At 52.3% G+C, this 57671-nt stretch carries 46 protein-coding genes and 1 other RNA gene (2 of these 47 cut by a window edge); 20 read left to right on the top strand and 27 right to left on the bottom strand.

Annotated elements, in window-relative coordinates; translation table 11 throughout:
* The 6 genes from thrH to MIH19_RS11700 all read right to left on the bottom strand — a co-directional run.
* A protein-coding gene (gene thrH, locus MIH19_RS11675) for a bifunctional phosphoserine phosphatase/homoserine phosphotransferase ThrH (protein ID WP_249005051.1) crosses the window boundary here: on the bottom strand, positions 1–170 show its start. It extends 445 nt beyond the left edge of the window; only the first 170 of its 615 coding nucleotides appear in the window; the start codon lies at positions 168–170; its stop codon lies off the left edge, out of view.
* A 120-nt stretch (positions 171–290) separates the two neighbouring features.
* Positions 291–1268, bottom strand: a complete 978-nt coding sequence (gene cysB, locus MIH19_RS11680; protein WP_249005052.1) for an HTH-type transcriptional regulator CysB — start codon at positions 1266–1268, stop codon at positions 291–293.
* 143 nt (positions 1269–1411) lie between these two features.
* The gene (gene dinG, locus MIH19_RS11685) at positions 1412–3541 is read right to left on the bottom strand and encodes an ATP-dependent DNA helicase DinG (RefSeq protein WP_249005053.1); all 2130 of its coding nucleotides are present in this window, start codon (positions 3539–3541) and stop codon (positions 1412–1414) included.
* Complete coding sequence (locus MIH19_RS11690; RefSeq protein ID WP_249005054.1) at positions 3541–4278, bottom strand: general secretion pathway protein GspB; 738 nt, start codon at positions 4276–4278, stop codon at positions 3541–3543. The genes dinG and MIH19_RS11690 overlap by 1 nt, the downstream gene beginning before the upstream one ends.
* Positions 4279–4281: 3 nt before the next feature.
* On the bottom strand, positions 4282–6051 hold the full coding sequence (locus tag MIH19_RS11695; RefSeq protein ID WP_249005055.1) for an AAA family ATPase: 1770 nt from the start codon (positions 6049–6051) through the stop codon (positions 4282–4284).
* 99 nt (positions 6052–6150) lie between these two features.
* Positions 6151–6999: a VacJ family lipoprotein gene (locus MIH19_RS11700; RefSeq protein ID WP_249005056.1), complete on the bottom strand. Its 849-nt coding sequence runs from the start codon at positions 6997–6999 to the stop codon at positions 6151–6153.
* A gap of 41 nt (positions 7000–7040) precedes the next feature.
* Here MIH19_RS11700 and MIH19_RS11705 point away from each other — a divergent pair, with 41 nt between their 5' ends.
* A complete protein-coding gene (locus MIH19_RS11705) occupies positions 7041–7448 on the top strand; it encodes a thioesterase family protein (protein ID WP_249005057.1) in 408 nt (135 codons plus the stop codon).
* A gap of 58 nt (positions 7449–7506) precedes the next feature.
* Here MIH19_RS11705 and MIH19_RS11710 read toward each other — a convergent pair whose 3' ends face one another.
* From MIH19_RS11710 to ffs, 14 genes are all read right to left on the bottom strand, one after another.
* Positions 7507–8628, bottom strand: coding sequence for a beta-ketoacyl-ACP synthase III (locus MIH19_RS11710; protein ID WP_249005058.1), 1122 nt, complete (start codon positions 8626–8628; stop codon positions 7507–7509).
* Positions 8629–8710: 82 nt separating this feature from the next.
* Positions 8711–12577 (bottom strand): ATP-dependent RNA helicase HrpA, encoded by a 3867-nt coding sequence (hrpA, locus tag MIH19_RS11715; RefSeq protein WP_249008993.1) that lies wholly within the window; start codon positions 12575–12577, stop codon positions 8711–8713.
* Positions 12578–12632: 55 nt separating this feature from the next.
* Positions 12633–14309, bottom strand: a complete 1677-nt coding sequence (locus tag MIH19_RS11720; RefSeq protein WP_249008994.1) for an AMP-binding protein — start codon at positions 14307–14309, stop codon at positions 12633–12635.
* A 191-nt stretch (positions 14310–14500) separates the two neighbouring features.
* Positions 14501–15679: a VWA domain-containing protein gene (locus tag MIH19_RS11725; RefSeq protein ID WP_249005059.1), complete on the bottom strand. Its 1179-nt coding sequence runs from the start codon at positions 15677–15679 to the stop codon at positions 14501–14503.
* 18 nt (positions 15680–15697) lie between these two features.
* Positions 15698–16540 (bottom strand): MoxR family ATPase, encoded by an 843-nt coding sequence (locus tag MIH19_RS11730; protein WP_249005060.1) that lies wholly within the window; start codon positions 16538–16540, stop codon positions 15698–15700.
* A 17-nt stretch (positions 16541–16557) separates the two neighbouring features.
* Positions 16558–18633, bottom strand: coding sequence for a vWA domain-containing protein (locus MIH19_RS11735; protein ID WP_249005061.1), 2076 nt, complete (start codon positions 18631–18633; stop codon positions 16558–16560).
* Between the two features lie 72 nt (positions 18634–18705).
* Positions 18706–19044 (bottom strand): hypothetical protein, encoded by a 339-nt coding sequence (locus MIH19_RS11740; RefSeq protein ID WP_249005062.1) that lies wholly within the window; start codon positions 19042–19044, stop codon positions 18706–18708.
* Positions 19044–19493, bottom strand: a complete 450-nt coding sequence (locus tag MIH19_RS11745; protein WP_249005063.1) for a YcgN family cysteine cluster protein — start codon at positions 19491–19493, stop codon at positions 19044–19046. The genes MIH19_RS11740 and MIH19_RS11745 overlap by 1 nt, the downstream gene beginning before the upstream one ends.
* Entirely contained in the window at positions 19490–19786 is a 297-nt protein-coding gene (locus MIH19_RS11750; RefSeq protein WP_007351096.1) for a YcgL domain-containing protein, read from the bottom strand. Before MIH19_RS11750 ends, MIH19_RS11745 begins: the two co-directional genes overlap by 4 nt.
* A complete protein-coding gene (locus MIH19_RS11755) occupies positions 19783–20931 on the bottom strand; it encodes an HRDC domain-containing protein (RefSeq protein ID WP_249005064.1) in 1149 nt (382 codons plus the stop codon). Before MIH19_RS11755 ends, MIH19_RS11750 begins: the two co-directional genes overlap by 4 nt.
* Before the next feature lie 24 nt (positions 20932–20955).
* Positions 20956–21558 (bottom strand): recombination mediator RecR, encoded by a 603-nt coding sequence (gene recR, locus MIH19_RS11760; protein WP_018404220.1) that lies wholly within the window; start codon positions 21556–21558, stop codon positions 20956–20958.
* Between the two features lie 23 nt (positions 21559–21581).
* On the bottom strand, positions 21582–21905 hold the full coding sequence (locus MIH19_RS11765; RefSeq protein WP_249005065.1) for a YbaB/EbfC family nucleoid-associated protein: 324 nt from the start codon (positions 21903–21905) through the stop codon (positions 21582–21584).
* Between the two features lie 4 nt (positions 21906–21909).
* Entirely contained in the window at positions 21910–23811 is a 1902-nt protein-coding gene (gene dnaX / locus MIH19_RS11770; protein ID WP_249005066.1) for a DNA polymerase III subunit gamma/tau, read from the bottom strand.
* A gap of 185 nt (positions 23812–23996) precedes the next feature.
* An RNA gene (ffs, locus tag MIH19_RS11775) (signal recognition particle sRNA small type) lies at positions 23997–24093 on the bottom strand.
* Positions 24094–24269: 176 nt separating this feature from the next.
* On the opposite strand from ffs, the gene prsK reads away from it, so the two are divergent.
* From prsK to MIH19_RS11865, 19 genes are all read left to right on the top strand, one after another.
* Positions 24270–26384, top strand: a complete 2115-nt coding sequence (gene prsK / locus MIH19_RS11780; protein ID WP_249005067.1) for an XrtA/PEP-CTERM system histidine kinase PrsK — start codon at positions 24270–24272, stop codon at positions 26382–26384.
* Between the two features lie 180 nt (positions 26385–26564).
* Complete coding sequence (gene prsR / locus MIH19_RS11785; protein WP_249008995.1) at positions 26565–27893, top strand: PEP-CTERM-box response regulator transcription factor; 1329 nt, start codon at positions 26565–26567, stop codon at positions 27891–27893.
* A 112-nt stretch (positions 27894–28005) separates the two neighbouring features.
* On the top strand, positions 28006–30435 hold the full coding sequence (locus tag MIH19_RS11790) for a tetratricopeptide repeat protein (RefSeq protein WP_249005068.1): 2430 nt from the start codon (positions 28006–28008) through the stop codon (positions 30433–30435).
* Between the two features lie 354 nt (positions 30436–30789).
* Positions 30790–31428 (top strand): PEP-CTERM sorting domain-containing protein, encoded by a 639-nt coding sequence (locus MIH19_RS11795; RefSeq protein ID WP_249005069.1) that lies wholly within the window; start codon positions 30790–30792, stop codon positions 31426–31428.
* 287 nt (positions 31429–31715) lie between these two features.
* Positions 31716–32258: a PEP-CTERM sorting domain-containing protein gene (locus MIH19_RS11800; RefSeq protein ID WP_249005070.1), complete on the top strand. Its 543-nt coding sequence runs from the start codon at positions 31716–31718 to the stop codon at positions 32256–32258.
* A 118-nt stretch (positions 32259–32376) separates the two neighbouring features.
* On the top strand, positions 32377–33822 hold the full coding sequence (locus MIH19_RS11805) for an exosortase/archaeosortase family protein (RefSeq protein ID WP_249005071.1): 1446 nt from the start codon (positions 32377–32379) through the stop codon (positions 33820–33822).
* Complete coding sequence (locus MIH19_RS11810) at positions 33819–34442, top strand: hypothetical protein (RefSeq protein ID WP_249005072.1); 624 nt, start codon at positions 33819–33821, stop codon at positions 34440–34442. The genes MIH19_RS11805 and MIH19_RS11810 overlap by 4 nt, the downstream gene beginning before the upstream one ends.
* Positions 34443–34499: 57 nt before the next feature.
* A protein-coding gene (locus MIH19_RS11815) for an IS3 family transposase (protein ID WP_249008996.1) occupies positions 34500–36067 on the top strand; the annotation gives its coding sequence in 2 pieces (ribosomal slippage) (positions 34500–34988 and positions 34991–36067; 1566 coding nt in all).
* A gap of 10 nt (positions 36068–36077) precedes the next feature.
* Positions 36078–36440, top strand: coding sequence for a hypothetical protein (locus tag MIH19_RS11820; RefSeq protein ID WP_249005073.1), 363 nt, complete (start codon positions 36078–36080; stop codon positions 36438–36440).
* An 85-nt stretch (positions 36441–36525) separates the two neighbouring features.
* Complete coding sequence (locus MIH19_RS11825) at positions 36526–37608, top strand: glycosyltransferase (protein ID WP_249005074.1); 1083 nt, start codon at positions 36526–36528, stop codon at positions 37606–37608.
* Positions 37609–37715: 107 nt separating this feature from the next.
* On the top strand, positions 37716–39164 hold the full coding sequence (locus tag MIH19_RS11830; protein ID WP_249005075.1) for an oligosaccharide flippase family protein: 1449 nt from the start codon (positions 37716–37718) through the stop codon (positions 39162–39164).
* A gap of 114 nt (positions 39165–39278) precedes the next feature.
* On the top strand, positions 39279–40703 hold the full coding sequence (locus tag MIH19_RS11835) for a Mur ligase family protein (RefSeq protein WP_283164051.1): 1425 nt from the start codon (positions 39279–39281) through the stop codon (positions 40701–40703).
* A gap of 46 nt (positions 40704–40749) precedes the next feature.
* Positions 40750–41130: an aminoacyl-tRNA hydrolase gene (pth, locus tag MIH19_RS22455; RefSeq protein ID WP_283164052.1), complete on the top strand. Its 381-nt coding sequence runs from the start codon at positions 40750–40752 to the stop codon at positions 41128–41130.
* Between the two features lie 199 nt (positions 41131–41329).
* Positions 41330–42082: a 7-cyano-7-deazaguanine synthase gene (locus MIH19_RS11840; RefSeq protein WP_249005076.1), complete on the top strand. Its 753-nt coding sequence runs from the start codon at positions 41330–41332 to the stop codon at positions 42080–42082.
* A gap of 564 nt (positions 42083–42646) precedes the next feature.
* The gene (locus MIH19_RS11845; RefSeq protein WP_249005077.1) at positions 42647–45232 is read left to right on the top strand and encodes a glycoside hydrolase family 127 protein; all 2586 of its coding nucleotides are present in this window, start codon (positions 42647–42649) and stop codon (positions 45230–45232) included.
* 2 nt (positions 45233–45234) lie between these two features.
* A complete protein-coding gene (locus MIH19_RS11850) occupies positions 45235–45837 on the top strand; it encodes an acyltransferase (RefSeq protein WP_249008997.1) in 603 nt (200 codons plus the stop codon).
* Entirely contained in the window at positions 45831–47564 is a 1734-nt protein-coding gene (locus MIH19_RS11855; RefSeq protein WP_249005078.1) for a hypothetical protein, read from the top strand. The genes MIH19_RS11850 and MIH19_RS11855 overlap by 7 nt, the downstream gene beginning before the upstream one ends.
* Positions 47548–48909 carry a hypothetical protein gene (locus MIH19_RS11860; RefSeq protein WP_249005079.1) on the top strand — a complete coding sequence of 454 codons (1362 nt, stop codon included), beginning with the start codon at positions 47548–47550 and terminating at the stop codon, positions 48907–48909. The genes MIH19_RS11855 and MIH19_RS11860 overlap by 17 nt, the downstream gene beginning before the upstream one ends.
* Positions 48906–49889, top strand: a complete 984-nt coding sequence (locus tag MIH19_RS11865; RefSeq protein ID WP_249005080.1) for a glycosyltransferase — start codon at positions 48906–48908, stop codon at positions 49887–49889. The genes MIH19_RS11860 and MIH19_RS11865 overlap by 4 nt, the downstream gene beginning before the upstream one ends.
* A gap of 96 nt (positions 49890–49985) precedes the next feature.
* On the opposite strand, the gene MIH19_RS11870 is transcribed toward MIH19_RS11865, so the two are convergent.
* From MIH19_RS11870 to MIH19_RS11900, 7 genes are all read right to left on the bottom strand, one after another.
* Positions 49986–51125, bottom strand: coding sequence for a hypothetical protein (locus MIH19_RS11870; RefSeq protein WP_249005081.1), 1140 nt, complete (start codon positions 51123–51125; stop codon positions 49986–49988).
* 90 nt (positions 51126–51215) lie between these two features.
* Positions 51216–52757, bottom strand: coding sequence for a hypothetical protein (locus MIH19_RS11875; protein WP_249005082.1), 1542 nt, complete (start codon positions 52755–52757; stop codon positions 51216–51218).
* Between the two features lie 433 nt (positions 52758–53190).
* Positions 53191–54135 carry a glycosyltransferase gene (locus tag MIH19_RS11880; protein WP_249005083.1) on the bottom strand — a complete coding sequence of 315 codons (945 nt, stop codon included), beginning with the start codon at positions 54133–54135 and terminating at the stop codon, positions 53191–53193.
* Positions 54113–54994, bottom strand: coding sequence for a polysaccharide pyruvyl transferase family protein (locus MIH19_RS11885; protein ID WP_249005084.1), 882 nt, complete (start codon positions 54992–54994; stop codon positions 54113–54115). The genes MIH19_RS11880 and MIH19_RS11885 overlap by 23 nt, the downstream gene beginning before the upstream one ends.
* A 33-nt stretch (positions 54995–55027) precedes the next feature.
* Positions 55028–55969, bottom strand: a complete 942-nt coding sequence (locus MIH19_RS11890) for a glycosyltransferase family 2 protein (protein ID WP_249005085.1) — start codon at positions 55967–55969, stop codon at positions 55028–55030.
* 44 nt (positions 55970–56013) lie between these two features.
* Positions 56014–57153 carry a glycosyltransferase family 4 protein gene (locus MIH19_RS11895; protein ID WP_249005086.1) on the bottom strand — a complete coding sequence of 380 codons (1140 nt, stop codon included), beginning with the start codon at positions 57151–57153 and terminating at the stop codon, positions 56014–56016.
* Positions 57154–57212: 59 nt separating this feature from the next.
* On the bottom strand, positions 57213–57671 hold the end of the coding sequence (locus tag MIH19_RS11900) for an oligosaccharide flippase family protein (RefSeq protein ID WP_249005087.1). Its footprint extends 975 nt past the window's final position; only the last 459 of its 1434 coding nucleotides appear in the window; its start codon lies off the right edge, out of view; it ends in the stop codon at positions 57213–57215.

Here is a 57671-nt window from a genome sequence, read left to right on the forward strand (position 1 = left end):
AGACCGTAACCGTGTTGGTCTAACAGCTTCAGGCGCTGCTTCATCAGTACGTTGTAATCAGGAATGTCGCGAGTGGTTGCCTTGAGTTCTTCAATGCCGGTTTTCTCCGCAAACGCAATCCAGATTTCTGGAATCAATACTCCTTCAAGATCAAGGCATGCCAGTTCCACAGTGCTCTCCTGTTTCATCAATAAGGGAAGATTCGGTTGCCATCACAGTGCTGCGCACCCACATCGGTTCGCTATGATAGAAAAAACCGCACGGAATTGCATCGCTCTGCACGCAGCCCGTCAGAGCACGGGTAGCTCCACATTCTCGAACAGCGCTTCAATCTCAGCGCGGTTGCTTTGTTTAGCCACAACCTGATCCACTACGTCGCGGGTCAGGTGGGGAGCAAAGCGCTGAATGAAATCGTACATGTAACCCCGTAAAAAGGTGCCCTTGCGGAAGCCGATGTGAGTAATGCTGCTGTCGAAGAGCTTGCTGGCATCTAGCGCCACCAGGTCAGTGTCTACTTTCGGGTCGTACGCCATGCTGGCAATAATGCCCACGCCAAGCCCCAGGCGCACGTAAGTTTTGATCACGTCGGCGTCGGCGGCGGTAAAGACCACCTTGGGAATCAGGCTTGCGCTTTTGAAGGCTTCATCAAGCCGCGAGCGACCGGTAAAGCCGAACACATAGGTTACCAGGGAATATTCCGCCAGCTTGGCAAGAGTTAGCTCCGGTTCCGCTGCCAACGGGTGGTCTTTCGGCACCACGATGCTGCGATTCCAGCGGTAACAGGGCATCATGATTAGGTCGTTGAACACTTCCATGCCTTCGGTGGCAATGGCGAAATCGGCCGTGCCGGTGGCGGCCATTTCTGAAATCTGGGTGGGCGTACCCTGGTTCATGTGCAAAGACACGTCTGGATAGGCGTCCAGAAACCCACGAATCACCGGCGGCAAGGCGTAACGTGCCTGGGTGTGGGTGGTGGCTATGCTCAAGTCACCGGCACGCTGGTTACTGAATTCCTGGGCAATCTTTTTGATGCCCTCGGCCCGGCGCAAAATTTCGCCGGCTTCGCGCACAATAATTTCGCCGCCCGGGGTAATACGGGTCAGATGTTTGCCGCTGCGGGCAAAAATCTCCAACCCCAGCTCGTCTTCCAGCAGGCGAATCTGCTTGGAAATACCCGGCTGCGACGTAAACAGACTCTGCGCTGTAGCCGACACGTTCAGGTCGTGATGCGCAACCTCCCAGATGTAACGTAGCTGTTGTAATTTCATTAGCTGGGTTGCTCCTTGGACGACCGGCGCACTGGGCCGACTCGCACTCACTGGTTTAAAGGCTGAAGACCAGCATTTTACGCATAAGAAATTTATTTTTCATTCTTTTTTCGAATAATTGAAGCGTTTAATGCAAAGCCCTATCAGCGCTCAATCACCCGCCTGAACGGCGGCAGCGAATCCAGTAGCAGCTGGCCATAGCGCCGCGCCACAATGCGCCGGTCCAAAATCGTCACCCGCCCGGTGTCTTCTTCGGTGCGCAGCAAGCGCCCTACGGCCTGAACCAACTTAATAGACGCTTCCGGCACGGTAATCTCCATAAACGGATTACCACCGCGCTGGGTCACCCACTCCGCCAGGCTGGCATCAATCGGATCATCGGGTACTGAAAACGGCAAACGGGTAATCACCACGTGGTGCAGGTACTTACCCGGCAGGTCTATGCCCTCGGCAAAACTGGCAACCCCAAACAACACGCTGGGCCGGCCTTCATCCACCCGCGCGCAGTGTTGGCGCAGCACTTCGCCTTTGGCCATGTCGTCCTGGGTAATAATCAGCCCGGGGTAGTCACTGGCTAGCGCATCCCTTACCTGGTGCATCTGGCGCCGCGACGTAAACAACACCAGGGTCGCGGTTTCCCCTTGCCACAGCGTAGGCAGGCGTTCAATCAGCTCTTCCAGAAAACCGTCGTCGGTGGGCATGGCCTTCATGGCCGGCACTTCCACCGTAGCCATTTGCTGGTAACGAAACGAGCTGGGCACGACCAGGTAGCGGGCGTCTTCGGGCAACCCCGCACGGGAGCGAAGGCGGTCAAATTTACCCAAAGCCGTTAGCGTAGCGCTGGTTAATACAGAACCGTAGGCCCGCGACCACAGGCGCGTATACAGCAGGTTGTCGGCTAAAACCGGCGAACTGTAAAGGGTGATGTCCTCGGCGTGGTCCCAGCGCTGGCGCACTGTCCAGCGAGCCGGCGGCGGGCTTTTTGTTTCCTCACACCAGGCCGCCCAAAGGCGCAGCTGCTCTTCAGAGCGGCTGTGGAACGAGCCAATCACCGGATACCAGGATTCTGCCGTTTCACGGTCAATATCATGGGTTTTGCGCTCATCAAAGGCACCCTGAAGCTCTTCAGCCAGAGCACCCAGATGGCGCGAAAAATTAGCGCTGGCAATGCGCGCTTCCGCCGCCAGTGCCACCATGGCATCAGGCAGCTGGCCTTCGGGATAGCGCCACTGGGCCGAGCGGCGCTCTTCGTTGAATTCCCAGGTAATATTGTGTTCGCAATATTCGTATACCCGGGTGACCACCAGATCGACCTCCCGCGCGGCTTCGCTGATGCGCTCCAGGGTTTTTGCCCCCTGGGTGCCAGGACTCAGGTACGGCTGCATTTTTACCAGCATCTGCGACAACTGTTTTAGCCAGCTGCGAGTAGAGTTCAGCGAAATAGACGCGGCGAAGTGATTCAGCGCTTTGTCTGGCAGATGGTGGGCTTCGTCAAATATAAACAGGGCGTTTTCCGGCTCTGGCAGTATCGCGCCGCCGCCCAGGGCCAGATCTGCCAGCACCAGGTCATGGTTGGCTACGACTATATCGGCGGCGTCCAGATCTTTGCGGGCTTCAAAAAACGCGCAGCTGTCAAAATAACTGCAGTGGCGGTTGGTGCACTGCCGGTGGTCGGTGGTTACCTGGCGCCAGATATCGTCCGGAATCTGCTCCGGCCAGTGGTCGCGGTCGCCGTCCCACTTGCGCGCGCCGTAACTGGCCAACATTTCCTCGAAAAACGCGCGGGTGCCGGGTTCTTCTTTACCCGGCGCATCCAGCAAAAACAGCGGCATGGTGTCACTGTCGCCGTTGCCTTCGTCGTGCAGACGGCCTTCCAACCGCGACATGCACAAATAGCGGCCGCGGCCTTTGGCCAGGGTCCAGTTGATATCCATCTTGCTGTGCTTTTTCAGGTCTGGCAGGTCTTTCAGAACAATCTGGTCTTGCAGCGCCACCGTGGCGGTAGAAATCACCAGGGTTTTGTTCAGGGCTTTGGCCACCGGAATAGCAGCAATCAGATAGGCCAGGGTTTTACCGGTACCGGTACCGGCCTCCACCACACAGGCCGACGGCGGTGACGTACGCTGGCCATCGTTGTCGGTGATGTCGCCCATATAACGGGCGATTTCGGCAATCATCAGGCGCTGGCCATAACGTGCGCGCACCTGCTTACCCGCCAACATGTCGCGGTAACCCTGCTGAATTTGCTGCTTGGTCTGTTCGCTCAGGGCCATCAGCGCGGGCTCATCCAGTCGCGTACAATACCCAGTCGAAATTGTTGCCCTTGCCTGCTTAACACCACGCCATCCTCAGTAATTTCTTCCACCCGCAAGCCTTGAAAGCTATCGCCCGGCCGCAGATTCTGGTTATTGATCATCACCCTGCGGGCCTGTGGCACCGAGGCAAATATGTGACTGTTTACCATTAAATCCGGCACGCTGCGCTGGAACGACAGCGGTAGCTCAACCAAGTGCGGAACACGCACGCCATCTGCGCTGCTTGCAGACACCTCGGCGCCCGAGGGCACCGGCGGGCCAATCTGGTCCCAACCCTGGTTGTTGCGGTTGCCATCAACCGCACCGCTGTTGCCGTAGCCCGACGGTACAATCACCGTAGGCGATTGAAACTCTGAAGGGAACGCTGATTGAACGTCTAACGGCGGCGGCGCTGGATTCACGTCCACTGCTGCTGAATTCTGCGCGGCCGTTGCCGCCACAGGATTTACAGAAGCTGCAGTCGGCGCCTGTTCAGGCGCACTCATCAGGTTCGCCACTGGGTCGTCTTGATCTGGCCAAAACACATACGCCAATACCCCGGCATTCAGTAACAAACCCGCTGCCAACAGTACCTGAATTGGCCAGTGCCGTTTTGGCGGCCGATGAATAAGCTGCAGCTGGCGCCCCAAATCCGGCACCTTGCCTTGATGGCGCTCGCTCTCCGATTTACGCAGCGCATCTAATATGTAAGACATACTCTAACCCTCCGGCGGCGCGGGCGCCGCCGCATTGGTGGTCAGAACGTCGCCTTTGTCTTGCAGTCGCGGCACCGCGGCGTTTAGGTCATTGTGCATCTGAATCACCGTCATAGCGCCGGCGATACCGTCTTCAGCCAAACCCTTCCGGCCCTGATACCAGCGCACTTGGTCTTTGCTGGAGCGGCGCTTTAGTTCAGCGTTGAGTGTTTGGTCGTCAGCGGTTAAACGGTCCACCAGTTCCATCATGCGCGCGCTTAACCACAGGTTTTCACCGTTGGCGGCGCTAAACGGGCTGTTTAGGCGCAGGTATTCCGGATACTGCCACAATACCCGATAATCCCCGAACCATAGCGGTTCCAGATCGCCAAAGGCAACGCTCACCGGCCCTTGCTGCGTCAGCAAGTCAGCCTGCTGCTGGTGCAAACGCCGCAACACCACGTAGCGATCGCGGGTATTGCCGACATCGCTCTGCAATCTGCCCTCTAATCCGCCCCTTAATTTTAAAATGGCCGGCCGGTCAAGCAATTCCAGGCTTAGCCGGGTTCCGGTGCGCTCCAGGCAGCCAAGCCCCTCAGCCCGGGCAAAGTCACAGGCTATCGGAACTTTTTGCGGCTGGTAGTCAATCTGCCAAGCACCAAACAACGCCACAAACGCCGCCGGCAATTCCAAACTGTGCGCCTGCAGTTCAAATGTTGTAAGCCCGCCAGCACGGACGGCTGTTTCGGCGACGGTTGCCGGCGAGACGCTAGCGCGCGTTATGCGCCCACTGCGTTGAGTCGATTCATTATCCGTGGGTGCGACCTCTGCTACAGGAATTTCAGCAGCCGGGGCGGACATAAGCCCGTCAAAATCGCCATTATTCCAACGCTGCACGGCCCACACGGTTATTACGATGGCCATCAACAGGGACGCCAGAAGTGGCCCGAGGCGGCGAAGCCTGAATATTCCCTGCCCGCTGGAAGGATGGCTACCACGAACTTCCCGCGCCGCAGTGCGGATATGAACCGCCGTAATTTCGTGTTCGCCGTCGGCGTAAGCGCCCAAAAGTGCGCGATCGCTGATCAGGTTGATCAGTCGCGGTATGCCCTGGCTTTCACGAAACAAACGCCGAGTGGCCGCACGGCTGAACAGCTCGCTGCGCACACCGGCCACGCTGAGCCGGTAGTGCAAATAAGCAGCCAACTCTTGGCGATTGATCGCCTTAAGGTGATAACGCGCCGTAATACGCTGGTTCAGCTGCCGCAGCTGCGGCAACGCAAGAATGTTTTGCAGCTCGGGCTGGCCCAGCAGCACAATCTGCAACAGTTTTTTCTCGGCGGTTTCCAGATTGGTCAACAGACGCAGCTGTTCCAGCACATCCGCCGATAAATTCTGCGCCTCGTCAATAATCAGGACTTTGTGCCGCCCGGCAGCGTGAGCTTGCAACAGGTGGTGATTAATCAGGTCCACCAGCTGTTTGATGCTGGCGTCGTCGCGGTGGAGTATTTCTAACTCGTCGCAGATCACCATCAGCATTTCAGCAACAGACAGACGCGGGTTGATAATCAACGCAATGTCGGCATTTTGCGGCGCGCTTTCAATAAAACAGCGGCAAATGGTGGTTTTTCCGGTGCCCACTTCCCCGGTAATCACAATAAAACCGCCCTGCCCGGGAATGCCATACATCAAGTGTGCCAGGGCCTCTTTATGGCGCTCACTGAGGTACAAATAGCGCGGGTCAGGCGCTATGGAAAAGGGGGGCTCGCGAAAACCGAAGAAATCGTAATACATGGTTACGCTAATATCCCGTCTGGCTAATTCGTGAACCTGCTGAGCGAGAGGCTCCCCAACGAATTAGGAGTCATCAACCAATTAAAAGTCATCAACCAATTAAAAGTCATTAAGCATCAGCTCGTCATTGTCGTCGGCGGCAAACGGATCCCGCTGTACCTTGCCGTCATTAATCAGGAAGTCGCGGCGCTGCATGTACGCATTGCGAAAAAACACATAACGGTCACCGGAAATCAGCTTTTCAGCCGGAATCAGGTCAGCCCGCACGTCCACCAGCTGCACGCCACGGGCGTACTCATTGTATGGGCTTTCAATTTCGTCCCAGGTGGATGGCAATACAAAGCGATCGACACCAAAGCCTGCAAAATCCCGCGGGTTGGATGGCCCCAGCACGGGCAGCATTAAGTAAGAGCCGGCGCCCGAACCCCAATAGCCCAAGGTTTGACCAAAATCTTCCGGGCGCTCGGGCAAATCCCAGGCGGTGGCCACATCAAACATGCCCGCTAACCCGAACACCGTATTAAAGGTAAAACGGCCTGCGGCCACGACGGCCGACTCCAGCTTTAGCTGCAACACGCTGTTGGTGAAATTTCTAAGTTCCCCCAAGTTGCTGAACACATTGGTAACGCCACGGTCGGCAAAGTCCGGCATAATCGCGCGGTAACTCTGGGCAATCGGCTTCAGAACCCAACGGTCCAAGCTTTCGTTAAACGCAAACACCTTGCGGTTCCAATTTTCATAAGGGTCGCGTTTGTGCTTGCTGGAATTCGTGGGCAAGACCGCAGATTCAGTAAACCCTGCGTTTGCCCGTTGCTCTGCTGTCTGTGCCAATGCTTGGGTTTGGGCCTGTGTTTGGCCGAATGCGAATAACAGCATCAACGCCAACGCCACCGAGGCACCACGGGGAAGCACAAACAGTGAGCAGGGCCGAAGATTAGTTTGGGTCATGTTAAGCTCTTTACATTCTATATTTACAAACGGAGAGATCGATGTCGGTACCGGGAAATCTTGTCAGCACAATCACGACCCCCCTGCGCTGGGGTGATATGGATGCCTACGGGCACGCCAACAACACAGTGTACTTCCGCTTCTTTGAGGAAGCTCGAATTGTCTGGCTGGCCGACATCAAAATCGGCATGAGCGGTCCCACAGGACCCATTATTATAAAGACTAGCGCGACCTTTCTAAAGGAATTGAAGCACCCTGCCAACTTGGTGATTACTACCTACGCCGACAAAGCCGGCAACACCAGCCTCGACACCTACCACGAGATAAAAGACGCAGACAACGGACAACTCTACGCAGAAGGATACGCAAAGCTGGTGTGGTTTGATCACAACACCCGCAGTTCCTGCCCTTTGCCAGACGTTCTGCGCGCCCTTGCCACGAACGCCTGAACCGCCTGAAGGGTTTGAAAGAACACGGCGGCAGACAAATCACCCGTCGCCTTTTTAGTCAGCGGCGGCGCAAAACCACGCTACCAATAGAATAACCGGCGCCAAACGAGCATATTACGCCAACATCCCCGGATACCAGGTCGTCTTTATTCAAATGAAAGGCAATGATGGAACCGGCGGAGCTGGTGTTGGCGTATTCATCCAGAATCACCGGTGCCTCGTCTTCGGTGGCATCGCGGCCCAGAACCCGGTGCGCAATCAGGTGGTTCATGTTCAGGTTGGCCTGGTGCAACCACATGCGCCGCAGTTGATCGGGCGTCAGCCCAAGGCTCTGCAGATGGCTCTGAATGGTGTCGGCCACCAGCGGCGACACTTCCTTGAACACCTTACGACCCTGCTGCACAAACAATTTGTCAGGCTGGCCAACACCGCTGTCGTCGGCGCGGTTCAAAAAACCGAAATTGTTGCGGATGGCGTTGGAATACAGGGTTTTCAAACGGGTACCCAGAATTTCAAACCCCGCGCCCGGCGCTACCGCGTCTTCCCGCTCAACCAGAATGGCCGTGCAGGCATCACCAAATATAAAGTGGCTGTCGCGCTCGCCAAAATTCAGGTGGCCGGAACAGATTTCCGGGCTAACCACCAGCACCGCGCGGGCCGTGCCGTTTTCCACCGAATTTATTGCGGCCTGCAAACCAAACGTGGCAGAGCTACACGCCACGTTCATATCGTAAGCAAAACCCTGAATGCCCAACACGCTCTGAACTTCAATCGACACCGCCGGGTAGGCCCGCTGCAAGTTGGAGCAAGCCACAATCACCGCATCTACGTCATCCGCGGTTTTACCCGCCTGCTGCAGGGCTTCGCGACAGGCCGCTACCGCCATATCGCACTGCACCGAAGGCTGATCGTTGGCGCGGTCCGGAATATTCGGCTTCATCCGCGTGGGGTCCAGAATACCCACTTTATCAATCACGTGGCGGCGCTTTATACCAGACGCTTTTTCAATAAAGGCCGAAGACGAATGCACCAGGGCCAGCTGCTCACCGCGGGCAATCGCATCGGCATGCTCGGCGTTGTGCAGGTCTACGTACTGGTTGAACGTTGCAACCAGTTCGTCATTGCTGATGGTTGCCGGTGGTGTGTACAAACCGGTTCCACTGATGATGGCTTTCATCACGTTAACCCCATGTCATGGTTGAAGTCTGAAAGGTTAAAGAGAAAAAGGTTACCACAGTCACCGGCGTTTGCCCGCGTTCCCATTACACCCGGGTAGCCTGCCATTGCTTATCAAGGCGCTTGATAGACACTGTCATCTGCGTGCCCAACTGCTGGGCGAAAAACGACACCCGGTATTCTTCCAGCATCCAGCGGTAAAGCTCAAGCTCCGGGTCTTTAACACCCTGGCGTTGCTGATCTACAAGCTTGCTGGCGTAACGCGCCCACAGCGGTTCAATGGTATGCAGGAACTCCCGCTCGCGGCCCATCTCCCGCGGCATCTTCTCAAACCGTACCAGAGCCGCTTCAAAATAACGCCCGAACTGGGCCAGCGACTGCGCCGGCGTGTTCACCAAAAACCCCGGGTAAACAAGGTTCCGCATCTGGAACTTAATGTCGGCCATGGAATTGGCCAGAGCCAAATTAATCTTGCCCTTCAGCCGCTTTGCCACCTGTTGGTAACCGTGCATGGCCTGATGAAGGTGGTCTACCGCGGTTTCGAGCGCGGGAATAAAGTCGCCCCGATGCTGGTTAAAACAAACGTCGAACGCCTCCGGGCTGCGCGGTAACGAACCACCCAGAAAGTGCTGCATGGCGGTCGACAGCAGCAGGTCGTCCAGCAGAATGCGCGCCTGCCCTACCGGTGCGAACATCAGCGCCGCTTGTTTGAATTTCGGCAGCTTGCGTTCCAAATCGTCCAGGGTGTTGCCGAAACGATTCAGAATTAGCCGGGCGATGGCCTTGCGAGTAATGGTTTCCGCCGTTAACGAGTCCAGGCAGCGGGTTTGCCGCACGTCTTTGCCCAGGTCCTCCAGAGCCGGATACACGGTCACCTGCATACCGCCTTTTTCGGTTTGCACCTGCTGGGCCAAGGTGCCGAACTGCCAGCTGGAATGAGTCGCTGTAGTGGTCTCGTCTTTGCTGTCGGTGGCGGTAATTGACGCCAAGGCCTGCTCGGCTTTAGCCTCAAGCTGGTTTTGCAAATCAACGGTTTCACGGCTTTCCGCGATAACGGCGCCTTTGTCGCCGGTCACCCGCAGATTCATTCGCAGGTGCCGTGGCAGATCGTTTTGCTGCCAGGCTTGCGGGTCTATCTGCACCCCGGTCATGCGCCGCAGCTGCGCGCCCAGTTGCAACGCCAGCGGCTCGTTAGAAGGCTGTAGGTTGGCCAGAGCCGCGTCGACGAAATCCGGCACCGGGACAAAATTACGCCTCAGGGATTTCGGCAGCCCTTTCACCAGCGCAATACACTTTTCCCGCAGCAATCCGGGCACCAGCCATTCCAGGCGACGCGCCGGAATTTGCTTCAGTGCCATCAATGGCACCCGTAGAGTCACGCCATCGCGCTCGCTGGTGGGCTCAAATTCGTAATCCAACGGGTATTTCACCCCTTCCCACTCCAGAAAATCCGGGTAGAGGGCACCCGCCTGGGCGTCCAGCGGGCGCTGCAGCACGTCTTCTTCGGTCAGCTCCAGAGCTTTGAGCTCGTCGGCTTCCAGATTTTTCCACCAGTGCTCAAAATGGCGACCGCTGACGATGTCTGCCGGCAAGCGCTGATCGTAAAAGGCCACCAGGGTTTCGTCGTCTACCAGCAAATCCCGGCGACGGGTTTTCTTTTCCAGATCTTCGACCGATTCCAACATTAGCCGGTTAAGTTCAATAAACGGCGCCCCTGAGCGGTAATCGCCGTCTACCAAGGCGTGGCGAATAAACAAGTCGCGGCAGGCGGCCGGGTCAATGTCGCTGTAAACAATGGCGCGGCGCGGAACAATGTCCAAGCCGTACAGGGTGATTTTTTCAAAACCCATCACTTGGGCGCGTTTTTGCTCCCAGTGCGGCTCAAAATAGTGATGCTTTACCACGTGGGCGGCCAAGGGCTCTATCCACTGGGGCTGAATGGACGCCACCATGCGCCCGAACACCCGGCTGGTTTCCACAATTTCAGTGGCCACAATCCACTTGGGCGCGGTTTTCGCCACCTTCGAGCCCGGGAATATCAGCAGCTTGCGATTGCGCGTCGCCATGTATTCGCGGTTTTCAAACTTTGTTGCCACCTGTCCTAACAAACCCGACAACACCGCGGTGTGTAACGACTGATAGCTGGCAGCCTGGGGGTTCAACTTAAGCTTCTGTTCGCGGCAAATCAGCGTCAGCTGGCGGTGCACGTCACGCCATTCGCGCATGCGCATCCAGCTCAGAAAGTTTTTCTGACAGACTTTTTTCAGCTGATTCAGCGACAGTTCCTGGCGCTGCTCTTCGTAAAAATTCCAGATATTCAGCAGGGTAACAAAGTCGGATTCTTTGTCGTTGAACGGCGCATGGGCCTGGTCTGCCTGCTGCTGTTTGTCTTGCGGCCTGTCACGGGGGTCTTGCACGCTCAGCCCGGCAATAATAATCAGCACTTCACTCAGGCTGCCCTGCTCCGCAGAGGTCACCAGCATGCGAGCAAGGCGCGGGTCTAGCGGCAGGCGCGACATGGTGCGACCAGCCGCGGTTACCCGGCGCTTGTCGGTGACCGCACCCAACTCTTCAAGCAGTTTGTAGCCATCGTTTATTTGGCGATTATCCGGCGATTCCAAAAACGGAAAGTTACGAATATCACCCAGGCCCGAGGTGGCCATCTGCAGAATCACCGAGGCCAGATTGGTGCGCAGAATTTCGGGGTCAGTGTATTCCGGGCGATTGATAAAATCGTTTTCGTCATACAGGCGAAAACAGATGCCCGGTGCCACTCGCCCACAGCGGCCGGCGCGCTGGTTAGCGCTGGCCTGGGAAATCGGTTCTATAGGCAAGCGCTGAATTTTCGAGCGCACGCTGTAGCGGCTGATGCGCGCCACACCGGTATCCACCACGTAACGAATGCCCGGCACCGTTAGCGAGGTTTCTGCCACGTTGGTAGACAACACCAAACGACGGCCGCGATGGCTCTGGAACACCCGGTTCTGTTCCTGATTGCTAAGCCGCGAATACAGCGGCAGCACTTCAGTGTGCCGCAGCTCGGCGTGGCGCAACACGTTGCTCAAGGCCCGAATTTCCCGCTCGCCGGGCATAAACACCAATACATCACCTGGCGGCTGGCTGGCGCTGCGCTCGTGCTGCTCAATTTCTTCCAACGCCTGCAAGACGCCGTCGGTCCAGCCCTGATCCCGGTCGTCGTCATCGCCGACCAATGGGCGATAGCGCACTTCTACCGGAAAGGTACGGCCGCTGACTTCAATCACCGGGGCGTTATTGAAGAACTCACTAAAGCGCCCAAGCTCGATGGTGGCGGAGGTAATAATGATTTTGAGATCGGGCCGCTTTGGCAGCAGCTGTTTCAGATACCCCAGCAAAAAGTCGATGTTCAGACTGCGCTCGTGGGCCTCGTCGATAATCAGCGTGTCATAACGGTCTAAAAACGGGTCGTGCTGGACTTCCGCCAGCAGGATACCATCCGTCATCACTTTCAGGCGGGAATCTTCGGAGGTGGTATCGGTAAAACGAATCTGGTAACCCACTTGCCGGCCGGTTTGTTCACCCAGCTCTTCGGCAATGCGCGCCGCCACGCTGCGGGCGGCAATACGCCGGGGCTGGGTGTGGCCAATCAAGCCACGAATACCCAAGCCGGCGTTCATGCAAATCTTTGGAATCTGGGTGGTTTTACCAGAACCGGTTTCACCGGCAATAATCACCACCTGATTGTCCGCAATAGCAGCGGCTATGTCGTCTACCCGCTCCGAAACCGGCAAGCCCTCAGGGAAGCTGGCCGGTTTGTGCAAGCGCTGGCGCGACTGCACTTTTTCCTGCCCCGCCTGCAGCCAGCGGCCAATTTTTTCCAGCTCTTTGGTGTCTAGGCGGCCTTTGGCGCGGGCAAGAGTTCGACTTATGCGGGCGGATTCTAGCTGCGCGCAGGCGCCAAGCTGCTCCGTTATGCCACTAAGAGCGCCATGTTCAGAAGGCGTTGCAGAAACAGTGTCAGTTGAAGATTTATTGATTGCTTGCTTCTTCCCTTAGTTCGCGGCGCAGCACTTTGCCAACGTTGGTTTTTGGCAACTCGGTGCGGAATTCAAAATGCCGCGGCACTTTGTAGGCCGTCAAGCGTTCACGGCAAAACTCTTTCAGCTCACCGGCGGTCACACCGTCTTTGGAAGCAACCAGATACACTTTTACGGCTTCACCGCTTTTTTCGTCAGGTATGCCCACCGCGGCGCATTCCAGCACGCTAGGGTGGCCGGTGATCACATCTTCGACTTCATTGGGATATACGTTGAAGCCAGACACAATAATCATATCTTTCTTACGATCCACAATGCGAATGTAGCCATCTTCTTGAATAACAGCCACGTCACCCGTGCGCAAATAGCCGTCGTCGGTCATCGATTTTCGGGTATCGTCCGGGCGCTGCCAGTATCCGCGCATAACCTGCGGGCCTTTAACACAAAGCTCGCCGCGCTCGCCAAAGGGCGTTTCATTGTTATCGTCATCCACGGTTTTAAGCAGAGTACCCGGCAAAGGCAAACCAATGGTGCCCAGCTGAATAGCGCTGCGCGGGTTAAAACTCACCACCGGCGAGGTTTCAGTCATGCCATAACCTTCGCAAATTTCGCAGCCGGTCACCCGTTTCCAGGTTTTAGCCGCCGTGGACGTGAGCGCCATGCCGCCGGAAGCGGTAAGCTTCAGATGGCTAAAATCCAGCTTGCAGAATTCTTCGTTATTACACAGCGCCACAAACAGCGTGTTCAGGCCCAGAAACGCCGTGAATTCATGATTTTGCAGCTCTTTCACAAAGGCGTCGATATCCCTCGGGTTGGGAATCAGCACGTTGTGGGCACCGGCTTCCAACATGGTGCCGCAATTCAGAGTGAACGAGTAGATGTGATACAGCGGCAGCGGTGCAATCACCACCTCTCTGCCTTCAATAATGTTGTCTTCCAGCATCGGCCGAATCTGCAGCAGGTTTGCCACCAGATTGCCGTGGGTCAGCATCGCGCCTTTGGCAACGCCGGTGGTGCCACCGGTGTACTGCAGCACGGCGATGTCGTCCTGTTTGCATTCAACCGGAGTGAACTGCTCGCGGGCACCGGCTGCCAGCACCGCGGGTAATTTGTGGGCCTGGGGCAGATTGTACGCAGGCACCATCTTTTTGACGTGCTTGACCACCGTGTTCATCAGCGTGCGCTTAAAGGTGGAATGCATATCCGCCACTTCGGTCACAATCACGTGTTCAATGCTGGTATTGGGCAGCACTTTTTCCGCGTTGGCGGCCATATTAGCCAGAACCACCAGCGCTTTTGCGCCCGAGTCGTTAAACTGGTGTTCCATTTCCCGGGTGGTGTACAGCGGGTTGGTGTTCACCACAATCAGCCCGGCGCGCATCGCACCAAAGGTAACCACCAAATACTGGCACACGTTCGGCATCTGAACGGCAATACGGTCACCGGGCTTCAGATCGGTTTTGTTCTGCAACCAAGCTGCAAAATTACGGCTTTGAACATCCAGATCTTTATAACTGAGGGTAACGCCAACGGCAGACACTGCAGGACGGTCCGCGTACTTGGTTACCGCATGGTTGAACACATCAACCATGCTAGAGTATTTTGCCAGATCGACGTCCAGGGACACACCTCGTGGGTATTTGTCCTGGTAAAACTGCTCGAAACTCATCATTACTCGAACTCCTGTCTGGGCTTTTCTAGTTATAATAATTGGCCTGGCAAGTTGTGCGACTGAGTTTCTTCGCTGAAATCAAGTCGACGAAAGTCTAAGTCGCAGAGTCGATAAAATCATAGCAGTTTTGAGCTCAAGCAAATAGCAGTTTCTACCCACCACCTTATTCATTTTCCTGCAAATTACCGCTATTTACTCAGCTGTTTCATCGCGCCTTCCAAGCCTTCCACCGTCAGCGGATACATCTGGTTATCCACCAGCTGACGGGCCATGGCCATAGAGCCGCCCTGCGCCCAAAAGGCCTCTGGCAAGGGGTTCAGCCAAACCACTTTGCGGAAATGATCGGTAATGCGTTGAAACCAGGTGGCGCCGGATTCTTGATTCCAATGTTCAATAGAGCCGCCCGGATGGCTGATTTCGTAAGGCGCCATGGTGGCGTCCCCGACAAAAATAACCTTGTAATCCGAGCTGTATTTATTCAGCAGTTCCCAGGTCGGCGTTACCTCGTTGGTGCGCCGAACGTTCTGGGTCCACACGCCCTCGTAAATGAAGTTGTGAAAGTAAAAATACTCCATATGCTTGAATTCCAGCCGCGCCGCTGAAAACAGCTCTTCACATTCGCGAATGTGCGGGTCCATAGAACCGCCCACATCAAAAAAGATCAGCACTTTTACAGCGTTGTGGCGCTCGGGCACCATTTTCAGATCAAGGTATCCGGCGTTACGGGCGGTGGAGCGAATGGTGTCGTCCATATCCAGGGTGTCAGCGGCGCCCTGGCGGGCAAATTTACGCAACCGGCGCAACGCCACTTTGATGTTGCGAATGCCTAGGGTAACGCTGTCATCCAGGTCTTTAAACTCGCGTTTTTCCCACACTTTTACCGCGCGACCGTGGCGGCCTGTTTTCTGGCCGATACGAAAGCCTTCCGGATTGTAGCCATCCGCACCAAAGGGCGATGTGCCGCCGGTGCCGATCCATTTATTACCGCCGGCGTGGCGCTCTTTCTGCTCTTCCATGCGCTTTTTGAAGGTTTCGATCAGTTCTTCCAGGCCGCCCAGGGAATCGATTTTCGCCTTTTCTTCATCGCTCAGGTGCTTTTCAAACTCGGCCCGCAGCCAATCGTCGGGAATCAGCGATTGCAGCAACTCGTCCAGATGCTCGATGCCCTCAAAATACACCTTGAAAGCACGGTCGAATTTATCGTAGTGGCGCTCGTCTTTGACCAGGCACAGGCGCGCCAGATAATAGAATTCTTCCATGTCTGCGAAAGCCAGGCGTTGCTGAAGGGCCTCCAGCAAGTCGAGAAACTCCCGCAGGCTGGCCGGCACTTTTGCCCGTCGCACTTCCAGAAAAAAATTGATCAGCATAAAACCCTACCTTTAAGACTAACCGCGGCGGCGCGCCATAAACGCCAGCTTCTGCAGCAGGTGAACATCCTGCTCGTTTTTCACCAGGGCGCCGTACAGCGGTGGCAATGCGCTGCTGCTGTCTTTCTGGTGCAGCATCTTGGCAGACAACTCATCGGCCATCAGCAGCTTCAGCCAGTCAATCAACTCAGAGGTAGACGGCTTTTTCTTCAGGCCAGGCACCTTGCGCACGTCAAAAAACACTTCCAGGGCATCGCGTACTACCTGCTGCTGAAGACCCGGGAAATGCACGTCAACAATGCTTTGCATGGTGCCCTGGTCAGGAAAGCTGATGTAGTGAAAAAAGCAGCGGCGCAGGAAGGCGTCGGGCAGTTCTTTTTCGTTGTTACTGGTGATCACAATGATCGGCCGATACTTGGCCTTTACGAACTGCTGGGTCTCGTAAACGTAGAACTCCATGCGGTCGAGTTCCTGCAACAGATCGTTGGGGAACTCAATGTCGGCCTTGTCGATTTCATCAATCAACAACACCACTTGCTCTTCGGATGCGAAGGCTTCCCACAATTTGCCGGGAATAATGTAGTTGCTGATGTCTTTCACTTTCTCATCGCCCAACTGGGAATCCCGCAGGCGCGACACCGCATCGTATTCGTACAGACCCTGCTGGGCTTTGGTGGTGGACTTGATGTGCCAGGGGATTAAACGCTTGCCCAAAGCCGCCGCTATTTCTTCCGCCAGCAAGGTTTTGCCGGTGCCGGGCTCACCTTTTATCAACAACGGGCGTTGCAGCGTTATAGCCGCGTTCACAGCCATTTGCAGGTCGTCGGTGGCGACGTATTTATCGGTGCCGGTAAATTTCATGTTCTGGGTCCTGTAAGTTACTTCTTGCGATCGTTGTCGGGCGTTTTCTTTGGCTCAGGGTCCGTGTCTTTTTCAGCGCCTTTTTCAACTTCGGCGCCTGGCAGGTCGTCAAATTCAGACAGGTCAAAATCGTCATCAAAAGCCAAAGGTTCAGGGTCGCCCTCTTCCGGCTCTATCAACGGTATGGTTTCTTCGGGCAGTGGCTCTATGGTGGGCACTGAGGTTTCGTCAACCACGGGCTCAGCGGCAAGTTCTGGCTCAATCAGGTCGTCCGCGCTTAATTCCGGTACGTTTTCCGGCTCGTCAACGTCGGTAATCACCGGCACGGCAGCCACTTCCGGGGCTGGAACGGGCGCAGCCGCTTCTGCTTCCACGTTTGCTTCGGCGTCAGTTTTGGCATCGGTTTCATCGATGTTTTTGCGTTTGCGCAGCAGCAGCCAGATCAACAAGGCCAGCACCAACAGAGCACCCGCGCCGGCCACCATCATCCAGGGCGCTATCGCTGAATCCGCGCTCTCGGGTTCTGCCGGTTCGGGCTTATCCAATTCAGCAACGTCTATCGGTTGTATCGGTTGTGCAGCTGCTTCCGGCTCTGGGGCCGGCTCTGGCTCTGCCGCAGTTTCAATGACCGGCTCAACTTCTGCGACAGGTTCGCTGGCGGGTTCAGGCGCGGGCGCCTCATCAACCGCAGGCGCAGCAGGGGTGGCGGTTTTGAAAGGATTAGCGACGTTAATTTCAGGCGCAAACAGTGGCGCGTCTGCGGCGGACGCTTCGGCACCGGCAGCAGGTTCAAACCGCGTAGTTCCAGAGAACTTGCGCGCAAAGGTACTGCTGCGCGCTTCCACAATCACCTGGTACTGGCCGGCGGTCGGCAGCTCGGCAATGTTATAGCGATACACGCCATCGGCTGGCGGGCCCTGCTCTGACAACACCTTGGTACCGCCGCGGCCATCTTCATTTTCCAGCGTCAGGTTAACCGTTAGCACACTTAAAAAATCGGCATTGGTAATCGGTTCATCACCGTCAAACAGCCCTACCCGAATCGCCAGCGGCTCATCTACGGTAAAAGTGCCGGGAATGGGGCTCACAATCATCCGCAAATCACTCACCACGCTTACCCGGCTGCCCTCGCCTAGCTGGCCGTCCAGGCTCCAGCGCCCGGCTACGGGGTCGGTTACGGTAATCAGGTCATAACCCGGTTCACGGGCCCAGCGAATATTGTCCGGGTGCTGCTGCAAGGTGGCCGCGGCTGCACCGGGCGCTTTTAACGCCAGGGTACGGTTGCCAGAGGTTTCATTGTCGCCCCAGAAAATCAGCGCGGTGTATTCGCTCACGCCGGCATCCACCATAAAGCCGTCGTCGTCGATGGGCGTTTGCTCTTGGGGTACAGCGGCATTAAAGGCGTCCAGAAACGCGCGGCTTAAATCATCAGCGTTTTCCGCCACGTGAAAACTGCCGTTTGATTCGGAGGCCAGTTTGCGCAAAAACTCGGTGTCTGCCTCGGCCGACAGGGCTACCGCGTGAAAACGGGCACCCTGCTGCTTCAGCGGCGGAACCAGGGTATCCAGAATTCGATTAGCTTCGGCCTTATTGGCGCTGGGATTGCGGCTGATATCCACCATGCCGTCAGTCAACACAATAAAGTGGGTATTGCTCAGCACGCCACCGGTAAAGTAACCATCGCTGGCGGTTTCAATGGCCGCACCCAAATTGGTGCGCATGGCCACCGAATTGATCGCGTCGCTTTGCGCAATGGCCATATCACGCCAGGCATCGTTGACCTCCCGGTGGGGCACCAGCATGTTCACGTACTGGCCAAAAGTCCACACACCGGACGTGGCGCCATCGGGCAGCAATCGGGCCAACAAGCGCAACGCCGGGCGGCGCAGATTTTGCGGGTCGTTCTGCTTCATAGAGCCGGAAATATCAACAATAATGCGCACATCCACCGCGCCCGGCAACTGCGGGCTATCCGCCCGCTCGGCCTGAGACTGGACCTGATCTTGGGCCTGGACCATGCCCGCAAACGCCGCAATCAACGTAATAATAAGCGCGTGCCACAGCGTTTTGTGCGTTACCGGAGTTGACTGCATGAAGCTTCCCACCACGTTTTCCCTGTGTAAAACGGCCATAAAATGAACAGCCGCCGATTTATTATTCAACGCTCAGCGTTTCATCCGATAACGCACCAGGTCCAGAATCCACACCAGCAGCAATACCATGCCGGCCAACGCAATATTTAACAAGGCAGCGCTGGCCGCAACGCTGTCGCCCAGAATCAGTTCATAACCGCCGTACAACCATGCCGGAATCCACCAACCGGCTATGTCTAAAGATTCCACCGGGGCCACCAGAATAGCCGCCAACGCGGCCAGCAACAGTGTGCGCAAACCGTAAAACGGCAAAAATCGCAACAACCGCTGCATCATCCATAAAAACAGCACTAGCCCTACACCGTAGGCGGCCCAAAACAGCCAGTACACGTTCTGCAATTCCGCATCCATTATGTCATTACCCAGTGAATAATATGTTCTTCCCAGTCTTGCTCGGCCACGGCCGCCTCTGACAACACCTTACCGCGCACCGACACACCTGCATCATGCACGGATTGCGGGTCACCGCTGCGCAGTGGGTGCCAATCGGCCAATGGGCGACCGTCTGCCAGAGTGCGATAGGCACAGGTATAAGGCAGCCAGTGATAATCCGGCAATGTTTGCGGCGTAATCAGCGTGCATCCGGGTACTTTTTTCAACCGCTCGGGGTAAACCGTGCAACCGCAGGTGTCAGTATCCATGTACTGGCACACTAAATCCGTATGGTATACCTCACCGGTGTCTTCATCTTCCAGCTTGTTCAGGCAACACTTCCCGCAACCGTCACACAGAGATTCCCACTCCGTCGGTGTCATTTCATGCAGGCGTTTGCGCTGCCAGAATGGCACTTGTGCAATCATCGGTTGCGCTGCCCCAGCTTCATCTTGAACTCGACAATCGCCATGTCCTGCTCTTCCGGCATCTGCAGAAAAAAGCCTTTATCCGCAATACCCGCCAGAACCTGTTCAGCGCTGGTGCGAGCCAGTTTGCGCTCGGGTGTCAACACCAAATCCATGGCGTGTACCGGCTTGCCAAACAAGGTGCGCAGGGTTTCCGGCAAGTCATCCCAAAGGTGACCTCGGCGCACATACAGATAGGTGTCGGGCTTTTTACTGCTGCGAAAAACGGAAACAAAGTCGCGGGTTTTGGTCACGAAAGCAGTTCCTCTATGCTGCCCCGAACCGGAGCCAGTATCTGGCTGCGCCAGCCTTCAAAAAACGGGTTACCCGCCAGCTGTTGTTGCTGCACCACGGCTTCCAGGCGCTTGCGCGGCGCGAGCAATTCTATAGGAATATCAGCCGATTCCGCAGCACGCACAAAGTGTTTTTTCAACTGCTTGTAAAAGCCCTGCTGGTCTCGGGTCAAAGGCGCCGCAATCGGCTCTATGGCCACATCATCGGCGGCATCGGCTTTTGCGATCAGCGCCAGCAGAGTATCGCCGTGGCGGCGAACCTGGCCGGATGCCAGGCCCTGAATATCTGACAGAGCGTTCAGCGTTTTGGGCTGCGTCTCGGCCATTGCCATCAACAAAGGGTCTGCCATTACCCAGTTTCGGGGCTTGTCCTGGCGATGACATTCGCGCTCGCGCCAGCTAACCAACGCCTGCAGCACCTGTTGCTGCGGGGCGCTTAAAGGCCAACCGCCGCGCAGCTTTAAATAATGCCGGGTGGGATCGTCCTGGCTTGCCAGGTCTGCAGCAAAGCGAGCGGATTCTTCCACCAAGGCCTGCTGAAGCCCGCGCCCGGCTAAAACGTCTTGCAGCCAGTCATAAATCGGCTTTAAAAAGCGCACGTCATCAATGGCGTAGCGCTGCTGTAAATCGCTCAAAGGCCGTGAAATCCAATTAGAGCGGGTAAGCGTTTTGTCCAGGCTTTCACCAAACAGGCTTTCAACCAATTTGGCGTAACCCATGGAAAACCCAAGCCCGGCAAAGGCCACGCCCAACTGCAGATCAATCACGCCCTGCATGGGAATGCCCAGCCAGTGGCGGAACAGCTCCAGGTCTTCACTCACCGCGTACAACAGCTTTGGGCGTTGTTGATCTTCCAGAGCCGCACGAAAACCGGCAGAGGCCTCTGCCACTTCCGGATCCACCAGGCGAAATTGATCGGCCAGCCCAAGCTGCACCAGGCCCGGTATCGGGTAATAAGTGCTCACCCGCTCGAATTCTGTATCGAGGGTCAAAGGCTCTGTGGGCTGCGCCGCCAGCCATTTATCCAGCTGTTCAGGGGTTTCCAGCCATAGCACCGGCTCGGATGGCGCCGGCGCTGTCAGCCGGGGGAGTTCATTCGCATTCATAAAGTTGCCTGATCGGGAAATGGCTTAGCCAGCTAAAGGTTTGCGGCCGCGGAAAGCGTGGGTCAGGGTAAAACCGTCGACATAACCCAACTCGCCACCCACAGGAATGCCGTGGGCCAGCCGGGTAATCAGTACGTTGTTGTCGGCCAGGCGGTCGGCGATGTAGTGCGCCGTCGCTTCGCCTTCCACTGTGGGATTGGTGGCCAGTATTAACTCGGTTACGCCTTCATCGCGCACCCGGTGAACCAGCCGGTCAATGCCAATCTGCTCCGGCCCAATGCCATCAATGGGGGACAAATGCCCCATCAGCACGAAATAGCCGGCACGGTAGTCACCGGCCTGCTCGATGGCCAATAGGTCTGACGGGCTTTCCACCACGCACAGCACACCGGTGTTGCGTTCCGGGTTTTCGCAAATGCCACACACGTCGGTGTCGGCAAAATTCTGGCAACGATCACAGCGGCGCACACCGTCCATGGCCCGGCCCAAAGCATCACCCAGGCGGCTACCGCCACTGCGGGCGCGTTCCAGCAAATGAAAAGCCATACGCTGGGCGGTTTTCTGGCCTACGCCGGGTAGCACCCGCAAGCTTTCAACCAACTCATCCACCAGAGGACTGAACGCCATAATAATCCCTAAAATTCAATAATTTAGAAAGGCATCTTAAAGCCGGGAGGAAGACCCATACCAGACATCATGCCAGACATTTTGTCTTTCTGGTTGGCGTCCACACGGCGCACTGCGTCGTTCACCGCCGCCGCCAGCAGGTCCTCAAGAATGTCTTTTTCTTCGGCCATCAAAGACGGGTCAATCTCTACGTTACGAACGTCGTGGCGGCCGTTCATCACCACCTTCACAAGCCCCGCACCGGATTCGCCAGTCACTTCTGCCTTGGCGATTTCTTCTTGGGCTTTTTGCATGTTTTCTTGCATTTTTTGGGCTTTTTTCATCAGCTCGCCCATGTTGTCCATCATAACGTTATCTCCTGTTTGAGCCGGCCGGGCTCTTTATCTCAGCCGAGCTCTTTGTGTCGGCCGGGCGCTCTTTGTCGGCCGGGCGCTTTTTGGGGACTTCAATCGGTCGAATACTGTCTTCCACGACACGGGCAGCAAATCGATCCACAATCGATTGTACCAGCGGGTCGGTGCGAATGGCCTGCTCCGCCGCCTGCTGCCGAACCTTACGCTGGCGCTCTTCATAGGCAGCCGGCGTGTCGTCTGGCTGCCCCCTTTCTATACGTAATTCAGTGGCGTCACCGAAACGAATTCTCAAGGCGGCCAGAATTTTTTCTTCGTGGCGGGCGTTCAGCAGCCGCGCGTGGCCCTCATCAATAGTCAGCAGCACGTCATTGCCTTGGTGCAGCATAGACCCGTGGCTGGCCAGATTGCCCGGCATACCCGCAATATTCAGGCTGCGAAAATCCCGCTGCCAAACAAATTCACCGTCAGGTAATGCTTCTTCCGCCACTTCTGGCGGCTCTGGCTGATGTTCTGGCTCAGCCGCTGGCTGCCGCTGCTCAGGCACAAAAGGCTCAACAGCCTCATCAGCACCATAAAATGCCCCGTCGTCCGGGTAATCTACGTCTGTGCCAGGCTGAGGTTCCCAAGGTGGAATCGACTCAACCGGCGCTCGCTCTGTTGGTGGCGGCGTCGAAGCAGCCGGGGCAACAGGCTCCAGATTCGCTGGTACTGGCGCTTCAGGTTGATTCGAGCTAACAGCAACAGGGTCTGGTTCATCACGGTTTCCGGCCGGTGCCGAATCCGCCGCAATCGCCGTAGGCGGTTCCCGGCGAGCGGTTCCGGGCCGGAACGCCAGCATACGCAGCAGCGTCATCTCGAACCCCATGCGCGCATCCGGCGTTATCGCCAAATCTTTGCGCCCCATTAGGGCCACCTGATAAAACAACTGGGCATCTTCCGCGCTCAGCTTCTTAGCCAGCGCCTGAATCTGGTGAGCGTCCCCCAAGGCGTTGTCCGCACTGCCAGGCACCACCTGCTCCATCGTCACCCGATGGAACAGCGACAACAGGTCCGCCAGAATCACCCCGTAATCTGGCGCAAAATCGGCAATACGGCTGATTTCCGTCAACAACGCCGGGCCATCACGGCCAACCAACGTGCCCACCAGGCTTTCGATATCACGCTGATTAATCGTGCCCAGCATAGAACTGACATCGCTTGCCGCCAGTTGCTGGTTGCCAAACGCAATAGCCTGATCCGTCAGGCTTAGGGCATCGCGCATACTGCCGTCCGCTGCGCGCGCCAGAAGCCATAGGGCCGGCTCTTCAAAAGGAATCTTTTCAGCAGTCAATACGTGGTTCAAATGGCCGGCGATGTGTTCCGGCGTCATCCGCTTCAAATTAAACTGCAGGCAGCGCGATAACACCGTCACCGGCAATTTTTGGGGATCGGTGGTGGCCAGCAGGAATTTAACGTGCTCTGGCGGTTCTTCCAGAGTTTTCAGAAAGGCGTTGAACGATTGATTGGTGAGCATGTGCACCTCGTCAATCAGGTACACCTTAAAGCGCCCGCGGGTGGGCGAATACTGCACGTTGTCTGTCAGCTCACGCATGTCGTCAACGCCAGTGCGCGAGGCGGCGTCTATTTCAATCAGGTCAACAAAGCGGCCTTCCTGAATTTCGCGACAGCTGCCGCAAACACCACAAGGTTTCGCGGTAATGCCGGTTTCACAGTTCAAACATCGGGCCAACAGACGGCCAATGGTGGTTTTGCCCACACCACGGGTGCCAGTAAACAAATAGGCATGGTGCAGGCGCTGGCTTTCCAGCGCGTGGATTAACGCCTGAAGCACGTGTTCCTGCCCCACCATGTCTTCGAAGGTGCGCGGGCGCCATTTACGGGCAAGTACCTGGTAGCTCATAGTTCGCCAATTGCCGTGAAAAATAGCGTTAATTCTAGCATGGATGCTAAAACCGAAAAACAGAGGGTAGACGTAATGAAGAGTGATTAAAGAGTAATCGAGAAAGTGACAAGGAAAGCAGCGGGTATATAACGATAATCGACAGGAAGGCAAAAACAGAAAACGGGGGCTAAAACAGGTGGTGGCCCCACCAGCGACACTCCGGCACACATATCGACCGCTGCGGCTGCTCCCTTCCGGGTCTGACCGGGTTCACGGTTTCATGTTGCGAAGGCACCAATAGGGCCACCATAACGGCGTTTCAGAATGTTTCCCCGAAAGCGGCGCGCATAGTAACAAACGCTACGGAGTACTACAAGAGTAAGCGGGCTCGCCCAAGCCGGCGTTTTAATTTACTCTTTACTTAATCTGCGCCCATCGCCACAAGCAGCCGCCAGAACAAAAACCCGGAAGAGTCCATGTTTAACGATTTCAACGCCCTCAGCCACGCCGTTGCGTTTATCACTTATGGCCTATTGGCAATTCTGATTGCATCCCGCTACATGCGCCGTAATTCCGATCGGGCCCTGTTCTTTGCCGCGCTGTTATCCGCCCTATGGGCAGCGGCCTTGGTGACCCAGTCCATCTGGGGGTTCCCGGATTTTGCCGTGCGCTACTTGCTGGAATTGCTGCGCGACAGCGCCTGGATCGCACTTATTTTCACCCTGCTGGGCAGCGCTTTGCCAAACGACGGCACCGCGCGAAAAATCAAACTAGCCCTGGCAGGCGCCGTTATTGGCCTGCTAGTGGTACTGCTGCTGGTCAGCGCCGCTGAACACTTTGGCGTAAACCACATACTGAGCGGCAAAACAAAAATAGTGGGCCAGTTAGCGCTGTCGCTGATTGGCCTGCTACTGATCGAACAAATCTGGCGCAACTCCCTGGGCTTTCGCCGCTATAGCATTAAATACATGTGCACCGGCGTGGCCACCATCTTCATCTTTGATTTTGTAATGTACGCCGACGCCCTGCTGTTTGGCCAAATCAGCCAGAACTTCTGGGACGCCCGCGGGCTCGTCAACGCGCTGCTGGTGCCACTGTTTGCGGTAAACGTAGTTAACACCCGCAAACAACCCATAGATTTCCGGGTATCGCGGCGCGCCGCCTTTCACGTTGGCACGCTGCTGTTCGCCGGCGCCTACCTGGTATTTCTGTCGGTTGCCGGCTACTACATCAAAACCGTGGGCGGCAACTGGGGCGACGCCCTGCGCATACTGTTCTTCACCCTGGCACTGGTGTTCTTGGTTACCCTGCTGCTTTCGCGCCGGCTGCGGGCCCGCATGATGGTTGCCATCAGCCAGAACTTTTTTGACTACAAATACGACTACCGCAATGAATGGCTAAAAATGACCAAAGAGCTGGCCAACCTGACCGATTCGCCGCCCCTGCCAGAACGGGTTATCCGCATTCTGGCAGACCTGGTGGAAAGCAACACAGGCGCCATCTGGTTGCAAGACGACCAGAACCGCTACCAGTTAAAAGCCACCATCAACATGAGCTTCGATCGTCACACCCTGATTGACCCCAATGACGACCTGGTGCGCTATTTCCGCGATAAAGAATGGATCATAGATCTTAACGCCTACAGGGCAGACCCAGTTGCCTATGATTTGCTAGAAGTCCCAGACGTTATCAGCCAATGCCCCAATGGCTGGCTGATCATCCCGCTGTACCTAGGCAACGAGCTTTACGGCATGGCACTGATTGGCGCGCCCCTCACCCAGGTAGAACTGAACTGGGAGAACTTCGATTTAATCCGCGTGGTTGCCCGCCAAACCGGCAACCTGCTGGCCCAAGCCGATGCTCAGAGCGCGCTCACGCGGGCCATGCAGTTTGAAGCCGTCAGCAAAGCGTCTGCTTTCATGCTGCACGATTTGAAAACCGTGATCGCGCAACTGTCCCTGCTGGTCAAAAACGCACCCAGGCACCGCGATAACCCGGCATTTATTGACGACATGATTCAAACCGCCGACCACGCGGTGAACAAAATGTCGAACCTGGTCACCCACATCCAAAAGCCTCAGGACAGCCAAGGGCAAACCGCAGAAGTCATCAACCTGATAGACGTACTCAGTAGCGCCATAGCCGACGCGACAAGACGCAACCCGAAACCGCATTTTGATTACCGAAACGGCGACGTGTGGATAAGGGCAGACGCCGAACAGCTGAGTACCGTAGTGGGCCATTTGCTGAGAAACGCCCAAGAAGCCACGCCGCCAGACGGCGACATTGCTGTGACTTTAAAAGTCGCCCGCGGAACCGCCGTGGTGTTTATTCAGGATTCCGGCAGCGGCATGACCGAAGAATTCATCCGCAACCGCCTGTTCAAGCCATTCGAAAGCACCAAGGGGCTGACAGGTATGGGCATAGGGGTTTACCAAACCCGGGAATACTTGCTGGAGCTTGGTGGAAGCATTGATGTCACCAGCGAACCGGGCCTAGGCTCGTGTTTTTCAATGCGCCTACCGCTCGCCGACGCCGCAGCTTCAACTGCAACCACAACCGCGACGAAAGAAACTCAGTCAAATCAATAGCAATACGACGCCACATAATACATGTCGATGCAAAAGCGCAAATTGGCACACACAACCGTTGCAAACTGCCGGCTTTGAGTTAAGACTTCCAAAAGTAGATACACGCGTTAACAAGGAACGAACAAACCCGTGACGAGACGATTACTGATTGTAGAGGACGACCCGGGACTGCAAAGCCAGATGCGCTGGTGCTTTACTGACGACCTACAAGTGTCGATTGCAGCCGACCGTGAAACCGCCCTTACCCTGCTGCGACGACTGGAACCCGAAGTGGTAACCCTGGACTTGGGCCTGCCGCCAGACCCCGGCGGAAGCAGCGAAGGCTTCGCACTGCTGGAAGACATATTGCGCCTGGCACCGATGACCAAAGTGATTGTGGTGACCGGACGTGAAGAAAAAGAAAACGCCGTAAAAGCCATCGGAATGGGCGCCGCCGACTTCTACCAGAAACCCGTAGACGCCGACATTCTCGGCTTTGTGGTTAACCGGGCGTTCCGCCTGGCCGAGCTGGAAAAAGAAAACCTCGAACTGGCCAACCGCGACGTCACCAGCGTGAAAGGCATTATCGCGGCCAGCCCGCAAATGCTGGCCGTGTGCCGCACGCTCGAAAAGGTTGCGCCAACCGACATTACTACCCTGATCAACGGCGAAACCGGCACCGGCAAAGAAGTACTGGCCCGGGCCCTGCATGACCTAAGCCCAAGGGCGCACATGCCCTTCGCCGCCATTAATTGCGCGGCCATTCCAGAGAACCTGCTGGAAAGCGAACTGTTCGGCTATGAAAAAGGCGCGTTCACCGGTGCCACCCAAAGCAAAAAAGGCAAAATTGAAAGCGCCAACGGCGGCACCCTGTTTCTGGATGAAATCGGCGACATGCCCATGGCGCTTCAAGCCAAACTGCTGCGCTTCCTGCAGGAACGAGTGGTAGACCGGGTTGGGTCACTAAAACCCACGCCAGTCGACGTGCGCGTGGTGTGTGCTACTCACCGCAATGTGAACGAACTGATTCAGGAAGGCACCTTCCGCGAAGACCTTTACTACCGCATCAGCGAGATCACCCTGGATTTGCCCGCGGTTCGTGACCGCGACGGCGACGCCCTGGTCATCGCCCAGTCACTGCTAAAAAGCCTAAGCAAACAGCTAGACCGGCCCGGCCTGAGCTTCTGTGACGACGCCATCAGTGCCATAGAAACCTACCCCTGGCCTGGCAACGTGCGCGAAATGATCAACAAAATAAAACGCTCGGTGATTATGGCCGACGGCAAGCGCATCACCATAGATGACCTGCAACTGCCCCTGAGCACCGACAACTCAGACGCCAGCGACAGCAAGCTGAACCTGCGCAAAGTACGCGAAAACGCCGAACGCGCTGCCATCGTTCAAGCTCTGCGCAGCAGCAACTCAAACATGGCACAAGCGTCCCGACTTCTTGGGATTACCCGCCCCACCCTGTACAACCTGACTGACAAATACCGGATTAACACTTCAGCCGATGCAACAGAAAGCTAACCAGGGAATCGGAGGTCGAGCGGGGATAGATTTCAAATCTGTCCCCTAAGCTACAAGTCAAACCGGGGACGGATTTAAAATCCGTCCCCTACTTTCATCGGAGCCGTAAACAATGTCGATAACAGTACCCAAGAAAAAACTCCCGCGGCTGATCCTATTGGGCAGCCTGATGCTGCCCCTGCTGAGCGCCTGTAACACCGGCCCGGACACCTCAGAAGCACTGTCGCACCTAAGTCGCGCAGACACCTACGCCGAGCAGGGCCAATACCGTTCGGCCATTCTGGAAATCAAAAACGCAATCCAGACCGAACCAGAAAACGTCAGCCACATCGCCCGGTTGGGCGAGCTCTATCTGGAGCTGGGCGCTAACAAGCCGGCCGTTGAGCTGCTGGAACCCTGGCTGAAAGACTACCCGCAAACGGTCGCCCTGCCTTTGGCCCGGGCCTATGTGGAAGAACGCAAACACCTGTCGGCCATCGAAACCCTGGCATTGGCAAACCCCGAAAGCTCTGACGAGAAACTAGAAGCCTCCCTAATCAAAGCCGAAGCCATGCGCCTGTCTGGCGACGTTGACGAGGCAGTCACCGCCTACAGAGACATTAGCGCCAATTACGGCACCAGCGTGGATGCCATAACCGGTCTAATAGAGAGCCATATTCAACAAGGCAATGCCCGCACCGCTCTGGGCGCCGCTAACGATTGGCTGGCCAGCAACGAAACCACGCCAGCCGTTCTCTATTTGAAAGGGCTGGCCCAATATCAGCTTGACGAACTGGAGCCCGCCACCGCCACCCTCACCGACGCCGTTACCCAAATGCCAGCGTCAGACATGTTCCTGCCGTTAAGAGGTAGGTTACTGTCGCTGTTGTCACGAGTGCTGACTGAACAGGGCAAAATCAGCGAAGCACAGGTGTACAGCCGCATCCTGGCCGAACAAACCGATTCAGGCGCCCGGGAACAAGGCGAAGCCGTTATCGCCGCCATTCAAGCTGGCAACTTTGACGAAGCCAAAACCATGCTGCGTGACATGCGCAAGCTAGACCCAGACAACGAACAGCTGGCCTTAATGCTGGGCACCCTGTCCGCAGGTACCGGTGAACTGGAAGAGGGCGCCGAACTGCTGTCTGAAAATCTGGACCCGGAAACCACCCCAACCCGCTTTATTCGGGCGTCTACCATGGCCCAGATTGATCTGGGCAAACGGGAAGAAGCGCTGGCCACCCTGGAGCGTGCCGTAAAAGCCCGTCCCAACGACAACGACCTGCTGGCCATGCACGGCATTCTGGCTCTGAGCATGCCAGGCCAAGAAGCCGCAGGCGTCACCAGCCTAAGCAAAGCCATCAGCAACGAGCCCGAGCGCACCCGTTTGCGCGTGGCGCTGGCCCGGCACTACATCAATAACCAGCAAACAGAACAGGCCCTGGGGCAACTGCGGATGGCGTTCACCGCCCAGCCCGCAGATTGGGCAAGCACAGCTATCTATTTAAGCCTGCTGATCGAAAGCGGTGAAACCCGCGAAGCAGAAGACGTACGCGACTCGTTGATCAATGGCTACGGCAACGAGCCCCAAGCGGTTTTACTGGCCGCCATCGCTGACGGGCGCATGGGCAACTCCGGCCCAGCCATCACCCGGCTTGAAAAGCTAACCACAGACAACCCGAACATGCAGCAAGCGCGTCTGGCCCTGGCAAACCTCTACGCCTCAACCAATAACAGCGACAAAGCCGTTGAACAACTGCTAGCCGCCGCCGTCATTACCCCAGACGTCATCGGGCCATTGCAGCAAGCCGGTCAGGTCTACGCCACCAACCACAGCGTTGAAGAAGTTCAGCAGTGGCTGGGCACCGTTGCCGAAACCCACCCGCCACTGGCACCCAACGTCAGCTTATTATCTGCGCTAATTCACATACAAAAAGGCGAGGTAGAACAAGCGCGAACACTTCTGGAACCAATGGCCAACGAAGATAACCCCATCGGCTACAGAGCCTACGGGCAGCTACTGGCCGCAGAATCCGTTTTAAGCGCACAGGCCGAAGATTTCCCAACGGCTCTGGCCAAAGCAGCAGAAGCCATTGCCATACAGCCCGAAAACGTCGGCTTCGCGCTGCTGCCCGCGCGCATACTTATCACACAAGGTAAAAACACCGAGGCGTTAGAAGCACTGCAGGCCGCCGCAAAAACCCACAACAACCACGTCGCCATTCTGATGGCCCAGGCCGACCTGCAGATGAACCAACAGCAGGATCAGCCCGCGATCGAATTGTATGAACAAATTGTGACAGCACAACCCAGCAACGTAGTGGCGCTGAACAACCTGGCCTGGCTGCTACGCGAACAGAACAACAGCCGCGCCATCGAACTGGCCGGCCGCGCCACCGAGCTGGCACCCGAAGCGCCAGACATACTCGACACCCATGGATGGGTTCTGCACCTGGGCGGCAAACACGAACAAGCCAAACCCATCGTTGAGAAGGCCCTGGCGCTGGCGCCAGAGAACGCCGAAATCCAGGCACACCTGAAAGCCATCGAAGCTGCGATGTAAAAAAACCTGACACTTCGCGGTCTTTGTAAACCGGGGACAGATTTCAAATCTGTCCCCTACTCGCATTCAGCGGCTTTTTTAACTCTTTTTGTGTTACCCCAACTCTAATAACCAGCAACTTCCATACTATCTACTCATGCGACATATTAAGCGTCGATATTTTATACACATCCCATACGCTTCTACTCTCGATTACTTTTTAACCGACTCTACCCTTCTGTATTTTTTGCACTTTTTTAACCTGGCCCCTTTATTGCTTATTAGAACTACAAGCCACTTAGAGTTAAGGGGCAAAAAATTCCCGGCTAAAGCCAATATTTAGCGCAGGGATTGGCAAAAAACAGGGGAATAATTATGAAGAAAGCACAACTGAAAACCACACTCCTTACCGGTGTTGTCGCTGCTGCCGCTCTGGGTGTAAGCTCGTTAGTAAGTGCAGTGCCTACCTTCACTGCATCCTACGATGGCAATGCTTGTGTCGCAATCACTTGCGCGGCTCTGGGAAGCACCATGACCGGAGTTTCCGGGGGAGCTGTCATTGCTCCAGCAACCAGCGTATCAGGGACAGCAAAACGCCCAGGTGACGATACCGGCAATGGCGCCGCAGTCGTTTCTTACAACGTAACCAGCTCAGCCCCAAAGCCGGACGCTTCTGCGCAAACCCCGATCACAATTACCGGGTTGAGCGGCGCCTTCGATTTTTACTGGGGTTCGATTGATAGCTACAACATAGTCGACTTCTACCTGGGTAGTGATTTTGTTACCTACACTGGCAACGATGCTTTCTTGGCCACTGGAGCACCGAGTAACTCGAACAACTTTAACACTGACGGCTACTTTTCTTTCGCCGGTGACTTTGACAAGGTAGTGCTGAGCAGCTCCGGCGGCGTGGCCTTTGAAGTCGCGCGCGCAGTACCAGAGCCAGGCACCCTGGCCCTCCTTGGCCTTGGCCTGTTCGGCCTCAGCGCTGCACGTCGTCGCAAAACTGCCTGAAACCAATGACCGTTTGGCGTGATCAGAAAGCCTGATCACGCCAAATTATTTAAAAAAGCCAGCTTCAGCTGGCTTTTTTATGTGCCAGATCGGGAACAGGCCACAGACAACCTACCTCTCCTTTTGACCAGCCATCCTTGATTGCGTCAACTTTATTTACACATCAGAAAAATACCCAAGAACAGTAAACTTCAACACACTGAAATATATTATTTTTTTTACATTGGCCCAATTAATGCTAATTATTTATTCAAATTCACGCTACATTTAAGAAAAGAAGATTCGATATGATTAAACAAATTGGGTTTGCACTGGCCGGTACAATTATTTTGGCCTCTACTGCAACGGCCGGCGTGATTACTGACACTGTAGTGCAAAACGAGTACCTTAATGCAGGGGTATTAGGTTTACGCGGTCCTGATTCACACGGATATCAGCACGACCTCACTGACAATTTCTTTACATTGGGTAGCGCACTAAGCGGTACTCTCAAAATTAACATCTATGACGACAACAATGATTCTTGGTTCTTTGGGTTGTTCCAGTTCAGTGAAAGTGGATTCGTTACCGTAGAAGATTTTGACTTTGACACCGGCGGCGCTACCAACGGAACAAGTGATTTCTCCAGCGCCCTCGAGATAAATGCGCTGGCCGCACTCAATGCTGACGGCATGCTTGATGTGACTGTGACCTCCACGAGAGGGGATTTCTGGGTCGGTAATTCAGTACTGGAAGTCATAACATCCGACGTTCCAGAACCCGGCACCCTTGCCCTCCTTGGCCTAGGCCTGGTAGGACTTGGCGCGGCTCGCCGTCGTCAGAAAGCCTGATCACGGTAGAGTTCTGAAAGGCCAGCTTCGGCTGGTCTTTTTTTGTCTTGCTTTTGTGTTTGCCCAAGCCTGAATACCCAGTATCCTGAATACTGATATAACACCCGGTGGACGCGCAATGTTACGGAAAACACTACAAAATATCCCAGTAGCAAAACCCTATTTGCTGGCTACCGCGATCGCAGTTTTGATCTTCTTTCCCACCTGGCTACGCTTAACAACCGAATGGCTAGAATTCGAACAAGTACTCGCCCATGGCCTGGCAACCGCACTCATTTTTCTCTGGCTAGTTATCACCCACCCGCCGGCGCCCAACAAAACACTAACTCATCAGCAAAGGCCCTTTTACAAAACCGGCGCACTGGCCTTGATTGTCGTCACCCTGGGCTGGGCCGTATTGGAACTTGCCCGCATCGATACCCTCGCCTATTTTGCACTGCCCGCGGGCGTCGCTGGCATCACCTGGGCGTTACTGGGCTGGCAGCGCCTGATCAGCTTTTTGCCTTACATCCTGGTTTTGTCGCTATCGTTACCGTTCTGGGCCGATTTAGTACCGGCACTGGTCCGCCTGGCAAGCGCAGTGGTAGGCGCCTGGGTAAATTGGATGAATATGCCAGCGCTTATAGAAGGCAACAGCATTACCGTGCCCTACGGCCGACTGGTCATTGAAGACGGCTGCTCCGGTATTCGCTACTTCGCCATCTCTATCCTGCTGGCGGCCATGACCTCCGTATTGAACGACTACCGCTGGCGCGGTTGGTTAGCAAGCCTCAGCGTCGCCGTCACGCTTGCGCTGATCGTGAACTGGGTTCGCATTACCATCCTCGTGGTAGTCGGCTATCAATCTGAAATGCAAAGCGATCTGCTGACCGACCATGAACTGATGGGCTGGTTGGTCTACGGCGCCTTCCTTATACCGGTTATGTACTTCTCACCCGTTATGAAGCGCAACCCTGACAGCCAAGTGCAGCCAGCCAGCACTCATAAAAAAGGCTACATCGCCATCGCCGTTGCCGTGCTGATCGGCCCCGTTGCCCTAACGCTGGCAACCACCGCAACCACCCAATCCGGGCGTTGGTCGCTGAACATGGTGAACAGCCCAAAAGCCGAACTGCAGTCGCTACCAATCCCCCTAAGCATGCCGGAAGCTCTGAACCAGCAAGCCTGGTTCACCGCAGGCACTTGGGTATTATTGGCACAAAGCCAGCGCACCAACGCCGAAGATAAATTAGTGCCTTACCTGCCACCACAGTTCAACCGCTCGCAATGGCTGCGCGAGAGTAATCAGAAGCCGGGCGCAACGGTTTACCGCCACATACTCACGCGGGAACAGGTGGTTATGGCGCAGTGGTATCAAGTGGGCAGCTACACAACAGACAGCTACCGCAACGCCAAGCTGCTACAGATACCTGCGCTGCTGCAAGGCGCAACACGCTTTGCACTGGTAACCCTTCAAGCCTCTTGCCAGCAGCGAAGCTGTGAAAGCGCCTACAACGCCATCATTAACCAAAAAACGACACTACAGGCCCAATCGTTCACGCTGATACAGAGCGCGTCCCAATGAGCACAAGCCAGGGCAAGATGCGCGGCGAATTACGCAGCAACGCAAGCAGCACTGGCGCGCCGTCGTCTAACACCTATACAAAACACACCTCAGAACGCAGCCTTAAGCCGGAGGCGATGGAGCTCATCCGCTGCCGGCACCTGAATATTCAAACAACCCACGTCAAGGCCATCGAACTTGTCAGCTTTGACGAAGCCGAAAACCGCCTGACCACAAAGCGGGTAATCGGGCAGGATTTGTTTCATACCCTCTGGAACCCAACCAACCTGCTCGGTCGCCTGCAGGGCCATCGGTTGCAGCATCCAGATACCCTGGTCCATCTCATTACCGAGATCGGCACCTGGCTACGCAAGTACCACAACAGCTCCGCTGGGCTAACACCAGAAAGTGCCGATGGCAGCTGGCTGGCAACAGAATTTGAACACAAAATTCGCGAAATCCGGGCAAGCAACCTAATACCGGAGCCCAAGCTCAAAAAAATCGAGAAAAAATACAACGTCGAATTGCAAAAACTCACCACTCCCGACTACCTGCCCTTGAACAACGCCTTCCAGTGCCAAATCCATGGCGACTTTGTGCTTTATAACGTGTTGACGGATAGTCCCACCATGTCACCGTAGTTGTCCAGTTGGCGATTTCGCCTAATTCATCACTTGGTGGGTGGTATGAGAAACGAGATGGCTCGTTATTCCGAAGAGCGTAAGGCCGCAGTCCTGAAGAAATTGCTGCCGCCCCAGAACCACACAGTTGCTGCTGTCTCTGTAGAGGAAGGCATCAGTGATGCGACCCTGTACAATTGGCTGAAACAGTGTCGGCAACGAGGAGTGCCTGTGCCAGGTCATACCAAAACTGCGGACCATTGGTCCGGCGAGGCCAAGCTTGCGGTGGTCATTGAAACCGCATCTTTATCCGAAGAAGAACTCAGTGCCTACTGTCGTGAACAGGGCCTGTATGTTGAGCAAGTCCGGCGCTGGAAGGACGCCTGTATCCAGGGCACCAGCCTGCAGGAGGATCATCACAAAGAGGGCCAGAAAGCGCACAAGCTTAGCCGGAAGCGGATCAAGAAACTGGAAGCGGAAATCCGTCGCAAGGACAAGGTCCTGGCTGAGACCACGTCGCTCCTGGTGCTGTCAAAAAAGCTCGAAGCCTTGTATGGGACCGATCAGGACAACGAGGACAATTGACCTCCCTGGACGACCGTACAAGGCTATTGCAGTACTTTGATGAGGCGGTGAACACCGGCGCTTCACGCTATCAGGCGGCCAACCTGATGGGGCTGAGTGGGCGCACCCTGAAACGCTGGCGCACGGCATCCGGCCAGGTCGCCGAGGACCTGCGCCCAGAGGCCCCCCGTTCACCTCAGCAGCACCAACTGACCGAAGTCGAGGAAATGGCCATTATGGCAGCGTGTAATAAGCTGGCGTATCGCAGCTTGCCACCCTCCCAGATCGTGCCTTTACTGGCCGACAAGGGCGTCTATATCGCTTCGGTGTCTTCTTTCTATCGAGTACTGAAAAAGCACGAGCAGCTCCAGCACCGGGGACGTGCTCGGCCCGCCAAGCCGCACCCCTTGCCCACTAGCTTCACGGCCACCGGCCCGAACCAGCTATGGAGCTGGGACATTAGCAGCTGCCCATCACAGGTACGTGGTGAGCACTGGTACCTGTATCTGATTATGGACGTGTTCAGCCGCAAGGTCGTGGCCTGGGAAGTCCATCAAGCGGAGCTTGGCGAACACGCCAAGGAGCTGGTTCAGAGAGCGCTGTTGCGCGAAGGCTGCTGGCACAAGCCACCGGTGCTGCACTCTGACAACGGCGCGCCGATGACGTCGTATACGCTCAAAGCGCGCCTGGCCGACCTGGGCATGCTGATGTCCTATAGCCGGCCCCGTGTGAGCAATGACAACCCGTACTCGGAAGCTCTGTTCAAGACCACCAAGTACTGCCCCGCGTGGCCATCAAAGGGCTTTGCAACGCTGCAAGCGGTCCGTCAGTGGATGGTGCAGTTCGAGCAGGCCTACAATGAAAAACACTTACACAGCGGCATCAACTTCGTCACCCCCGGCAGCCGTCATCGGGGTGAAGACCGGGCCATTCTGAGTCAGCGGGAGGCGGTCTTTAAAGCTGCTAAGGCGAAGAATCCAAGACGCTGGACTGGCGCAACACGGGACTGGCGTCCGGTGCTGGAGGTCTCCCTGAACCCGGGGCGGGCCAGTGAAATAGAGCTCAATAAATGTGCTGCTTAAACCCTGATACTTGGACAACCCGGTTGACAATCTCCGTAGTCAGCAGAACCTACACATACTGGATTTCAGCAACACCCGCATCTCAAGCAACCTGGAAGACGTGGCGCGTTTCTACAGCACCCTCTGGGCCATCGCGCAAACGAACCGCACCCGTCGTAGCCTGTTCCACGAGTTACCAGCCAGGTTTCTGAAAGCCTACGGTTCACCACCTCTCATTGCCGAGAGTCCTTATTTTCGTGTCAATCTGGTATACAATTTCTTGACTCACCTGGAAGCCCAACACCGCAGGCGAGACACGTTTTCGTGGAACACCTACCGTGAAATAAGTCAGATTACCAACGCGGGTATGAAGTGGGTCTACCAGCAAATCTGAAGTCGTTCTTTCATTAGTCAAAAAGGTTAGCCTGTCCGTGCTCAACAATCATGCCCCAACCCGTATCTTGCACGTTACCTTCAATATGGGTTTCGGCGGCACAGAACAGGTTATTCGCCAGCTGGTCACCAACCTGAACCCGCAGCGGTTCCAGTGCGAAATTGCCTGCATTGATGGAAAGGTAGGCGCCATCGGCAAAGCCATGGAAACAGAAAACGGCATCACTATCCATTCCAGAAAGCGCGAGCCAGGGCTGGATTGGAAGACAATCCTTTGGCTTCGGCGGCTCATCAAATCTGGCCGCTTCGACTTTGTACATTGCCATCAATATTCGCCGTACACCTACGGTTGGTTCGCACACTGGGGAACGGGCGCGAAGGTCGTGTTTACCGAACACGGCCGCTTTCACCCAGACCAACACCGAAAGAAAGCAAGGCTGATCAACCCCATCATCGCCCTCACCTCTCATCGCCTGGTGGCCATATCAGCGGCTACCCGTGATGCGCTGATTGAATACGAATACATGCCAGCATCCAAAATCACAGTCATTTACAACGGCATCACGCCCCTAGCTGCAGAGGAAGACCGCAAACGGGAACTCTTGACAGAACTGGGCATTAAATCGGGCGAAGTCGTTATAGGTACCGTCGCAAGGCTGGATGCTGTCAAAAATCAGCCCATGATGCTCCAGGCCACCCGCGCCCTGATCGACCAAGGTTATAAAGTGCGCCTGCTGTTAGTCGGCGACGGCCCGGAGCGCGCAAACCTGGAAGCGAAAACTCAGCAGTTAGACCTAAACAACGCCGTCATTTTTACAGGGTTTCAATCCAAGCCTGCGGACTACCTCAGTTTGATGGACATATTCCTTCTGCCCTCCTTCACGGAAGGCACCTCCATGACACTCCTCGAAGCCATGAGCCTAGGAATTCCAACAGTAGCTACCCGAGTAGGCGGAACACCGGAAATTGTCAAAGACAAAGAAACTGGATTTCTGGTTGAAAGTGACGATCTGCCAGCATTTACCAGTGCTATAAAGAGCTTACTGGACCAGCCAGCCGACAGAAAGAAAATGGATAGCGCGGCAAAGATCCGATTTGGACAGAAATTTTCAGTTGAGCAGATGGTTAACCAGTATCAAGAATGTTACCGGGTAAACTCTGCTAGTTAGATGCGCCGCAATCGAAAGTGCACCGATTACGGCCACTTCGTGTGCTTGGCCCGTCCCAACTCTTATTAGGGGCATAACCCCCAAACCCGAGAAAAATGCAGCCCCTTATGTCAATCAGTCACAAGGTCCTCAAAAGCTCCGGATTACTACTTGGCTTGCAGGTTATACACCGTGGCCTAGGGATTATCAGCACCCTCGTTCTAGCCCGCCTGCTGACCCCAGACCATTTTGGCATCGTTGCGCTGGTCACCATCGCACTTCAATTTTTCGAACTCCTGGTTGAAACCGGCAACCAACAATACATTATTCAAAAAACCGTACTTGATGATGAAGACCTCAATACCGCCTGGACTCTGGATTTCCTCTCAAAATCGCTCATCGCCGTAATTATTATTGGTACATCGTCGTTTGTTGCGGATTGGTTCAATGAACCGGATCTTACTTTAGCGCTCGCAGTGGCTGCATTAGCGCTACCGATACGGGCATTGAAAACGCCAGGAATGCTCCGCCTGGCAAGGCAGATAAACTACAAACCTCTGTTCAAACTCAGCCTCTGGCAAAAAGGGATTTCGTTTTTAACTGTTATGATCATTGCCCTTATCCACCCCACCTTTTGGGCAATCATCGCAGGCAACCTTGTGGCCGCGGTTATTTTTACCGTCGGCTCTTACCGGGTAGATGCCTACAGACCTAAATGGTCACTAAAGAAACTTCGCGAACAATGGGGCTTTTCCCAGTGGCTGCTACTGCGCGGGATCGTCGGGTTCACTCGCTCACAGATCGACAACCTGATGGTGTCCCGCTTGTTTGGAACAGCTCAGCTAGGCGGCTATAACCTGGTGCGTGAAGTCAGCCTGTTGCCAGCGCTGTCCGCCATCATTCCCATGAGCGCACCTTTGCTGGCCGCAATTGCCGACAGTAAATCAAACCCACAGGCTCTGGCTTACCGCATTCGTTTGAGTTTGGCGCTGATGATAACCGTGCTCACCCCCATAACCGCCTTCATCATGCTTTATCCCGAGCTCATTGTCCGTGTACTCCTCGGCCCAGATTGGTCCGAATATGGCTACCTGTTGCAACCATTCGGGCTATTTTTCTTCACCTTCTGTCTATTCGCCCTGGTGAGTGACGCCATTATTGCCCAAGGTAAAGTTAAGCTGCTGTTCTCGTTCGATGTTGTATCAACCGTAACGATCATTGTCATTCTCTGGTTAACCGCTACAGGTGGATTGGAGATCATGGCCTGGGTTCGCGGCTGGTTATCTGTTGCAACCACAATTGCGCTGTTGCTTATCCTTGAGATACAGACCAGATTCTCTCTAATCAAACTTTTATTCCTGTGCATTCCGTCAGTGGCAGGAACTGCACTAGCAATTGCCGCAACCCAGTCGTTAGATCTCTCGGGTAACCATTATCTTTTGCAATTTTTACTTCTTGGGACCCTACACGTTGCAACCGCTGCAGTCGGCACTGCTGCTGTAGGAGTGTTTTTGCTTAAGGAAACGGAAGAATGGGGCCAGCTACGCTATTTGATCAACCAAGCCCGTGGAAAATAAGAGTCTACAAATTTTTAAAACGCTAAAATGCACCTTTACGTTATACCCTATGTGTCAGCGCAGTTGTTGCCTGATGTCTACTTTTGAATCCTTCTAAAAAGGGCGGATAACTAAATGATCAAAATATCAGTGATCCGTCGTATTCAGCACATGGTGTGGAACAATTTCTATAAGTGGCTTCGCTCCGGCGTGCATCTATTCCGGTTTTGGTTGGCGTTTGTCTATAGCAAAAGACTAAAAAAAACTGTGTGCTTCGCAGGCATCACCGGAAGCGCAGGCAAAACCACCGTCAAGGATGTCTCTGCAAATATTCTTCGTACGGCGGGTCAATGTTTCAGCACCCCGGAGACTCAGAATTATTCTCACAGCGTTGTCAGACTTTTACTCAGGGTACGCCCTCGCCACCGGTTCTGCGTTCTAGAGTTGTCTGGCGGTAATCCAGGCGAGCTGGATAAGCCGTTTAGATTATTTACCCCAAACATAGCCGTACTGACGCTGATCGCGCGGGACCATTTTAGGGCATTCAAGAGCTTGGATGCCATTGCAAAGGAAAAAGGCAAGCTTATTTCCGCTTTGCCGGCCGACGGTGTGGCAATCTTGAACATTGACGACCCGCTCGTCAGGGCCATAGGTGAGAGCTGTAACCGGAAAGTTATCTGGGTAGGGGAAGCGGATGGCGCGATTATAAGACTCCTGAAGGCACGATCCAGGTGGCCAGAGCCGCTGGCCCTTGAGGTCGAATATGAAGGGGGAAGATACGAAGTAAGAACTGGCTTCCACGGAAAACATCTTGCCTTATCAGTACTTTCAGCTTTGGGAGTTGGTTTGGCCGCAGGGATACCGCTCACGAGCGCAATAGCTGCTGTTGCAGAAGTGAGGCCAGCAGAGGGCAGGATGGAGATCGTTTCGAATGAAAACGGCATTACGTTCTTGCGAGATGACTGGAAAGCGCCCCATTGGTCGCTCTCAGCGCCACTCGAATTTATGGCCGAAGCAGAAGCGCGAAGAAAAATCATTATTATTGGGACACTTTCTGATTATTCCTTATCCGCATCCAAGCTCTATCCCAAGGTAGCCAGGCAGGCATTGGAAGTTGCCGATATTGTTATTTTTGTCGGTCCTCACGCCCCGAGAGCGGCGAAAGTAAAACGCGGTACAGGTGTTGAGAACCTTCACACATTTAGCGAGATACGCGAAGCATCTGCATTTTTGAACGCTCTCCTTGAGCCGGGAGACCTTGTACTGCTAAAGGGCTCCAACAAAGCAGACCATCTAGTAAGGCTGATGTACACCACACAAAATCCCGTCAGTTGCTGGGCCAGTCGATGTGGAGTTAAGGACTTTTGCGGTAGCTGTCCAAGATTGTACAAATCGGTACTCACCAGCGCCACGATTATCCCGTTAGCCGGAAACGATTCAGGGCGGAAAGTCATCGTAGGGTTGGGCAATCCAGGCCCTGGTTATGAGAACACGCCGCATAATGCCGGATATATGGTACTGGATCGGATGGCAAAAAAAAACGAACGGATTATGGGTTAGCTGTCCAGAGGGGACGGCTTGCGAAGTAGATATTGCCGGGGCAACTGTGAGTTTGTTCAAGCCGTCGGCAAAAATGAACAACAGTGGCCTGCCAACTCGACAGTTCCTTGATCGTATGGGCGCTGCTATGACCGACTGCCTGGTTGTTCACGATGAAATGGATTTACCCCTTGGTCAGGTGAAGTTAAAACTGGGCGGCGGCGACGCAGGCCACAATGGCTTGAAGTCTCTGATTGCCTCACTTGGTTCCCATGAGATTAAACGGCTAAGAATCGGCGTGCGACGCCCAAACAATGCGAAAACCGCGAAAGACTCTGTCCTTCAGCCTTTTTCCAACTTTGACAAGACGGCTCTCGAACCAGGTGTTGATCGAGCGATAGACATCCTGCTGAGTGAGATGGCAGCGCCTGCATTATGTAAATCATGAGCGCTAAATCTCTTAGTCTATGCCTGCTATGATTTCGCGTTAATCATGCAATGGTGGGATGTTAACTTCTTAGTACATCCTGTTTTATCCATTTATGATTATTTCTTAAATTGAACGACAACATTGATTCTGAAAAAATATGCGTCGTCAGAATCTGGCGAAATAGGCACCAATAACGTTCTTGACTAGAGGGATAGAAATGGTCAACTTACTTTGGACTGGTGGTTGGGATTCGACGTTCAGATTGTTGCAACTCGCCCAGAAGGGTACAGTGATACAACCCCATTACGTGCGAGACCCATATAGAGATTCGTTCAAAAAAGAAATGCAGGCGATGAGCGAAATTCGGCTTAAAGTGAATGAGAGATTTCCAAAATCCTTTGTTCGCGAAACCATGATAATGGATCAATCTGAAATAATCGTGTGTCAGGAATTTGTTAACGCTCATAAAAACCTGCTGTCAAGAGGCTGGATAGGGTCTCAATATATATACACGTCCTCTTACATTCGACAAAAAAATATAGAAACGATGGAGCTTTCTATTGAACTACTAAGTGAGACTCGACATAGCGTTATGCCCTGTTTAAAAAATACTGAAATAAATATGGAAAGGAATCGAGTAATCGCCAGCAATGCGGATGAAGATCTTATTTGCTTATTTCGCCAATGCACTTTTCCTGTTCTTGCATTGAGAAAGATGGATATATTTAAACAAGCCACGGAACGCGGCATTCTCGATATTTTGAACATGACGTGGTTTTGTCACCAACCTTTGTTTGGCAATCCCTGTGGTTCATGCAACCCCTGCATGAGCACTTTGGAAGATGGTCTTAAGTACCGATTCGATACTATAGCACTGGTCAGATATCGGATGAAAAAGTTTTTGATTTCTCAGCCAAAGGTACATAAACTCCTAAGAACGTTGAAATATGGGAGCAATGATTATTCATAATGCTAATTCGTTAAAGAAGAGCTGTGTGCTCAGCAATTATTTTCGAAACATCGCACCTTAACCTAATGTAAATCATGACTGCATAACCTATAAATAGTTCTGTTCCGGTTTTTCCGCTCAGTTTGCTAGGAATCGACAAGATCTGGTTGCCGGAAACCGTGATCTTTTCATGAAGAATCTCCCTGAGAGCAAAGACGGCGAGAACAGTTCCAGAACATGCTGACGTAGCGCTTTCGTGGTGAACACCCTCAGTTTGACCAAGCCTGAAGATAACTTCGGCGCTCGCTAGCGCGACATCCGGCAGTTCAGCTAGGATTTCTATATTGAGGTACGAGGGGTAACTGGTACAATACATTGTACTGTAATGCGGACAACCGGCGAAGATCCGTATCGGTGTTAAAATGAGCTTACCGTTTATGACATTCGTGATAAAAAAATTTTCCAGTTAAACCCCCGGAAAATAAGAGCCCACAGGTTGTAACACCGCCAAAATGCGCCTTAATGTTGTCCGGCCGGAAGATATATTCTATATACCATACAGGAAGTAAGGCAGTAGTCAGTTTTATGGAAAATATAGCCATTCGTCTCGAAGAAAAAAACGGCATTGCTCGCATCAACGAGCCAGTGGGCCTTGGCATACCGCTCCCTGTAGGCTCGGTACAAGCAACCAGCGAGCTCGCAGTATTAGACAGTCGGGAATCAATCAGCGCGCAACTTGATCCCCTTGTACGCTGGCCAGACGGCAGTATTCGCTGGATTCACGTCAGCTTTCTGGCCAACCTTAACTCGGGGTGCGAAAAAGAGCTGTCGCTGGTTAAGTTAAAAGCCCCCGCGCCTTCTAGCCCTGAACTTGCGGTTGAACAAACTACCGATGGCCTTGTAATCCGCACATCAACAGGTCGAGTGGTTTTAAGCCCCAGTAATCTAAACTGGCGCGTTATCCAACAGAATGACGCAAGTATTCCATCGTCAGTGATCCTGAGCGACGAGAAAGGTCTGCCCTGTACGGTCAAAGCTGAAGCCAGTTGGAAAATTACCCATCGAGGTCCGATTTTTTTTACGGCATTGTTAAAGGGCCAATGGCTTAGGCAAAATAGTGAAGTGCTCGCACGTTTTAACTGCGAACTAAGAGTGTTTCTGGAAACCGGCCTCGTTCAAGTGGAGTTAACAACGCACAATCCAAAACGTGCCCGCCACTCTGGCGGTTTGTGGGATTTGGGCGATCCAGGTTCCGTATATTTTCGGGAACTTGCAGTCGAAACGACGTTGCCAACCAAGAGCATTGCGCAAGTCACACCACAGTCAGCTGTTCAAGTATCCGAGATGGTTCAGCTTAACGACTTCATTCTTTATCAGGACTCCAGCGGCGGCGAGAACTGGCAAAGTAGTAATCATATAGATTTTGATGGTGAAATTAACACTCAATTCTGTGGTTACAGGCTCTCTGGCCCGGGTGACGTATTGCAGGACGGCAAACGCGCCAATCCGCTGATCCGTATTGAACACGATGATGCCAAGCTCGACATAGCGGTGCCAGACTTCTGGCAGAACTTCCCCACGAGTTTACGTAAGGAAGAAAATAAGCTCACTGTTGGTCTGTTTCCGATAGAGGCAAAGAACACCTATGAGTTACAAGGTGGAGAGCGAAAAACACTTCGATGTTTAATGGCGTATAGTTCCAAAAGCAACGTATCCGCAATCGCCTATACACCCCTTATACCAATGCTTTTGCCAAAGCATTACGAACAAGCCGACGCCTTCCCGTGGTTCAAGGCCAACTCGCAGCGTAACGCTCTCGACCAGCTGATCGATAAAGGCATTAACGGAAACTCCAATTTTTTTGCAAAAAGAGAAGTTATCGACGAATTTGGTTGGCGCAACTTTGGCGAGGTTGTTGCCGATCATGAGTCGCTTTATCAAGATGACGGAAAGCCACCATTTGTCTCGCATTACAACAACCAATACGATCCGATTTACGGCTTTGCAAGGCAATTCGCCCTTACCGGGGATAAGCGTTGGTTTCAGTTGATGGACGATTTGGCTCGGCATGTCATCGACATAGATATCTACCATACCGAGGAAGATAGAGCTGGGTACAATAACGGTCTATTCTGGCACACAGACCACTACCTCAGCGCCAAAACAGCGACACATCGAACTTTTTCTCAGCGAAACAACTCCAGCTCGACACCGGGACAGACCGGCGGGGGGCCGGCCGAGGAGCATTGCTACACAACTGGCCTCCTCTACCATTATTACCTCACGGGTAACGCGCAATCACGTCAAGCCGTTCTTGATCTAGCTAATTGGATGACAACGCTTCACGAAGGCCAAGGCGGATTCCTTGAGCAAATACTTGCCCTGAAGAAAAGAGAAATCCGAACTTTTAAAAAAATGATCCGCGGCGAATACGTATCCACCCACAGATATCCCTTTAACCGCGGAACCGGTAATTATCTGAACACACTTCTGGACGCGTGGATACTTGATAAGGATGGGACCTGGCTTGAGCAGGCCGAGAACCTAATCAAGAATACAATTCACCCAGGAGACGACATCGAGAAAAGAAACCTACTCAACGTCGAGACCGGGTGGTCCTACCTTGTACTACTCGCCAGCATTTTTCGTTATCTTTACCTTAAACGAGAGATACACGAAAAAGATCAAAATTATGACTTTGCCAAAGACGCATTGCTGTTGTACACCAGCTGGATGCTCGAAAATGAACGGCCTTTCATGACGGATAAGATACAACTTGAGTTTCCGAATGACACTTGGGTGGCACAAGATATACGAAAAGCAATGCTCATGTTTCAGGCATCCGAGCTGGATCCTGAAAAATCGATTCAATATCAGAAAACGGGCCAAAAATGGCTTGAGGATATTACAAACACTCTCCAATACAGTCAGGAGGTTCATTTCTCTAGGATACTCGTGATTCTCATGCAGAATTATGGGCCCCAGATGCTGACTGAATCGGAGCTCCAATGTGATGATCGCGCAGTGAATCCAAATCGTCATTGGGCTCCGCCGGTAATGACGTGGAGATTGCTGATAGCACGCGTTGGTCAGCGAATGGCCCGTGCCCTATTAACTTTTCGGCCATCCCGCGAGATAACCTGGCTGATTACAAGGCTGGATCGACCTTGAAGATGCGTCAAAAATTAAAAAGAACGATCAAAAACCTTTTCCTACTACTGGCCTTGCCGCTCTATGCAGTTTACTTTTTGCTCAGTTTCTTTGGGAATCCAGATGGCATTTTTCAATCCTTCTCTCAAGCGCTTAGCTTAATACCGGGTAAACTTGGCATCTACATTCGTGCTGCGTTTTACCGTCTAGCCTGCTCAGATACCTCTGATGATATTCTCGTTGGTTTTCTCACCGTATTTTCACATCGGGACACTTCGATTTGCAAAGGCGTATATATTGGTCCTGGCTGTAACATCGGAAAATGCACGATTGGCAAGAACACACTGCTGGGCAGCGGGGTTCATATCCTGAGCGGCAATCAACAACACAATTTCCGTGATCCTGAAATGCCGATTCAAGAGCAAGGTGGCGAGTACCTTAAAATACAAATTGGTGAAGACTGTTGGATTGGGAATGGCGCAATTTTACTAGCAGGTGTCGGTGACAAGTCCATAGTCGCTGCTGGTTCTGTACTGACTCGCCCCATTGAGGAATCAGGTGCTATTTGGGGCGGAAATCCAGCCGCCAAAATCAGTTTAAGGCAGAAAAAAGGTAGCAAATGTTGAAGCCTAACTCTTTTCTAGTGACCATCGGAACCGGCGACGATAGTAGTTCTGACTCAGAGAATCCCAGTTCTAAGACTTTCCTTCGGACCAGAGATATCAACCCTTTTTATATACGCCAGGAGGTTCATCCATCTGGGGACTTCGAACTGTTCTTTGGTGAAAGAAAAGATAGCAAAATTATCAACTTCAAAAACCCGGTCAATGGAACGTCTATAACCTATTCTGTAACTAATAAAAAATTAATTGTAAGATCGGATCTGGCCGGTGCAGAACCTATTTACTATCGCACTAAGAAATCAATTATTTTACTGTCGAACCGATTGGACAATCTAATAGATAGCGATGATTCCCCCAATTGGGAAGCAATTCACTGCTACCTTGCGTTTGGGTATACCGTCGGCGAAAGCACCTTTTTCAAAGGTATCCAGCAGACCCTTTCCAATCAGAAGTTAGAAGTAGACACCGAATTTCTTGCTATATCAAAGGAGGTTTCGGAAGCTCCACCACACACATTAAATTCGGACACGCTGACAACCAACGGCCGAACGTTTGCTAAACTTTTTAGCAACATCATGCTCAATTATCGCCCAATGGCCCTCATGATGTCAGCTGGTTGGGATTCCAGAACGTTGCTGGCGCCGAGAAGTACCCCGATTAAAACAGCATATACCCACGGTGATCTATCAAGTCGCGAATGCACTATTGCGAAGAAACTCTCGGGTTCATTAAGGACAGACCATTATTTTAAAGACGTAAAAGGAATGATAATAGATACTCCTTTACTCGACGAAATGTTGGAGCTTCACGGTCACTGCCTCTGGCCGATTTGGCATTTATCCAGCAAGTTCATATCAGAACGTTTATGCCTTCCGATTGCCAGTGGCGTAATTGGAGCAAGACTGGGCGGCCACAATGGCTTTACAAGTGTCGGAACAAGGTTTCAAAAAACAATTAACGCTGCACACTTGATTAGCGCAAAAATAGTATCGAAAGACAAAATTATTAACGATGTTAAAGCAAGCATGACGGCACCGAAAACTTTCTGGTTTACAAGCGAAAAAGGCAATCAGATATTCGGCAAGACCGCCATCAAAACCACCAAAAAAATTCATCAAACCCTAGATGATTATTTAGACACTACTGACGACTTTTCTTTTGCAATTGAGAAATTCAATTACGACCATGCCAGCCGGCAGTACATGATGAAGCAGCCCGGCATGGCAAAAGCGTTCCAAGGATATTACTCCCCTCTAAGTCATCCAGAATTACTGAACCTCGTTTACACAGTCCCGTTCAAACAAAGGGTCCAGAACCGACTTACCAGACAAGTAATTTCTGAGCTTAACCGCGATTTGTTGGAGTTTCCTATGGCCGCTACCTTAGTTAAAGCGAAACGACCAATTTTTACACAAGAGCTTTCGCGAATCTTGAGAATAATCTTCGAGCGGACTATTTTTAAACTGAAAAAGAACCGACCAAACCTCGGCTGGTTTAATTATGAGCATCTTTACTCTGGAAACTTTTTTGAGACTGCCATAAGCTCATTAAAATCAGACATCTGGTCTAAGGAGCGAATGTTAAAAACGATCGCTTCAAACCAAAAAAACGGCATAGATGCCGGCTCTACCATGGACATGGTCTGTAAAATAAAAACCATTGATTATTATTTGTTCGCAATCGACAAAGCTGCGGAAAATGAGCGCGGAGTTCATGATGAAAGTCACTGAAAAACTGTACTTCCGCGCTCCCGCAGTGCTCCAAAATCTTATGATATCAGGCTATGGGCGCCTGTTGTACCAAAAGAGATACACAGGTCTATACCACAAAATTCGCACTGAGCTTGAAAACGTCAAAGCGTTGAGTGCCCCAGAGGTAATGGCACTTCAGGAAGAAAATCTTCACCAGATGGTGAACTACTGCGCAACGCAGATTCCGTACTATCAAAAGTTATTTGCTGAACATGGGCTGCGCCCAGGCGATATTACAGCGCTTCAAGACCTCAAAAAGCTTCCCACCCTGAATAAGCAGACAATACTGGAACAAAACCATAACTTTCGTGCCAAAGATGCCAAAAAACCCTTTATGATTCAGCATACAAGCGGTAGCACTGGTACCCCGCTAGCGCTCCAAGTCGATGAGCGTACTTATAAACTGGCTATGGCGCTGCTGGTCGATCACGAAGAAAGTCACGGCGTTCCTTTTGGCGCCAAACGAGCGACCTTCGCAGGCAGAATGCTTAAATCAGCGGGTGACATGAAGCCTCCTTTTTCGCGCTTTAACCGATCAGAAAACCAGCGACTGTTTTCCAGTTACCACCTTAATGAAAATACCTTTCCCCATTATGAGAAAGAGTTGAACAGATTTCAGCCTGAGGAACTGATCGGCTACCCATCTGCAATCTATGATCTGGCGGTGCACTACCTAAAGTCTGATTCCAAACCGGACTTCCAACCGAAAGCTGTCATTACGAACTCCGAGACACTCCTTCTGTGGCAACGAGAAAAAATTGAATCTGTATTTGGGTGCCTGGTTTACGACTACTATGGGACGGCTGAATATGTAATGTTTGCAGGGCAGGACAGGACAGGAATCTATAGGCCAAATCCTATCATTGGCATTACAGAGGTTGAAATAGATTCAGACTCAAATGACACGGGTAGACTACTGGCCACCTCTTTGACCAACAAACAAATGCCTCTACTTCGATATAACCTTGGCGATACGGCAACGCTCGCGAATTCAACTGAAGCAGCCATTGGCATACCAGGATTGAATTCTATTAATGGAAGAATCGACGACTACATCGAAACAAGTGACGGGCGCCTAATCGGGCGCATTGACCACATTTTCAAAGGTGTCGACGGCATCCAGGAAGCGCAGGTCGTTCAGAGCCAACCTGGCTGGGCTACCATAAAATTAGTTAAAAATCAGTCTAGCGCCTTTAATGAGTGCACCCTTATTTCCAATTGTAAACAAAGACTCGGAGACGACTTTCGAGTAGTCGTTGAACAGGTATCGGAAATTCCGCGGGGGCGTAATGGCAAATTTCGTTCGGTGATTAGAGAAAAATGAGCGAACAAAAGAAAGCACCGTATGCTTCACCCTACTTTTCCATCGTGATACCTGCTTACAATGAAGAGGATCATATTGGATCGTGCCTTCAAGCTATTTTTGACTCCAAGTACGACAGCGAACAGTATGAGGTCATTGTGGTAGACAACGGATCCCACGATCGGACCCGTGAAATCGCTCTTAACTCAGATCGCGCAAGAATATTTCAGTTGCTTGAGGGAAATGTCGGTGCCGTCAGAAATTATGGAGCAAAGCAGTCGCGTGGTCAGATACTTATTTTTATCGATGCTGACTGTATTATGGACAACAACTGGCTAAACAGAGCTGAAAAACTAATTAAAGATCGCCCTAACTGTGCTTATGGAGGCGGTGCCAAACTACCCAGCAACGCAACATGGATTGAAACGTCATGGCTACTGGAGAATAAAGGCCAACCTACGTTGCCGAAACATCTAATCGGCGCGAGTACGATGCTGGCCAAAGAACTTTTTTTAAGTACAGATGGTTTTGATGAGTTGGTATCCGCTGGCGAAGACACCGATCTGCATAATCGGTTAATTTTTAGACACGTACCTGTGCTTATTGATCATTCGTTGGACATAACTCACTTGGGCAATGCAAAAACCGCACTTCAATTTATACGTCGGCAAATCTGGCATTCAGAAAATTATATGCGAGATATTAAGGGCTCAATTACAGATCCCACATTTGACCTGATATTGGCATTTACCATTCTGGTCCCAACAACCGCTGCTATCGCGCCATTCAACAGTAAATTATCTCTATTAATCGCACTAACTACCGCCTTTATTCCACTATTGTTTTCGGTTAAACGAGTTATACGCTCGAAAAACTTTGCTCACTTAAAAAATTTCCGCAAAATTTATTTTTTAGATTTGCTATATGTTTTTGGGCGCAGCTTAGGGCTATTGAAGGGACTTTATAATTCTCTGCGACACCCTGCATACCAAAATTTATAGTTTTTAGTTATAATAATTAAATTTTCAATAGATTTATACTATTATAATCGCCACAAGGTCAAACCTTTTGATTCACAGCCCAGCGATGGTGTGCCGTTATTGCACAACAATAGGACTCGGGGGATTTGGAGGACTTACACGACTATCTGCTTTGAGGCGCGCCGGAAGATCGGATCTAATAACAATATCATCGATTGCGTACCACTCTTCATGCCGCACAGCATTATCGTAATAATAGAAGTAATCATTCCCACCAATCCCGACAATGTTCCATAGTTTGTCTGCTGGCTGGGCAGACGTTTGCCACGCAATACCGCTTGCGTTGAGGATCCGTTGGTCATCTACGAATTGCTGAAGGCGCCCATCTGCAACCCCAGGGGCAGAGTTCATCTGCAAATAGAAGCCCACTTTGGTCCAGTGAGTTTCATCGCCGAAAACTTGGTCAATAGCCACCGGGCCTGTCAGAATATCCCCGCCATTCTTGATATCCGGCAGGATCGTGTCTCCGCCATCAATAGCCGCCCCCTTCATAGCTGACGGGGCATACCACAAAGAAAAATCACCATTGCGACCGTAGCCAGAAAAGTTGGCTGTGGTCGCGCTTAAGTCGGGGTCTGGCGAACTCTTTTCCCTGTAAATTGCCATTTTGTTTCTAAACCCATACTCATTTTGCGCCATACCCCAAAGAAACATCGGCTTATGGTTGCTTCCGAAAAAGCTGTAGTAATTAGTCGGGTCCGTTTCGTCCGGAAAATCATGACTCATCACGCGGAACATTTTATTCAATCCGAGGGCGTGAGTGGACATATAGGAGGTAGCGACCATTTCGTTTGAAAAGTTGATCCAAAATTCAACGTAAATATTTCTAAGCCCCGCGCCAGGTATTCTGAAAAACATATCGCCATCTGTGTTCCACTGATCCCCACCCTGCTCGCTATCTCGCCACGTAACAAATGATTTTCCCGTGCCGCCTCGCGCTCTGTTAGGATTTTCGGCAATCGTCGCATCAGTAATCTCGATAACATTATGACGATCGGGGTGGCCCATGGCAGGCGACCATGTAGACCGCTCATAAGTCCTGTGCCAATTTACGGGGATGCCCATCCCGCTTTGTGCCTCCCAATCCGGCTGAGAATCAAACGTTTCCTCAAAAATTATTTCCGCAGTCGCTGTTGCAGCTATTCCGAAAGCAATAACCGCCGCGCCCAACAAGTGTAATTTCCGGTTGAAACTCATACTTTTTCCTCAAGCTGACACTTTAGAATCAAAGTTGGGCCCTTAATTTTCATTCGTACATTTCGTGGCCAAGCCCAATTATCTCGTAATTTATTGAAGGTTTACTGTCACCGAGTCGCTAAAAGCACTTGCCGCACCATCACTATCAACAGCTCTAATCTGAAAGACCCAAGAGCCACCGGGCAATGCCTCCTCGAGCTTCACAGAATGCTTCGAGCCGGGCACCACAATCATACTAATCGATGACACAACGTTTGGGTTTAACCTCACTGCATCTGCAATAACGTATCCATCAGCCGTGCTCGGAAGCTCTACCACAGCGGATGCATCTGACGGTGTGAATTCTGCCACTTGCACCCACTGGCCTCCTGAGGCTTTCTGGTCAATGGCTGGGCTCTGAACGATAACTTCTTCAGCATCTCCTTGAAACCTAATTCGATAGGTAGCCTGCTGAGAGCGATTGAAGTCTGCAGCCCACCTTGCCTCAACCGCATACGGTATGCCGGGAGTCAGATCAAAAAAGCTCCACTTTGCAAACACTGATCCATCGCCCGGCGCGATCGGGTGATACCCTTTTCCCAAATATCCGCGAGTAAAAGAAGAGACAGAAACAGTAGCCCCAACCACATTAAAATAACCCGAATCGTCGTCGAGCGTTACGGTTTCGGCAGAATAAACTGGAGAGTACTGTATTTCAAAATGGTCAATCTCCGAAAGGTTGAGCACGCTTCCATCTGCACGACTAACCGGGGCAATCCAACTTAATAAAGGCCCCTTACCTGGCAGGCTACCTTTGTCATCCGGAGCTGAACCGGCATTATACTCATCAACATTAAGAGAACCGTCCAGGTCCAGATCCAAAAGCGCGTCGTTGATTGTGGGGTTCAAACCATAACTGAGTTCATAGCCATCTGGAATGCCGTCACTATCAGTATCAACCCTCGCTGGGTTTGTACCGACGTAATATTCCTCAAGATTCGTTACGCCATCGCCGTCGGAATCCATAGTCGCATCGTTAGCATCATTTGGATTCAATCCAACGCGCGTCTCAAACTCGTCATCCATCCCATCGCCGTCGGAATCAACCACCACTGGCGGTTTTTCCATTTGATAAACCGGCACGAACTTCACCGCATCAGCAACAACGTAACCATCTGCATTATCAGAAACTTGGACTCGACCCGTAAGGCTAGACATCTTATAAGTACCAAGCTTAAACCACTTTCCTCCGCCGGAACGCTGGTCAACTACAACTTTAGCGACCACGAGTCGGTCGTCATCGTCCAAGTAGTGCACTTCATACTGAGCGTTCGACGCCCTATTACCATATGAAGTCCAACGAACATAAACGTCAAAGTAATCAATCAACTCCAAATTCCAGACAGCAAAATTATCACCCTGCCCTCTGGGAATAACCTGATAGCCACGTCCTAGATAGCCTGGGGTATGAGATGAGGTCTTCCAGGGGCCATCAAAAAAAAAGGTCGAGGCCGTGTCATCAACGATGACCTCTCCGCCCATCCCTGCCGAGGGCGGAGGGAACTTGTCTTCAAATGGCGGAGCCTGGGTTGCGCACCCTGTAAGAGTAATTAGCCCACTAATCATTAATATATTACAATTTTTTAAGGGCATATCCTGCCTCTCTCAATCTCATTTTTTGCCAATAAAGTTGTGGCGGCTGTATATCCACCAACCAATCGCTTACTACATCGACCTGCCCTAAAACCCGGTGCTAACAAGCTGAAATTTAACGATAATTAAATTGCTTGAACTGTGCATCTATAATAGTTTTAATCACATTAGTATCCGCTTCCGTCAGCCATAAGTAAACGATCGATAGACTAACAATAAACCGGCCGACCGGGACTTTCTAGAACTGAAGTGGCTTGTAGGTATGGAGCGAAAATCCACCAAGAAGGCTCAAACATTGGTGGGGGCGCTGGTCATTTTCGGTAGAAGCAACGGAAAATTGTCAACTGGGAGATTCACCCTGCCGGGCTCGGAAAGCGATTGAAGAGCAGTTCTCTAGACTATCTCATCCACATCGCTACACTATCCGATCTTGTTATCGAAGAAAAAGGCTGGCTAGCAGGTTCTTTAAGGAGGTTCGGTTAAACGGCCCTGCAAAAACGCCCGCCACTGCAGACTTTATTGCCTCAAACTTGAACCCATTATTTCTATACCAATAGGTGTTTAGGTTTAGATGGTGGATGATGTTCTTTTTTAAAAGCTCCCGATATGCACCGAAAGCAGGGTCATTCAGTAGTTTTCGAAATACTAATGGTGCATCCTTAGTTTGTGGTTTTCCCGAGTGCGTAAGACTTCCTAGCCGTTGCCTATACCTTGATCCCACGAAAGGAATGTATACCATGCATTGCGAATAGGCCGATATCTTCAACCAAAGTAAAACATCTTCATAAGTATTCAAAGATTCATCAAACCCACCTAAGGTCCTTAAAAGATCGGAACGAACCATGATCACGGAGGTGTGAGTGAGCGTTGACTCAATAAAGGCTTCAATGGGTTTATACATCAAAAGAAATTTTCCGTCGATGTTGCTTTTAGAGAAGTATTTTTTCCAAACATCATTATGTGAGCTTATAGAAAACTCTAAATCGGAGTCTTCAGGAAACCATATATTATAATCTGATGTAAATACATCACACTTAGGATATTTCTTGACGGCATTGGCTCGTTGTAAAAGCGTATCCACGTACCAGAGGTCGTCGCAATCAAGAAAGGCAATCCAGCCTCCTTTGGCTTCCATTATCCCAGTGTTCCTCGCGCCACTAGCTCCTTTAGAAAATACGTTGTCTACAATACGAACGCGGTGATCACTTCCTACAATCTCCTCAACAATATTTTTTGTCGCGTCAATAGACCCGTCATCAACAACCAGCAGTTCGAAATCCTTATAACTCTGATTAAGAATAGACTCAACACTACGACCTATATATTTTTCCGCATTAAAGGCCGGCATAATCACACTAATCATTTTCATATTTTTCATTAATGTAAGCCACTCTTTCTTGCAAGTCTCGCTTTTTTTCAGAAAGTAACGCATCACTGCTCATAATCGCTTCGTTAGATGAAGCCCATTGGCTGATTTGCTGCGCTATCAGGCCACTCTTCACAGCCTGATAAGGAGCTTTAATAGAACGCTTCACAATACTCTTCGGAGAGTTCCAGATCGATACATTCATCTTTCTAGAAGAATAGTTCTGATTAATTGACTGAAACCAATCTTCCCATTTAAACCGATTGTGTTCATATATTTGAATAGGCAACCACGGCACTCGCATTGTATCTGCTAGTATCGCACCGTGCATCGCTTCAGTAATAACCAACTTCGACTGTGACACCTGCTTAATAAAATCAACCTGAGTCACGTCGGGTGATAGGTAATTTATACCCAGGCTTTGCGTGATTTTTTTCAGAGCTTTTCCTGCTGACCAGTGAGTTTTCAAATGGGGTATGAAAGTCACCGATATACATCTGCACGACTCTGGAAAAACCTCATAGTAATCAGAAAGCAAAATAGCTCCGTCACAGACTGCCTTTTCTGCTCCAACCTTAAGAGCTTCTGCAGACTTCGGACCTCGAACGCATACTACATCCCAGCTTTCGTCTAGATCGTTTGTAACAGCACCATAGCCAACACCTGAACTAAAAATAACTTTTTTCTTAAATGAATCAACTGCCTTAATATTATGATCATTTAATATCGTTCCCACACCTAAAATGCACACATTTTCGCTAGCTATTAATCGCTTAGAGAAAAGTCTACCCAAAAGCTCAGGATTTATGTCATCACCAAAATTGCTACTATTATATTCCGAGGAGAATTTACTAAAATAAAATATTGACATATCGTAGCTCACAATTAAATAACGTACAAAAAACTATTTGCGAGTAAAGGAAAAAAATTGAGATATCAAAAATCTAAAAAAATCTCGGGGACCACAATTTACAAGGGTCAATAGTCGCCAAAATCTGAGGGCCTCTACATACTCCCCATGCCAGTAGCAAGCTCTGAACAACCTTAGGTGATAGATTTCCACTCGAGAATCAATTAATCTCAAGGATGCTACAGGAACTAAACGTCGAAATTTCAGGTCATTCAAAACGTCAAGCTCACCTTTGAGGTTTTTTATATAGTCTCCAGAAAAATTGTTTTCATGCTTATTTATCAAAACGCTTGGACGTAAAGATACAACGCCTTTGCCTTTTGCAGCCATTCTGGCAGTTAAATGAAAGTCTTCGGACGGCCATCGTGAAACATAATCCATGATACCTCCAATATCGTCATAGAACCTCTTCCTAAATACCATGCATGATTGAAAGCATCCCTGAAACCTCAAAAGTGCCGTTAGAAAGGGTTCGCGACATCGATAATAGTGCCCACCCGTAGCGCTTCTTGCCGAAGCGAGTTCTTCGAGCCAGTTTTCCGGGGCTTGAGCAAATTTTGAGCACTCTAAATCATCAGACAAGATAAAATCTGAAAAATACAAGTCCAAATCAGAGAATGACTCCACTGCTTTACGAAAGTTTTTTATATGATCCGGCTCCCAGAAATCGTCACTATCACACAACGCAACCCAGTAGCCGGTAGAGTTATCAATGGCTATTTTTCTCGCAATAGCGGGGCCACTATTTTCGATTCGAACAAGTTTTATTATGTCTTCAAAAGGCTTCAATGCAGATTCTAGATCGTCAGTCGAGCCATCATCGCATATTACAATCTCATCAACGAGTACACTTTGATTAAAGACATGCTCAAGCGTCCGACCAATCCACTTTGCTCGATTGTAGACGGGAATGACCACAGAAATCGTCTCATCCATCAAACATTTTCCCTGCTTTTACTTAGTGTTTCGGCTGACTATGATTAGTACAGACACTGCATAGCTTCCTGAGCAAGCTGATCCCATGAAAATTTATGCTCAACATGGGCGCGCCCTTCATTGCCCATAGATTTCAATCTATCCATATCCTGAAAAAGCTTAGTGATTCCCTGTGCAAGGGTATCAGGCTTGGTGCAATCAACGATGACACCGGTTTGGTTTACCTTCAATGTTTCCCGCGTCCCACCGGCATCTCCGGCTAAGACAGGACGCCCACAAGCCTGAGCCTCCAAGAGAACCATTCCGAAGCCTTCATCATCATTACCAATGCGGCGGTTGGGCAATGCAAACAGGTCGCAATGCCGGTAATGTTCCACCATTTCCGCATCGTTAATCTCCCCCGCGAATTCGACCATATGAGACACGCCTAGCTCAGCAGCTAATGTGGCCAGAGGTTCCCTTTCATCACCATCACCAACAATGCAGTAATGCAAATTCGGAACCGAGGCTGCTAAAGTCGGCAATGCACGGATCATCATGTCTTGGCCCTTTCGCTTCTGCAATCGTCCCACCGTTAAGATAACCTGCTTGCCCGCCCATTTTGGGAGCAACTCGCTGCTGCGGGCGGGGGTAAACTTATCCACATCCACGCCTGGCGTCATAACCACGACTTTGTGCTCGGGCAGGTGCCATTTCTCGGTGAGAATACGACGACTGTTCTGACTATTCGCTACGATCCGCTCGGCGCGCATCATCACCAGCTGCGTCAGCAGCTTCAATTCGCGGCTGGTCAAAGCCACTTCCACATCTTCACCATGAACATAACAAGTGTAAGGCACGCGATGAGTCAGTTTGATGAGCATAGCCGCCAGCCCCTCCGGCAAGATCCGCCCGCAGTGTATCTGCGCAATGCCTTCGCTTTTTACAAGTTTCCGAAGCTTGTTCCACACCTTCAAGTAAAAGCGTAGTCCAGAAAATGAACGCAGTCCCCATTCAGGACTATTCAGAGCGAAACGATATACGGGGTGAGGAAAACCGGAATCAGTTATTTTGGCATTGGGATGCTCTCCCGCTAAGCAGGCTACACTGCCCGCTGCAAATCGGCTGTAAATCTCCCAGAACCAGCGCCCGCTTCCGCCGTGGGTTGGGGGAAATATTTCGCTGACCAATAGAATTTTCCGCATTCTTTAATAACTCCCTAAAAATTTAGCCGACACTAATGTCTCGCAAACTCCTGAACGTCCTAAACTTTACGTCGTGCTGTAAAACCAATTTCTTTATACAATGGATGTCCGAGAGCCACCAACGACAATAACCAGATAGGGGGTAAAAATAATGCTATTACACATATCGGCTTCCAGGCAGGCTCAGCCTCAAACGGGATCCAAATTGAGATGGCGTAGGTGGCCGCTGCGCAGACTAGTGATATCAGTAAATTAGGAAGTAATGTGCGGTAAAATGTAATTATATTTAAATCAAGAACCCTAACGAGAAGCCAGGTAACCACAACTACCTCAAGAACGCCAAGAATCAGAAAAGCGTAGGCAACAGCCTGAAAGCCTATCGGGAAGGCAAAAATAACCAAAGCAAAGATCGCAAGAAGCAAAAATGCTTCTTTTTTGAGCATAGTATGCTCGTTGCCTGACGCGATCAAAAGATTATTGGCGAAGTGATGTGTGGAGCGAAGTATCAGCCAGATTGC

The organism is Marinobacter sp. M1C, from assembly GCF_023314135.1.
Lineage (GTDB): Bacteria > Pseudomonadota > Gammaproteobacteria > Pseudomonadales > Oleiphilaceae > Marinobacter.

What these genes read in the sequence shown, in the direction of transcription:
- cysB (WP_249005052.1), bottom strand. Translation starts at nt 1,268, where the DNA reads ATGAAATTACAACAGCTACGTTACATCTGGGAGGTTGCGCATCACGAC.
- dinG (WP_249005053.1), bottom strand. Translation starts at nt 3,541, where the DNA reads ATGGCCCTGAGCGAACAGACCAAGCAGCAAATTCAGCAGGGTTACCGC.
- MIH19_RS11690 (WP_249005054.1), bottom strand. Translation starts at nt 4,278, where the DNA reads ATGTCTTACATATTAGATGCGCTGCGTAAATCGGAGAGCGAGCGCCAT.
- MIH19_RS11695 (WP_249005055.1), bottom strand. Translation starts at nt 6,051, where the DNA reads ATGTATTACGATTTCTTCGGTTTTCGCGAGCCCCCCTTTTCCATAGCG.
- MIH19_RS11700 (WP_249005056.1), bottom strand. Translation starts at nt 6,999, where the DNA reads ATGACCCAAACTAATCTTCGGCCCTGCTCACTGTTTGTGCTTCCCCGT.
- MIH19_RS11705 (WP_249005057.1), top strand. Translation starts at nt 7,041, where the DNA reads ATGTCGGTACCGGGAAATCTTGTCAGCACAATCACGACCCCCCTGCGC.
- MIH19_RS11720 (WP_249008994.1), bottom strand. Translation starts at nt 14,309, where the DNA reads ATGAGTTTCGAGCAGTTTTACCAGGACAAATACCCACGAGGTGTGTCC.
- MIH19_RS11725 (WP_249005059.1), bottom strand. Translation starts at nt 15,679, where the DNA reads ATGCTGATCAATTTTTTTCTGGAAGTGCGACGGGCAAAAGTGCCGGCC.
- MIH19_RS11730 (WP_249005060.1), bottom strand. Translation starts at nt 16,540, where the DNA reads ATGAAATTTACCGGCACCGATAAATACGTCGCCACCGACGACCTGCAA.
- MIH19_RS11735 (WP_249005061.1), bottom strand. Translation starts at nt 18,633, where the DNA reads ATGCAGTCAACTCCGGTAACGCACAAAACGCTGTGGCACGCGCTTATT.
- MIH19_RS11740 (WP_249005062.1), bottom strand. Translation starts at nt 19,044, where the DNA reads ATGGATGCGGAATTGCAGAACGTGTACTGGCTGTTTTGGGCCGCCTAC.
- MIH19_RS11745 (WP_249005063.1), bottom strand. Translation starts at nt 19,493, where the DNA reads ATGATTGCACAAGTGCCATTCTGGCAGCGCAAACGCCTGCATGAAATG.
- MIH19_RS11755 (WP_249005064.1), bottom strand. Translation starts at nt 20,931, where the DNA reads ATGAATGCGAATGAACTCCCCCGGCTGACAGCGCCGGCGCCATCCGAG.
- recR (WP_018404220.1), bottom strand. Translation starts at nt 21,558, where the DNA reads ATGGCGTTCAGTCCTCTGGTGGATGAGTTGGTTGAAAGCTTGCGGGTG.
- MIH19_RS11765 (WP_249005065.1), bottom strand. Translation starts at nt 21,905, where the DNA reads ATGATGGACAACATGGGCGAGCTGATGAAAAAAGCCCAAAAAATGCAA.
- dnaX (WP_249005066.1), bottom strand. Translation starts at nt 23,811, where the DNA reads ATGAGCTACCAGGTACTTGCCCGTAAATGGCGCCCGCGCACCTTCGAA.
- prsK (WP_249005067.1), top strand. Translation starts at nt 24,270, where the DNA reads ATGTTTAACGATTTCAACGCCCTCAGCCACGCCGTTGCGTTTATCACT.
- prsR (WP_249008995.1), top strand. Translation starts at nt 26,565, where the DNA reads ATGCGCTGGTGCTTTACTGACGACCTACAAGTGTCGATTGCAGCCGAC.
- MIH19_RS11790 (WP_249005068.1), top strand. Translation starts at nt 28,006, where the DNA reads ATGTCGATAACAGTACCCAAGAAAAAACTCCCGCGGCTGATCCTATTG.
- MIH19_RS11795 (WP_249005069.1), top strand. Translation starts at nt 30,790, where the DNA reads ATGAAGAAAGCACAACTGAAAACCACACTCCTTACCGGTGTTGTCGCT.
- MIH19_RS11800 (WP_249005070.1), top strand. Translation starts at nt 31,716, where the DNA reads ATGATTAAACAAATTGGGTTTGCACTGGCCGGTACAATTATTTTGGCC.
- MIH19_RS11805 (WP_249005071.1), top strand. Translation starts at nt 32,377, where the DNA reads ATGTTACGGAAAACACTACAAAATATCCCAGTAGCAAAACCCTATTTG.
- MIH19_RS11810 (WP_249005072.1), top strand. Translation starts at nt 33,819, where the DNA reads ATGAGCACAAGCCAGGGCAAGATGCGCGGCGAATTACGCAGCAACGCA.
- MIH19_RS11825 (WP_249005074.1), top strand. Translation starts at nt 36,526, where the DNA reads ATGGGTTTCGGCGGCACAGAACAGGTTATTCGCCAGCTGGTCACCAAC.
- MIH19_RS11830 (WP_249005075.1), top strand. Translation starts at nt 37,716, where the DNA reads ATGTCAATCAGTCACAAGGTCCTCAAAAGCTCCGGATTACTACTTGGC.
- MIH19_RS11835 (WP_283164051.1), top strand. Translation starts at nt 39,279, where the DNA reads ATGATCAAAATATCAGTGATCCGTCGTATTCAGCACATGGTGTGGAAC.
- MIH19_RS11840 (WP_249005076.1), top strand. Translation starts at nt 41,330, where the DNA reads ATGGTCAACTTACTTTGGACTGGTGGTTGGGATTCGACGTTCAGATTG.
- MIH19_RS11845 (WP_249005077.1), top strand. Translation starts at nt 42,647, where the DNA reads ATGGAAAATATAGCCATTCGTCTCGAAGAAAAAAACGGCATTGCTCGC.
- MIH19_RS11850 (WP_249008997.1), top strand. Translation starts at nt 45,235, where the DNA reads ATGCGTCAAAAATTAAAAAGAACGATCAAAAACCTTTTCCTACTACTG.
- MIH19_RS11855 (WP_249005078.1), top strand. Translation starts at nt 45,831, where the DNA reads ATGTTGAAGCCTAACTCTTTTCTAGTGACCATCGGAACCGGCGACGAT.
- MIH19_RS11860 (WP_249005079.1), top strand. Translation starts at nt 47,548, where the DNA reads ATGATGAAAGTCACTGAAAAACTGTACTTCCGCGCTCCCGCAGTGCTC.
- MIH19_RS11865 (WP_249005080.1), top strand. Translation starts at nt 48,906, where the DNA reads ATGAGCGAACAAAAGAAAGCACCGTATGCTTCACCCTACTTTTCCATC.
- MIH19_RS11870 (WP_249005081.1), bottom strand. Translation starts at nt 51,125, where the DNA reads ATGAGTTTCAACCGGAAATTACACTTGTTGGGCGCGGCGGTTATTGCT.
- MIH19_RS11875 (WP_249005082.1), bottom strand. Translation starts at nt 52,757, where the DNA reads ATGCCCTTAAAAAATTGTAATATATTAATGATTAGTGGGCTAATTACT.
- MIH19_RS11880 (WP_249005083.1), bottom strand. Translation starts at nt 54,135, where the DNA reads ATGAAAAATATGAAAATGATTAGTGTGATTATGCCGGCCTTTAATGCG.
- MIH19_RS11885 (WP_249005084.1), bottom strand. Translation starts at nt 54,994, where the DNA reads ATGTCAATATTTTATTTTAGTAAATTCTCCTCGGAATATAATAGTAGC.
- MIH19_RS11890 (WP_249005085.1), bottom strand. Translation starts at nt 55,969, where the DNA reads ATGGATGAGACGATTTCTGTGGTCATTCCCGTCTACAATCGAGCAAAG.
- MIH19_RS11895 (WP_249005086.1), bottom strand. Translation starts at nt 57,153, where the DNA reads ATGCGGAAAATTCTATTGGTCAGCGAAATATTTCCCCCAACCCACGGC.